This window comes from Psychrobacter sp. Ps7 (assembly GCF_022129225.1).
Classification (GTDB): domain Bacteria; phylum Pseudomonadota; class Gammaproteobacteria; order Pseudomonadales; family Moraxellaceae; genus Psychrobacter; species Psychrobacter immobilis_A.
Map to the genome: position 1 here is coordinate 1 of NZ_JADQAH010000012.1, position 57,671 is coordinate 57,671.

The window sequence follows — 57,671 nt, forward strand, 5'->3', positions numbered from 1 at the left end:
TATGAAACATGCACCACTGCGCCATGATAGATCCGCCACGCGAGACGATGCCCGTCAAGCGTCCAGCAGTTAGCGGCACATAACGCAGCAGTACACCGGCGTGAATGGTGAAGTAATCAACGCCTTGTTCCGCTTGCTCAATCAGCGTATCGCGGAAAATCTCCCACGTTAAATCTTCAGCCACGCCATCGACTTTTTCGAGTGCTTGATAAATAGGGACGGTACCAATCGGCACGGGCGAGTTACGAATCAGCCATTCGCGGGTTTCGTGAATATGATTACCAGTCGACAAATCCATGATGTTATCCGCACCCCAACGCGTGGCCCACGTCATTTTAGACACCTCTTCATCGATAGAAGAACCTAACGCTGAGTTACCGATATTTGCGTTGATTTTCACCAAGAAATTGCGTCCGATAATCATCGGTTCAGATTCTGGATGGTTAATGTTATTAGGAATAATCGCTCGCCCAGCCGCCACTTCGCTACGCACAAATTCAGGGGTGATAATCGCAGGCGTATGCGCCCCAAAAGTCTCGCCTTCGTGCTGGCGCATATCAGTCAAGGCGTGTTGTTTTTGCGTTTCGCGAATGGCGATATATTCCATCTCAGGCGTAATAATACCGCGGCGTGCATAGTACATCTGCGTGACGTTACCTGCTTTGCCATCGACATCTTTGGCGCGGCGAGGTTTGTCGATATGAGCAAATCGTAGATTGGCAGTACTGATATCGCGGGCGCGTGCCATTCCATAAGAGCTAGACAGTCCGCTTAACTGTTCGGTATCACCGCGCTCAGCAATCCAACCTTCACGAAGCTTTGGTAAGCCTTTGGTCAAATCAATCTCGACGTTGGGATCGGTATAAACGCCTGATGTGTCATAAACATAAAATGGTGGGTTCTGTTCCCATTCGTTCTCAGAAACGCCTTGCACAGGGGTAGGATCAAGCGTGATTTCACGCATGGGTACTTGAATATCGGATCTAGAGCCTTCGATATAGACTTTACGGGAGGCGGGGAGTATGCGGTGTAAATCGCGAGCGTCTTCTTCGAAACGAGCATCACTGGCACTGCGGTGAGCAGGGGTCTTTAACGCGTCTGTCTTAGAAGGTTTTTGAGAAGGAGAAGTAGCTAATAAATTTGTCATATGCTGTCCTAGCGTGTTGGTTTTTGAATAAAAACAACACCGCCAGTAGCTGCGGGGGTAGCATCTGTGATCCAGACAAATTTAGCTCATGAGCATCAGCCTACGACCAAAAAATATAGTCGCGGATGATGCTCATCAAACGTTGGACGCAGCTTTATATCAGTCTTCACTACTTAATAGTACATCACGCACATTAAGGGAGTAATGAGGATAAAAAAGGCATTTCTGCACGTCCTTTGCCATAAATAACAAAGTGCTTAAGACTTCCCTGCGTCGGTACTAACCGCATCAGGTTCGGCGGGTGATCTCTCAGCGAATGTATAAAGGCGACTACTTTAATAAAGCAAGTTTAGTAAAGCGAGCCGATAATACACCGCACCCCGAGTCTGTCAGTGTTGTAAATCACATCAATACTAACAAAGTTCTGCAATGAGGGCTAATGATATTTAGATGAAAATATTAGGCGTTGAGTTTGAGGTTCGATGTTTTTATGAGAACGACTCTAGAGTACCAGTGATTGAAATCACTTGATATTACTGAGCTGTAGATAGCTTATCTAAATATTATGTAAAGCGAATGAAAGATTGCAGAGGTTGTCATTAAACTGTCATAAAGATTTGGCAAGATAGCACGCATGTCACAAACAATGCTTTTTTGTATCGTTGTTAAACTTTAGGAGTCCTACATGCGTTATTCGTTATTAGCAGTGGCCGTTAGTTGTACATTAGTGCTTACGGCATGTAATAAATCGACTGAAACGACAGAGCCAGCTGCGGATAGCAGTAGCGCTGTCACCACCACTGAAGCAACTACTCAGACAACGTCTGCTTCTGCAGCAGGTTTTAAATCTGCTGAGAATATCGCTATGAATATCACGGGTGCAGGGGCATCGTTCCCGCAGCCTATCTATGCTAAATGGTCTTACGACTACAACGCTGCTACCGGTGGTCAAGTCAATTACCAGTCGATTGGCTCTTCTGGTGGTATCAAACAAATCGAATCAAAAACAGTCGATTTTGGGGCGTCTGACGCGCCAATGACGCCTGAAGAGCTAGACGCAGCAGGCTTGATTCAGTTTCCGACGGTTATCGGTGGCGTCGTGCCAATCGTCAACATCGATGGTATTGAGCCGGGCGCGTTGAAATTAGACGGTGCAACGTTAGCAGACATCTATTTGGGTAAAATCAGTAATTGGAATGACCCTGCTATCACAGCCATGAACCCAGATTTGACCTTGCCTGATGCTGCTATTACTACCGTATTCCGCTCAGACGGTTCAGGTACAACGTTTAACTTCACTGATTACTTAGCCAAAGTTTCACCAGACTGGAAAGACACAGTTGGTGTTGATAAAACAGTCAAATGGCCAACGTCTGCGACTGGTGCAGGTGGTAAAGGTAACGAAGGGGTGTCTAGCTACGTCAACCGTATGAAAAACTCTATCGGCTACGTTGAGTATGCCTACGCTAAGCAAAACAACATGTCACATACTGCATTGAAAAACGCTGCTGGCAACGTCGTTCAACCATCTGCTGAGACATTTGCTGCGGCAGGTGATATCGACTGGTCAAAACAAGCAGGCTTTTATAAAGTCATCACCAACTCTGAGACTGAGCAAGCATGGCCGATAGCTGCTGCGACCTTTATCTTGGTACATAAGCAGCCAGAGAATCCTCAGCAAGTGGCTGGCGTGTTGAACTTCTTTGATTGGGCTTATAGCCAAGGCGACGATGATGCCATGGTACTCGATTACGTACCATTTTCTGATGCAGCCGTTGCCTTATTCAAGGAAAAATGGAATGAGGTAAAAGGCAGTGATGGACAGCCTGTTTATAAGCCTGCTCAGTAACCTGTTTCTGCTAAATATTCTTTAATACCTTGTCAGTGCCTTACTAGTCCCTTTCGAGTTATCCTCTCGAATAACTATTCTCCGGTAGTTATTTGAGAGGTTTTATCACAGCAAATTTGATGACAAGTTTGTTGTGATAAAACCGAATGAATGCTTCTACTATTTTGACTTGATTCTATTTAATGCTGAGACACTTATGAATGATTTAAGGTCCCAACTGGCTAAACAAAAGCGCTATGACTTATTGTTTGTGAATGCTACTAAGGCTTTTGCCATATTAGTACTCTTATCGTTGGGCGGCATTTTAGTCTCCTTGATCATCGGAGCATGGCCGAGCATTCAAACATTTGGTCTTGGGTTTTATACGAGTAATAATTGGGATACGGTCGCCAATGAGTACGGGGCGCTAGCACCTATCTATGGTACGTTGGTGACATCTTTTATCGCGATTTTAATTGCAGTACCAATCAGTTTTGGCATTGCCATATTTTTGACCGAGATGTGCCCAACCTTCCTCAAAAAACCACTTGGTATCGCCATTGAGCTATTGGCTGGTATCCCTTCTATCATTTACGGTATGTGGGGATTGTTTGTCTTTGCGCCTTTCTTCGGTGATCACATTCAGCCTTGGTTTATTGAGCACATTGGCCCACTACCTATCATCGGTAAGCTATTTACGGGCGCACCAATGGGACTGGGCATGTTTACGGCATCCCTTGTACTTGCCATCATGATTATTCCATTTATCGCCGCCACCATGCGCGATGTTTTTTCGGTCGTGCCAGACCTGCTTAAAGAATCAGCATATGGTATGGGCGCAACGACGTGGGAAGTTATGTTCAAGATTATTTTGCCGTATACCAAAGCTGGCGTGGTTGGTGGCGTGATCTTAGGACTGGGTCGGGCATTGGGTGAGACGATGGCAGTGACTTTCTTGATTGGTAATGCCTTTAATATCAGTCCGAGTTTATTTACCTCTGGTGTCACCATTACCTCAGCTTTAGCCAACGAGTTTGCCGAAGCGTCGAGTGAGCTACATTTGGCTTCCTTATTACATTTAGGCTTAATCTTATTTGTCATCACCTTCATTGTGCTATCTCTAGCAAAACTCATGCTCATGCGCATGGATCACAAGGCAGGCAATCGGTAGTCGTTTGACAATCTCGATAGGTCTTTTACGGATTTATTGGACATCAATAAACATTGATAGATATTGATAAAAGATATGGGAAATAAATAGTATGCCTGCTAACAATGCGATCAATGCACCACTACCGACTCAGCCAAACAGCGCTAACCGCTACAACCAAAGTCTTTATAACAAGCGCCGTTTGACCAACAAGTTAGGTCTAGGCTTTGCCATGTCGGCGATGGTTTTTGGACTATTTTGGTTGTTTTGGATTTTGTTGACGTTATTTGTGGAAGGCTTTCAAGGTATTGTGCAGCTGCCTATTTTTACTGCTGATACACCGCCACCGATGAGTGCGGGCGGGCTGCGTAACGCCATTGTCGGTTCAGTAATGCTCGCGTTTTCAGGATTGTTTATCGGTGCGCCTATTGGTCTTATGACCGGTATTTATTTATCTGAGTTCGCTCAAGGCAGTATGCTTGGCAAGGTAACGCGTTTCTTAAATGATATTTTGCTATCCGCACCCTCGATTGTGATTGGTCTCTTTATTTATGCATTGATGGTAAAAGGTCAAAGTTTCTCTGGTTGGGCAGGCGCATTAGCATTGGCATTAATCGTTATTCCTGTGGTCGTGCGTACGACGGAGAATATGCTCAATCTGGTTCCTAATAGCATTCGTGAAGCGGCTTACGCACTTGGTACACCCAAGTGGAAAATGGTGACTCAAGTAACGATTAAGGCGGCTAGAGCAGGACTGACCACTGGGGTGTTATTGGCATTTGCTCGAATCACTGGTGAGACAGCACCGTTGCTATTTACGGCGCTTAACAACCAATATTTCAGTACCGATATGAGCCAGCCTATCGCCAACTTACCCAATACCATCTATCAGTTTGCGATGAGTCCTTATGATAACTGGCATACCTTAGCGTGGGCGGCAGCGTTGCTGATCACGACCTCTGTCTTGGTATTAAATATTTTGGCCAGATTCATCGGTAGTAGAGGTCAGGCTAAATAAAGACTGATGGTAAATTAAGGCTTGTCCTAGATTACCTCGAGCATTTACTTCCATTTATATTCATTGAGCTGGGTTGGAACACATTATGAATGACGTCATGAGCAAAATCCGTACAAAAAAGCCTGTCGATAAATTCAATGCGGCAGATAAATTTAATCCAACAACAGACAGTTTATTAAACAGACCGATGTCGACGGCAGCACAAATGGAGCAGCCAGATATTGCCAGCCTAACCAAACAAACGCTTCATGATATTCCCAAAAACATGCCTGCAGCAAAAATGCAAATTCGGGATCTGAATTTTTATTATGGTGACTTTCAGGCGCTAAAAAATATCAATATCGATATTCCTGATAAAAAAGTCACTGCTTTCATTGGTCCTTCAGGTTGCGGAAAATCGACGCTGTTGCGTACCTTCAACCGGATGTATGACTTATATCCGGGTATGCGAGCAGAAGGCAATATTAATCTTGATGGCAACAATATCTTGGGCAAAGACGTCGATGTCAATTTGCTACGTGCCCAAGTCGGTATGGTCTTTCAAAAGCCAACGCCATTCCCAATGTCGATATACGATAACGTCGCGTTTGGTGTGCGTCTTTATGAAAAATTAAGCAAAGCTGAGCTGGACAATCGGGTGGAATGGGCGCTAAAAAAATCAGCGTTATGGCCAGAAGTGAAAGACAAATTAAAGGCTTCAGGATTGTCTTTATCAGGCGGACAGCAGCAACGCTTATGTATCGCACGTAGCGTCGCGACCAAGCCTGAAGTGTTATTGCTCGATGAGCCAACGTCAGCGTTAGATCCTATCTCGACAGGTGCGATCGAAGATTTGATTGAAGACTTAAAACAGGATTACACCATTGCCATTGTCACGCATAACATGCAACAGGCCGCGCGCGTGTCTGACTATACCGTTTATATGTACTTAGGCGATATGATTGAGATGGGCGAGACCGACCAGATATTTACCAAGCCTGCCCAAACCGCCACAGAAGATTATATTACGGGTCGTTATGGCTAACATCGCGGTCTGAGCAAGTACGACGTGCTCGATACGTTCAATAAGATATCGTGAGCCAATCTGTTCGACTCAACAGCCACACCGCGCTACCAAAATATGGATTTTAGGGAATACCTCTTATGCAAAGCGATAAGCATATCTCCAAAAGTTTTGACCAAGACCTTGATGAAGCTATCCGTCTATTTCTATACATGGGTGATAGCGCGGCCAACCAAGTGGCGAAAGCGATCCATGCGCTTATCGATAAAAATGAGACACTGGCGCAAGAGGTGATTGATATGGACTTTGATATCAATCGAATGGAAGTCGAGTTGGATGAGCATATCTTGCTATTGGTCGCCAAACGCCAGCCCGCCGCCAGCGATTTACGCTTGGTCATGTCCATCAGTAAAGGCGTGGTTGATCTAGAACGCATCGGTGATGAAGCCGTCAAAATTGCTCAGATGGCCAAAAAAATTGCGGCACAAGGTAAACTGTCGTATGGCTATGCGGAGGTGCAACATCTCAGCAATCAGGTTCGTTTGATGCTGCACAATGCGCTAGAGGCATTTAGCCAATCGAATGCTGAGCAAGCGTTTGAGGTCATGCGTAACGATAGCATGGTCAATGATGAGTATCAGTCAGCCATCCGTGCTTTGATGACCTATATTATGGAAGATTCACGGCACGTTTCAAAAGTCATTAATATTATGTGGGTATTGCGCGCGCTTGAGCGGGTAGGCGATCATGCACAAAATATTGCAGAACTGGTGATTAACTATATTAGTGGGCAAGATGTGCGTCATTCCGACTATGCGCTGGTAGAAAAAGCGGTGCAAGAAGCCAATGACCGTATGGCGGCGCGCCAAGTCAGCACCCTGTCTGCCACTAAACCTGCCGTCAAGTCAGCCACGGATTTTGTAGACTCAAACGGTGATGAGGGCTGAAAAAAACAGTTCATCGTAAATTTTACATCCAAAAAAACGCGCGATATTAAATAGCGCGTTTTTTATATTGTGGCAATAATAAAAAATAACTAGCTCTCTGGCGTCCAACCTTGTGCACGCTCATAATCTTCATTATCTAAAAATTTATCTCGTTGTTCGGTGAGGAATTTTTTGGCAGCAGGATCTAACATACTTAGATGATTTTCGTTAATCAGCATCGTTTGCTGTTCAAGCCATTCTTTCCACGCTTTGTCAGATACGGTTTCTTGTAGCTCCTGACCTTTTTTATTAGGGAAAGGCGGGTGCGGCATTTTTGGCAATTCTTGCTGATATTTACGGCAAAATACCGTATTGGCTTGTGGATTAAAAGTCTCAGTCATAAGGCGTTCCTTATTATGGTTTGGTTATTATAAAAATATGTTATTGAATCACTCATGAGAATAGTTATACCAAACCCAAAAAGTAAGATTAGCTGTGTCAAACTCGCTTAGCCTACAAGACGTAGTACTTTCACTCGTTTTCCTTGCTACTCTAATTTCTGTGAATGGTATTAGTTAGCACTTATTCAGCATAAGTGACTTAAATATTATTAGCTGAATTTACTTTACCTCATCATGGTATCAAAAACACCCGCAGCAGGGGCGGGTGTTTTTTATGGTAAAAGCTGTCTGGTCAACAATGCGATTTTACGCAAATACCTCTAAACGGCTACGACCGCGAGCAACGGCTTGCTTAACTTGATTTGGCGCTGTACCACCTAAGTGGTCACGGGCTGCTAATGAGCCTTCTAACGTTAAATATTCAAAGACATCATCACCGATTGCATCGCTAAATTGTTTGAGCTGTGCCAATGATAAATCACTCAAATCAACGCCCTCGGCAATACCCAAAGCAACGGCATTACCGACCACTTCATGCGCATCACGGAAAGCCACACCATTACGTACCAAATAATCTGCAAGGTCAGTGGCAGTAGCATAGCCTTTCATTGTGGCAGCGCGCATGTTTTCTTTATTTGGGGTGATATTCGGTAGCATATCAGCAAAAGCCAATAAACAGCCGGTGAGGGTATCGACGCAATCAAACAGTGGCTCTTTGTCTTCTTGGTTGTCTTTATTATAAGCCAGTGGCTGACTCTTCATTAGACTTAATAGTGTCATTAATTGCCCAAAGACACGTGCCGCTTTACCGCGCACCAACTCTGGTACATCAGGATTTTTCTTTTGCGGCATGATAGAGGAGCCAGTACAAAAGCGATCAGGGATTTGCACAAAGTTAAACTGCGCTGACATCCATAGGATAATCTCTTCGCTCATCCGTGACATATGCATCATCAAGATAGAAGCGGCTGAGGTAAATTCAATCGCAAAGTCACGATCTGAGACGGCATCAAGCGAGTTTTGGCAAATACCTTCGAAACCTAACAGCTCAGCAGTAATGGTACGATCGATGGGGAATGTCGTGCCAGCAAGGGCAGCACTACCAAGTGGCATCTGATTAATACGGCGGCGCGCATCGACCAGACGTTCGGTATCGCGGTATAACATCTCAAACCACGCCATGACGTGATGACCAAAGCTCACTGGCTGCGCCGTTTGTAAATGCGTAAAGCCGGGCATAATAGTGTCCGTATGCTGCTCAGCCAAATCAAGCAAACCACTTTGCAAGCGTACTAATAAGGCAATGATATTATCAGTCTCTTCGCGTAGCCAAAGACGAATATCGGTGGCAACTTGATCGTTACGGCTACGACCTGTATGCAGTTTTTTACCAACTGCACCGATGATGTCAGTCAAGCGCGACTCAACATTCATGTGCACGTCTTCTAGCGCGATTGACCAGTTAAACGCGCCAGCCTCAATCTCGCGCAGTACCTGATGCAGACCATCAATAATGGTAGCTACTTCGTCAGCGGTCAAAATGTCACATTCTTTAAGCATGGTCGCGTGGGCGATTGAGCCTTGAATATCGTGACGCGCAAAGCGTTGATCAAAGCCAACAGAGGCGGTGAAGGCAGCGACAAAGCTGTCCGTCGCTTCACTGAAGCGTCCGCCCCACATCTGCTGGCCTTGGCTGTTTGAAGGACTGCTTACAGGGTTGTTTTGTGCAGCGTTATTTGTTATCGGAGCATCTGTGCTAGAATCAGAGACAGATGGGTTTACATTTGATTCGGGACTACTAGGTTTTGAAGAATTGGCGTTCATATCGGTACAAGACAAGTCAGCAGAATAAGAGCTCAAGTATAGCAAAGGATGAGGTTGCCTTACTAGCGGAGCGCTTAGAGTTTTTTATTCCCAAGCTCATGGAAGTCATGAAGCCTTGGCAGTGGTTCATTTATATCTTTTTTTGGTCACTATTCGTTACGGTAATAAATCGCTATGATATTGCCACGTGGTCAGATTTTTTGATTCAGCTGTTTAGCAGAGTCATGCAAAACACCTTGAGTATTATTCCTTCCTTATACATCATTGATTATTTGCGCCCCATTTTTAAGAGCATGAGCATACCTAAAGCCAGCATGTATGTGCTTGCCTTACTCATGGTGGCATCTACCATATCCATGATTTTAGTCATGCTGGTGATGATTAATATTGGTTGGTTTGAATATGATCGTCAAACTTTTATTCTAAATATATTGTTTGATGCGGTGATTGGTGGTGGCTTTACCTTGGTATTCTTACTGTATTTTTTACGCCGTTATCGTGAGACGAATGCGCTCAAACAATCGTTTGAGCAGAAATTGAGTGCACAAAACGATGTGATCAAAGCGCGAATCGCTCCGCATTTTTTCTTTAATACCATTAATACCCTTGTGTCACTGATAGAGTCCAATCCAGCAAGAGCTTCCGCTTTATTACAGCACGTTTCTGCCTTATTCCGTGCCAGTTTCAATGGGGCACGAGAGATTAGCTTTGAAGAAGAAATTGCTCTTTGTGAGCACTATCTAGCGATTGAGTCTAGCCGCTTAGCGGATAAGCTTGAAGTGAGTTGGCAATTGCCTGACGAAGATGTCATGTATGACATGGTGATTACCGCCTTGACCTTACAGAGCGTGCTAGAAAAAATGCTGCTGAATGTGGTGGAGATGACCACTGAAACCATTTATATCAATATTAAAGTCACTTGGCAGCAGCATCGGGTTGTGATTACGATTGGTGTCGCGCTGCCGAAAAAAACCATGATTATTAACCATGATTTACGTCAGCACATGAACTTTTATATTCAAGCGGAACGTTTACGGGCTTATTTCGGCCAAAGTGCGGATATTAAAAGTAGCGTTACCAGTAGTCAAATTATTACTGTGATCGACTATCCGCTGCAAGATGTTAGTTTATGACCGTTTTTTTGGGGCTTACTTTTTTATTTTATTTCTCAAGGAATAGGTATGGCATACTTATTGCACCATCTTTATAGCTAAGGGGTTGTTTTACTTTATATTTAGCCATGATTCCCCATAAAAATTATTATCGATAAATGCATCGCAATAAAACTCAATGCACAAGGCTATCAACGTCAATATAGCCAGTTATTGTTTTATGAAATAATTAAAGGTTTTTATGCTAAGTGATTGGTAATGAGTGCTAATATGTTGGTAAGGCCATTGAAAAAAATACTAAGTTTATCCTGGGATTGGAGTTTGCATGCGTATCGTAGTTTGTGATGATGAGCCACTAGCACGTGAGCGTTTGGTTAGAATTGTACAGGAGTCAGGTCATCAAGTCGTTGCTCAAGCAACCACGGGTGCAGAAGCCATTATCGCTGTCAAAACTCAGCAGCCAGACATCATATTATTAGATATTCGTATGCCTGAGATGGATGGGGTGCGCTGTGCGCAAGAGCTTGCCAAACTTGAGCATCCGCCAGCCATTATATTTGTCACCGCTTATGATCATTATGCCATTGCCGCGCTAAAAGCCAATGCGATTGGTTATTTATTAAAGCCTGCCAATAAAGACGAGTTACTAGAAGCACTAGATAAAGCGAAAAATTTGAACGCGGCGCAGTTAAATGAGATTCGTAAACTCGAAGACCCAACAGCGCGTCCAGTACGTGAGCATATCGCTGCTCGTACTCACCGAGGCGTTGAGCTCATCAAGCTCAAAGATATCTATTATTTTACCGCCGATCAAAAGTACGTCAAAGTCCGTCACAAAGATGGCATTGTCCTGATTGATGAGACGCTAAAAGAGCTTGAACAAGAATTTGAGGATCGGCTGTTTCGGGTGCACCGTAATGCCATCATCAACCTTAGCTTTTTGGACTTTTTAGAAACGTTGGATGCAGGACAATATCAAATACGCTTTAAAGGCATTGATGAGACACTCGCGGTTAGCCGCCGTCACTTACCTGCATTACGTGACAAGATTCAAAGCATGTAAGCTGCGGTTTGCATAGTGAAATAACAGCAAAATAACCGTGAAATAATCATCCCATATCATCAAACCCTTATTTATGCTTAAATAGGGGTATTTTTTTGCGTCAGCATTGACTATATATGGTTTATATCGCCCATTTTTTGTGGAAAATTTGCAGTATTGTCTAATACTGACCTGCATAGTACTGACGTAAACAGTATCGAATTTATTGAGGCCCTTTATGAGCAATCCGCAGCAAACTGCTTTGACTACCTTGAATATCGCCACGCGTCAGAGCCCTTTAGCATTATGGCAAGCTGAGCATATCCGTGCTCGTCTACTAGATTTGTATCCTGAATTGACGATTAACTTGCTAAAAATTGTCACTAAGGGTGACAAGATTTTGGACACACCTTTGGCTAAAATTGGTGGTAAAGGTTTGTTCGTTAAAGAGCTTGAGCAAGCACTATATGACAAACAAGCGGACATCGCGGTACATTCATTAAAGGACGTACCGATGCAGCTTCCTGAAGGCTTGATGCTGGGCGTCTATTGCAAACGCGCCTCACCGACTGATGCTTTTGTGTCCAATACTTATAATAGTATTGATGAGTTGCCGCAAGGGGCAGTCGTTGGCACGTCAAGTTTGCGTCGTCAGTGTCAGCTGAAAGCCTATCGCCCAGACCTACAAATCAAAACCTTACGCGGTAACGTTGGTACACGTTTGGGCAAGCTAGATGCTGGCGAGTATGATGCGATTATTTTAGCAACCAGTGGTTTGCAGCGTATCGAGCTGGATGAGCGCATACGTGGCGAGCTTGATATCAATGCCTGCCTGCCTGCGGTTGGTCAAGGCGCCTTAGCGATTGAATGCCGTGAAGGTGATGATGAAGTGTTAAAATTACTGGCACCACTGAATGATGATAAAGCTCGTATCCGTCTCATTGCTGAGCGCGCGCTAAACCGTCACTTAGAGGGTGGCTGCCAAGTGCCGATCGCCGCTTATGCCGTGTTACAAATGGCGGATGAAACGAGCAGCAACAATGATGATAACGGTGACAATGGCAATAACGACAACGGCAATGTGTTATGGCTACGTGGCCGCGTCGGTCAAGCGGATGGCAGCGAGCTGCTAAAAGCAGAAAAACGCGTCACCTTGATCGGCACACAAGCCGAGCAAGAAGTACAGGCTAATCAGCTTGGTATTGATGTTGCCAATATACTGCTTGCCGATGGCGCGGGTGATATCTTATCTGCGATTTATCATCCTGAATAACATGCCAGTATTTTGATTATCTTAGTCATAGCCCCAGTATTATTGATGCTAGGGCTATCGTTAAGCCAATTCTATCAGTCTTTTGTCATGGTACGTCTATGTCATCAACATTAAATCACGCCCAGCTTATTGCTAACAGTCAATCAAATAATGAGTCATCACTCACGCAAGTAGTCATCAATACTCGCCCAGTGGAGCGTGCCGCTGCATTGACGGATCATCTACAAGCAGCAGGGCTGACGGTGGTAGAGATACCGATGTTGACGTTACAATCGCGCCCAACGACTGAGCAAGACATGACGCTGATGCGCCAGTGGCTATCAGGCGATTATAAGGCGCTTGTGATTGTTAGCCCAACGGCGGCCGCTTCAGGACTGGCTGTTTGGCAAGCGCTTGAAGATGAGCGTCAAGCTCAAAACCATGACAATGATAATGACGATGATAATAATAATGAGCGAAAAGATATAGCAATTAATGCTCTGCAAGCGCCGAGCTACTTGATTGCCGTGGGTGAAGCGACCGCGTCGGTATTAAATAATGCCAAAATAGAGGCATCGAATTATCAAGTACTTCAGCCTCACATTGCCAATAACGAAGGTATGCTAGCGATGCCTGAGATTGAGCGTTTGCAAGCAGGTGACAAGTTGCTCGTGTGGCGCGGATTGGGTGGTAGGCGACTATTGGTCGATACGTTGCTGGCACGCGGTGTGCATATCGATAGCATTGCTTGGTATGAGCGCATAATGCCAGTCGATGCGATGGCTCAATATGAGCAGTGGCTAAAAGAGTTTTTAACCGATAATTTAACGCATAATATGATGCAAGATGCGTCGGCAGTGCAGCAACCAAAGCCAATCGTTGTGGTCAGTAGCGGTACAGCCTTTGAGCATTGGGAAAGCATCGTTCGGGCTGTAGCAGAAAAGGTATTAGAGCAAGAAACAGCCAGAGAAACTCCCGCTATTTTGCCTTATAAATTGTCAGACTTTTCTTATGTGGTGTTGGGTGAGCGTTTAGCCAATATGGTCGCTGAGCAGCAGTTAAGTTATTGGCGTGTGGAAGATTTGGCGCCAGAAACCATTCTCGCTGCTATCCATGCTAAAGCCTGTTAAATATATAAATGTACCAACCGATGACCTGTCCTTATCTATTATGTTTCACTTTTTATTTATTCGCTTTAAACCTGTTTTAGCCAAAATAACGGTGCTGCCTTATGTCAATCAATTCTGAATCGTTATCTCAGGAACCTTCTGCTACTCAGCAGCGCCGACAAGCAAATGTGTTTTTGTTGCGCCTGCAGTGGCTGGTTATCTTGTTGCTTATCGCCGCCCTATTGTGGCTCTACATCAGCCAGCAGCGTTTCCAGCATAGTGTTAATGAGCGTTTGCAAAGCAACGAGCAAGTCGTCAGCCGTCTGAATGAGATGGATGACCGTCTATTTGCGATGAGTCAGCAGACGCTGCCAGAGCCTCGATCTGCCGCCAGTAGCCAAGCGCAAAACCAGTTAGATTTATTGCGTATTCAGATACAAGCCGCTGATAGATTATTGGCAGACAATAACGACAGTGCAGCGATTGATTTGTTGCGTGGTCTACATTGGCAGCTTTCGCAAGGTAGCAATGAGATTGCTCCAGCGCTAACGGTTGTGATCAAACAAAGCTTGATGAAAGACATCGAACGTTTGCAGGCAAGCAGCACTCAGCCCAGTCCTTGGCAGCTACAAAACCTCGCCATCCAAAATATTCAAGAGTTTTTGCACAGCTATGAGCGTGTGAGTAGCGAGGCGACACCGCACAATAGCACCGATAGTAATATGAGCCTCTCGCGCAAACAACTGACCATTCACGAAGTGATTATGACATTGAATCTAGCCAGTCAAGCCAGTAATATGCGCGAACAAGAGCAACTGGTTGGTTATCTGCGTCAAGCACGAAATCAACTACAAACCTTGGTGCATAAGTCTGCTATTCCTCAAGAGTCAGCGCCAAAGGCAGCCATAGCTGATACTGAAAATGCCTCTAATACTGCGTCCGCAGGCAAAAAACAAACCTCTACCGATAAGAATCTACCAACCAGATCCGCTCCGACAAATATCGGAGAAGTTATAGATTGGTTAGATAAATTGATTGCCAATGCACCGAAACCAACGCCATTGTTGACCACTCAGATTTTGGATAAATCTCAGCGTTAGTGGTTCAATGGATGTTGATTGATAGATTTATGAATACAAAAATAAGAGAAATGACGTTATGGACAGTTTGAATCAAGCAGCACATGTAGCCTCTAATATCGCAGATAATCATCCTGACGAATTGTCTCATTATCCCATTATTCATCACCAGCCCATTCACTGGGGCGAGATGGATGCATTTAACCATTTAAATAATGTGATTTATTATCGTTATGCTGAATCAGCACGAATTGGCTATTTGCAGGCGCTAGGTATGTTTGATGGCAGTATGGTGACGGTATTGGCACAATCTAGCTGCCAGTATTTACGCCCAGTGACTTATCCTGATACTTTGCTATTAGGAGTGCGCTGTCAGCGCTTGGGCAATACGAGTATCGTGATGGAATATAGCTACTATAGCACCGCGCAAGCGGCCATCGTCGCGACAGCTGAGGCAGTCGTGGTACGTCTCGATAGTGAGGGAAAGCGTAAATTAGCTTGGACAGAGGAAGAGCGCGCTCGGCTATTGGCATTAGAAGCGAAAGTTGGTCATACACCAAAGCTTTAGCACTGAATATTAAATATGTGAAAAAAGGGCACGCTAACGTTATGTTAGCGTGCCTTTTGCTATGTAGCTGATATCAAACAGTCAAACATTGTAGCTGATATCAAACAGTCAAACATTAATCTTGCTTTGGCGCATGTACGAAATCGATGACGTTCAAGTCAAAGCCTGATAATGCGTAAAACTTCATGGGCGATGATAATAAACGCATATCACGAACGCCTAAATGACGCAAAATCTGTGCACCAACACCAATGCTGCGATACGGCTGCTGAGTAATGGTCGATTGCGATTCATTGTCTGCCGCTTTGTCTAACGCCTCTCCTAAATCTATTGGCTGGTTGCTACCAATCCAAACTAATACGCCGCGATCTGAGTTGCTTATTTCCTCCAGCGCTGAGCGTACGCTCCAGCCACTACGACCCGTCATATCATTTTTGGCAGCAAACAAGTCGCGTAGTGGGTGAAAACCATGGACACGGACGGTGCTGACGCCTTCGCTCACATCGCCTTTTACCAAAGCCAAATGCGTTTCATCAGCGCCAAATTCGCGGAAGCGATGTAGCGTAAAGGTGCCGTATTCCGTTTCAAAAGGACGCGACTCAATTTCTTCTACCGTTTGCTCGTTCGCGATGCGGTAGTTGATGAGGTCAGCAATTGTACCCATTTTGATGCCATGCTCTTCGGCAAATATCTCAAGGTCATCACGGCGCGCCATCGTACCATCAGCATTGATGATTTCGACAATCACTGCTGCGGGCTCAAGCCCTGCTAGGCGTGCTAAATCACAACCAGCTTCGGTATGTCCAGCGCGGTGCAAGACGCCACCATTTTGAGCCATGATTGGGAAGATATGTCCAGGCTGGACGATGTCTTCAGGTTTTGCCGAAGAAGAAACCGCGGCTTGAATCGTACGTGCACGGTCAGCAGCAGAGATACCTGTCGTAACGCCTTCAGCGGCTTCGATAGAGACCGTAAAGTTGGTGCTAAATTTTGCCTCATTACGATCAGACATCAGCGGCAATGCCAACTGTTGGCAGCGTGCTTGTGACAAGGTCAAGCAAACCAAGCCACGTGCGTGAGTAATCATAAAATTGATATCTTCAGGGCGCACATGGGTCGCTGCCATAATGATATCGCCTTCATTTTCACGGTCTTCATCATCCATCAAGATGACCATCTTGCCAGCACGAATGTCTTCGATAATCTCAGGAATCGTATTTAAACTCATAGTAAGTCTCAATATTTTATTATTTATAGATAGGTTTAATTTGGAATATAAAGCGTTATCTGTCTATTGTAGCAGTAGATGCTACAGAGCGCTGTTGCGGTTAAGCAAAGGGCACTCAAGCAAATTAATCCACTGTAGACGTTATCTAATCATTGCTCATATATCAATATGAGGACATTTTAACGCTTTTCAGCCCACTGTGCTGATTCATCTCGAAACTATATGGACCAGACTGTCAAATATAGTGATAAGTATTATTAATGGTAAAGCCGATTCACGTATTCAATGGTGTATTAAGCAAAGGGCTAATTGACCATGTGAGCCATCAGTCATTACTGGCTGCTTGGCTTTTTAGCCAATCCATAAACTGTTTGCTATGTTGCTCGCGTTGGTTGTCGGCAAATTCATAAAAGCTGCTACCAACTAAATTGTCTGGCAAATAGCTTTGCGGATAATAGTGATTGGGATAATCGTGTGGATAGGCGTAACCTTGACCATAGCCTTGATTGCGCATCAGTTTGGTTACGCCATTACGTAGGTGTAGCGGCACAGGAGAGGCATCTTTTTCTGCCAACGTCATGGCAGCATTGATGGCTTTATAAGTGCTGTTACTTTTGGCACTGGTCGCCAGATAAACCACTACTTGTCCCAAGATAATACGCGCTTCTGGCATACCAATTGATTGCACACTACGTAATGCTGCATCGGCAAGCAGTAAAGCATTAGGGTTGGCATTACCAATATCTTCACTGGCCAAGATGACCAAACGCCGCGCGATAAAATCAGCAGGCTCACCGCCAACTAACATCCGCGCCATCCAATAAAGCGCAGCATCAGGGTCTGAGCCACGTACGGACTTTATCATCGCCGAGATAATATCGTAATGCTGCTCGCCATCTTTGTCATAGCGAACTAGAGCTGTTTGGGCGACACGAGCGACCAATTCATCGTTAATGACGAGGGGTGATTGCTTAGTGTCCGCCGTTTGAATAGCCAGCTCTAATAAATTCAGCGCCTTTCTAGCATCGCCATGCGCCAGTTGGCTGATAGTGTCCTGTGCTTGTAAATCAACCGTCAAATTTTTCAGCACTGAATCTTCTGAAATTGCCCTTTGCAATACCGCACTGATTTGTTCAGGCGTCAGTGGCTCTAAACGATACACTTGGCAACGTGATAGCAGCGCATTATTGATGCTAAAGGACGGGTTTTCAGTTGTCGCACCAATCAAGGTAATATCACCAGATTCGACCGCGCCCAGTAAGGCATCCTGCTGAGCCTTGTTAAAGCGGTGTATCTCATCGATAAACACCACTGGCGATTCAAATGCCAATGAGTTCTTATTGTCTAACACTTCTCGCAGCTGTTTGACCCCAGTATTCAAGGCAGACAAGGCATGAAAAGGTCTGCCAACAGCATCAGCCAGCAGCATGGCAATAGTCGTTTTGCCGATGCCAGCTTCACCATGCAAAATAATCGATGGCAGATGCCCTTGTTCGACCAAACGCCGCAAGGGCGCACCTGCCGCTAGTAGATGTTCCTGACCAATGATTGCATCAAGTGTCGTTGGGCGCATACGCTGAGCAAGGGGTGTATCGGCATGAAAATTAGGCGGCATAGAAATCTCTATTATCAATTTAAACAGCTATCAATTAGTTCATAACGACAGTGATTAATGGGTTTTTATTGTTGCATCTAAATGACTACATCCTAGATTACATTCATCATTGCTATGGAAAAAGACCATATCTGTCTGTTTGGCATGATTTTCGCACTAATGAATATTAGACATGAGTAGTAAAAGTAGGCTAATTTATAAAGATGCTATTTGGTATGTGTCTTGGTATGTGTCTTGGTATGTGTCTTGGTATGTGTCATACAAGATAGGCTAACGCAGATTTACGTTAATAAAAGTCAATCAAGTGTACAGCTTATGTCCCAAATACTTTGATTTTTATGCTTTTATCCCTATTAACGGTTCAACAGCATTGATAGATCGCAGATATCACGCCCGATTTACGACCTATCATTTGTGATCATCCATTCATTAGGCATAAGGTATTACCGTCATGATGTCTCCGCCGATATTGCAGCGCTTGTTTGCTCGCTATTTATATCGCAGTGCCAAGCAGCAATCACGTTTGCTTACTACAGGTGAGATAGCGCTGGCGCGTTCAGTATTTGGCGACAGTATCAATCTCGATGAGGTTCAGCTCAAGACTGCTTGGTGGGTGTTGAAACATTATGCCGTTAGTCCTAATGGCAATATTTATTTTAACCGAGCAGATTGGATAATAGATTTTAGCGATGCTTCATTGAGTAAAAAAAGTTGGTTGATACATGAATTGACCCATGTATGGCAATTACAGCAAGGCTTAAAAGTGGTACGCGGTGCACTTATTGATCGCCGTTATGATTATGTGCTCAAGACAGGCAAATCCTTCTTTAACTACGGTATCGAACAGCAGGCGCGTATGGTTCAGGATTATTTTATTCGTCGTCAGCGTGGACAAGACTGTCAAGCATTAGAAGCTTGTATTCCATTTTTGATCGTAAAGTCTGACGACAATATGAAGTGATATCCATTGGCAATGGATTGCCATGACGACTTTGATTTTTATTATTTTGCCTTAACAAGGACACGTACCCTTATGTTTAAATTTTTGCCAAAAAAGCCTAATTATAAAATGAATAAAGGTGTGGTTGATGATTCTATCAATCAAAACAACAACCCTTCACAGCACTCGTCAACCTTGCTTGCGGCAACACTCAGCGGCGTATTGCTGTTAAGTGGTTGTCAGCAGCAAGCAGAGACTCAACCTGCGCCAGAAGACAGTCAGAGCGTTGAAAAAACGAGCACTGAAGACAGTCAGCCTATGCGCCCAAGTGATTCTGCTGCTACCCGTATAAAGCAGTTTCAGCCTATCTATGTCGCGCAAGCACAAAGGCTACAGCGTCGTTTACAAGCAGAGTATGAATCCCTACAAGCCGCTGATAGCTCAGACAGTGAGGATTCATTGCTGCTGAATGATGATACTGCTAGCGATACTAATACTAATAACGTGGTGGAGAATAACAGCGATTCAGCAGATAGCAGCTCACTATCTGCTGACACCACAGATGATGAAGTGGATATCCCCGCTGAGGCTGATATCAATACCAGTACAGAAGTTGGCGAGCGTGATTTAACGGTGTTAAAGCGCATTAGCCTTGAGCCGCGTAAGCCTGTCATGCTAACAGAAGATCAAATCATCGAAAGCTACCAGCAAGCGATGGAAGCGCTTTATCAGCCTGTGACGACGCCTCTTAGCGCAGAAGATGTTGATACGTTAATCAATATCGCGACATTGGCTCCGCAGTTATTTGAGCATGCAGAAATTGCCGGTAGGCTCAGTGCCAAAAGCCCAGCATTAGCGCGTTTGATTATTCAGCATCAGGTTTGGGAGCAGATAGAAGCTCAGCAAGTGATTGATATGCAGCAGATGAAACTGAATCAACAAAAAGAATTTGAGACGCTTATGACTAAGTTTAATGACACCATTAAAGGTTATGATGAGCAAATTGCCAAATATGAGCAGACACTAAAAGAATTCCAGTAGCCGCAATTCTGTCACTCAACCAGTTATTCATTCAGTAACGGATAGGGTTTCTATAAAATTTAATGTGGCTAACCGTATCAAATGAGACAGTAAGAACCATAAAAAAAGAACCATAAAAAATCCCGCACGATGGCGGGATTTTTTATGGTTCTAAAAACTAAAATATAAGTGACTATTTACGGTCTTCAACTTTAACGAAATCGCGATGCGTTTCACCCGTGTATAACTGACGTGGACGACCGATTTTGAACGGTGTGCTGTGCATCTCTAACCAATGGCTGATCCAACCAGAGGTACGAGCCAATGAGAAAATAACGGTAAACATTGACGTTGGAATACCGATGGCTTTAAGGATAATGCCCGAGTAAAAATCAACGTTTGGATACAAGTTACGCTCAACGAAGAACGGGTCTTCTAAAGCGATTTTCTCAAGTGCCATGGCAAGCTCAAGCTTAGGATCATTGATGCCCAATGCGCCCAATACTTCGTCACAAGTTTCTTTCATCACTTGTGCGCGTGGATCAAAGTTTTTATAAACGCGATGACCAAAGCCCATGAGCTTCACTTCACGGCTCTTCACTTTTTCCATGAATTCAGGCACATTTTCAACTGAACCGATCTCATCTAACATCTCAAGCACGGCTTCGTTCGCGCCGCCATGTGATGGTCCCCAAAGGGCGGCGATACCAGCAGCGATACACGCATAAGGGTTGGCGCCAGTAGAACCAGCTAGACGTACCGTAGACGTTGACGCGTTTTGCTCGTGGTCAGCATGCAAAGTAAAGATTTTGTCCATGGCACGAGTGATGACGTCATTGGTTTGGTAATCAACATCAGCAGGCGTGGCAAACATCATGTATAAGAAGTTTTCAGCATAGCTAAAGTCATTGCGTGGGTACATGAACGGTTCGCCTTGCGAGTATTTATAACTCATCGCAGCAAGCGTTGGCATTTTAGCGATTAGACGGATAGCCGTAATTTCACGATGCTCTTCGTTACTGACGTCTAATGCTTCATGATAAAACGCGGATAAAGCACCAACGACACCAACCATAATGGCCATTGGATGTGCGTCACGGCGGAAGCCTTCAAAGAACTTGCGCAATTGATCATGAACACCCGTATGCTTACGGATTTTTTCAAAGAAATCTGCTTTTTGCTCAGCGTTCGGTAAGTCGCCATGAATCAAGGCATAAGCCACTTCTAAATATTCAGCATTGTTTGCCAATTGATCGATAGGGTAGCCGCGGTGTAGTAGCTCACCCTTACCACCATCAATATAAGTAATCTTTGATTCAACAGGGGCGGTTACTTTAAAACCAGGGTCATAAGACCAAAATCCTGATTCTTGTAGAGCAGCAATATCTAGAACTGGACGCCCTAAAGTACCTTCGATAATAGGAAACTCGTATTCTTTACCATTGACGGTTAGTTTGGCATTAGTGTCAGCCATAAATTGCTCTCCATTGGTTTTAGCTTGTTAGAATAAAATTACGACAGACGCACACCCTCGGTCTATCGTTAGTCAAATCATAAAAATGCATTTAACTCATTTAATACGCAGGGTATATTAGCAGTAATTACTTATGATTTGAAAAGACTTTTACCATCAATAGCACTAATTGGCACGGTTTAGTCGTGTTTATTCACTGTAATTTTTGTATCAAAATATGTCTGATTGGTTATTTTGCTTAGAAAGCTTGTTTTTATGACAGTAAGCACAGCTACATTATCCGCATAATTTTTAAAGAATTTTACGATAATAATGTAGCAGGTTTTATTAATATTCGGGTTAAAAACAGACAGAGTATGCGTAGTAGACGAATTGAGTTTGGCGTAAATTCCCTCAAAATTGAGCAATTTTGGCAAATACGTATGACCGCTGTCTATTTATTTGTTAACCCAGCGTTTGCCTTTTACTACTTAGGGGATAAATTTGTAATTATCGCCCAGTCATTTTATAATTGTAGGAACTTAACTGGCACTCGCTTTGTGCGAATTGATAAGTGGTCATGATGTAGTGTCGTTTTTCTATTCATACTCGGTTATGGCTGAGTAGCACAAGAGCAACGACGCACTAGCGTTTTGATAGACAATATCTGTAATCCAGGGTTTGAATGCTTTTGTTAACTGTTCTATTTTTAAGTCATTAGTAAAAGGGCTGTATTGATATCGATGACAGAGTAGCGTTGTCTTTATTGATATGACCAGTAAAAATAGACTAGTTAATCGATCTTACTCATGTTTATTTTCTTTGTTGTATAATAGATGGGTTGTTTTATAGACCTGTCGATTTGACGAGCGATATTAAACAGTTTATCAATACCTTGTACCCCACGATCCTTTCTTCATATTTAGCGCAAACTAAACGAAGTCAGCTAGCTCTTCCTTACTTTATTCGTCTCGTGTGTTGCTCAATGCTTAATCGACATCAGTGATATCAAGCGTTGATAGCAGATACAGGAGTATAACCGCAAAAAGGATGCCCGCTGTGAAAAGCAACCGACCTATTGATCTGCCTTTAAGCCAAGTGATTAGCGTTAATCGCTCACCGATTGCGATCGCCTCTATCTTGCATCGTATCTCTGGCATTATTTTATTTTTATTGATTCCTGTCATGCTGTGGTTACTACAGAACTCATTGGCTTCGGCTGAGAGCTTTGAAACCGTATTTGACAACGTACTTGTGCGCTTTTTAGCATGGATATTTGTTGCTGCGATTGCTTATCACTTTGTGATGGGCATCAAACACTTATTCGCTGATATGGGCATGAACGAAGAGCTAAAATCTGGCCGCACTGCGTCTATGGTTAGTTTTGTGATTGCAGCGATTCTAATTGTCGCGTCATTTGTATGGGTGATGTTCTAATGATAAAAAATGATTCAGGAATCAAAAGTGCGACTGGTCTGACAGGTTCAGGCTCACGCGATTGGATTATCCAGCGTATTAGCGCTGTCGTTTTAGCCGTTTATAGTGTGGTATTGCTGGGCTTCTTTTTGACGCACGGCGATGTTACTTATCTTGAATGGTCATCGTTCATGACCAGTTTACCTATGCGTCTATTTAGCTTGGTGGCGGTACTTGCCCTAGCTGGTCATGCTTGGGTTGGTATGTGGACGGTTTTCACTGACTATATTACCACGGGCAAATTGGGCTCAAGCGCAGCAGGTCTACGCTTAGTGCTACAGTCATTGATGATTATCGCTATTTTAGTGTTTCTATTTTGGGGCATTATGATTTTTTGGGGTACTGGTTTCGGTGTGGTTGCTGTTTAACGATAGCCAATCCCCTATAATCTGGATACGGTGGCAGGCTCGCCTAGTCTACTATTTGTAGTTCTGGTGACTCGCCTTCCTTGTATCCATATTATATTGAACAGACTATGTATTGATAATATTTATTTATCTGTAACTTGATTTATCTATAAACAATAACGGACGCGACTAGCAAATGTCAAAGTCATCCGTTAGTAGCCAAAAATAGTCATAGCCAATCATAGCGTTGGACATCATTGACTTAGTCAGTCACTTATATAATAGGTGCGCTATGGTTTAGTCAGTGAGCGAACCCAATATAACGATAGATATGCAAATTAGGTGGTTAAAAGTTGTGAGCGTCATCCACTTTGATCATTGCAAATAGTGGCAAGACAATAAAGTGTTTTGTCCAGCAATAGGATGATTTTGAGACAGCCTTTTTATTTACTTCTAAGCATTAATAGGCATTAGGAAAACCGTAATGGCAACTAGACAAGATAATACCATTAGTAATATTAAGACGCTAAACTACGATGCAGTCATCGTGGGCGGCGGCGGCTCAGGTATGCGTGCTTCACTACATTTGGCAGAAGCGGGCATGAAAGTTGCCGTTTTGACCAAAGTATTCCCAACCCGTTCGCACACAGTTGCGGCTCAGGGCGGTATCGGCGCAAGTTTGGGCAACATGAGCAACGATAACTGGCATTTCCACTTTTATGACACCGTTAAAGGGTCAGATTGGTTAGGTGACCAAGACGCGATTGAATACATGTGCCGTGAAGCGCCTAAAGTAGTCTATGAGCTTGAGCACATGGGCATGCCGTTTGACCGTAACGAAGATGGCACGATTTATCAGCGCCCATTCGGTGGTCATACCTCAAACTATGGCGAAAAAGCCGTACAACGTGCGTGTGCTGCGGCTGACCGTACGGGTCACGCGCTATTACATACGTTATATCAGAAGAATTTGCAGCAAGGCACAGAGTTCTTTATCGAGTGGATTGCGCTTGATTTGATCAAAGACGAAGCGGGTAATATCAACGGTGTTATCGCGCTTGAGCAAGAAACAGGTACGGTTGCTGTATTCCAATCACCAATTACTGTCCTAGCGACAGGTGGTGCAGGTCGTATCTTTGCTGCTTCTACTAACGCTTATATCAATACTGGTGACGGTATTGGTATGGCTGTTCGTGCTGGTATTCCATTACAAGACATGGAGTTTTGGCAGTTCCACCCAACGGGCGTTCATGGTGCAGGCGTATTGTTAACTGAAGGTTGCCGCGGTGAAGGCGCTATCTTACGTAATAAAGATGGCGAAGCGTTCATGGAGCGCTATGCGCCAACCGTGAAAGACTTGGCACCACGTGATTTGGTTTCTCGTTCTATGGATCAAGAGATCAAAGAAGGTCGCGGCTGTGGTCCAAACGCTGACCATATCGTAATGGATATGACCCATTTGGGTGTAGAAACCATCATGAAGCGTTTGCCATCGGTATTTGAGATTGGTAAAAACTTCGCTAACGTTGATATCACCAAAGAGCCAATTCCCGTTATTCCAACCATTCACTATATGATGGGCGGTATTCCAACCACTATTCATGGTCAAGTCATTAAGCCTGATCTAGAAGCAGGTACGGATGAAGACGGTCTATATGCAAAAGGCAACGTGGTTAAAGGTCTTTATGCTATCGGTGAATGTGCTTGTGTCAGTGTTCATGGTGCCAACCGTTTAGGTACTAACTCTTTGCTTGATCTATTGGTATTTGGTCGTGCTGCTGGTAAGCATATCGTTGATGAATTTCATCATGCCGATCATAACTATAAGCCTCTAGATCCACGCGTGCTAGATTATACGGTCGGTCGTTTAGACAAGCTGCAACAGTCGACTGAAGGCTACAATGCCCAAGACGTGGCTGACGAGATTCGTGCAACCATGCAAGCGCATGCGAGTGTGTTCCGCACGCAAGCGATGATGGACGAAGGCGTTGAGAAGATTTTAGCGCTTGGTGACAAGATTGAAAAAATCCATTTGGCCGATAAATCACAAGTATTTAACACAGCGCGCATTGAAGCATTTGAAGTGGCAAACTTGTATGAAGTGGCCAAAGCGACGATGGTATCAGCGGCAATGCGTCACGAAAGCCGCGGTGCTCATAGTGTGTCTGACTATGACCGTCCAGAAGATGATGATTACGCACCAAATGGCCGTAATGACCACGAGTGGATGAAGCATACCTTATGGTATTCTGAAGGCAATCGCATCATTTATAAGCCAGTTCGTAAAGTACCACTAACGGTTGATTATATCGAACCGAAAGTTCGCGTCTACTAATTTTAGACTGCGCAATTTAGCGATACGAACAGCGTAAACGTTTTATTTTTTATTCATTTATTTATTAAAAGGTGACCGCCAGCTACATGCTCATACCAGCGTGACAATATGATTAGTTGATATTTGATAATTACTGTCAATATGGGCTAATCAATAGCGCTGATATGCTGCAACCTTTGTATGCCCGCCATCACCTACGTGTGGAGTTTAGCATTATGAGCCGAGGTACTCGCACCATCGAAATCTATCGCTACGATCCTGATCTGGACGCAGCGCCGCGCATGCAAACGTATACGATTGAGTTGCTAGACTCAGATCGTATGTTGCTTGACGTGTTATTACGCCTAAAAAAGGAAGACGAAACACTGACCTTCCGTCGCTCTTGCCGTGAAGGTATTTGTGGCTCTGATGGCATGAACATCAATGGCAAAAATGGTCTAGCGTGTCTCATTAACATGAACACTCTGCCAGAAAAAGTCACGGTTCGTCCATTACCAGGTCTACCTGTTGTTCGCGATTTGGTTGTTGATATGAACCAATTCTATGAGCAATATGAGAAAGTACATCCGTACTTGATCAATGACCAGCCAGCACCGCCGACAGAGCGTTTGCAGTCACCTGAACAACGCGAAAAGCTAAACGGTTTGTACGAATGTATTCTATGCGCATGCTGTTCAACCAGCTGCCCATCGTTCTGGTGGAACCCTGATAAATTCTTAGGTCCATCAGCACTACTGCATGCTTATCGCTTCGTGGCTGATAGCCGTGATGGTGATACGCAAGCACGTTTGGCGCGTTTAGATGATCCATTTAGCCTATTCCGTTGCCGCGGTATCATGAACTGTGTATCAGTTTGTCCGAAAGGCTTAAACCCAACCAAAGCAATTGGTCATTTACGTAATATGCTCATTGACCAAGCAGGTTAATCGTTTATAATTGTCTGGTTTTTTTGCAGATGGCGTACGAAAAACACCACCTAATCATTAGGTGGTGTTTTTTATGAACAATATATCTAAAATTATTTAATTTTTTCAGTGTCAGATAGGGCTTATAGAGACGATTATTCGACATAGTTAAAGGTAAGGCTGGGCTATCAATACGTTGGTTGTATGTAAGAAGGCATGATATATGCGTCAGCAATCTATATAATTGGTGTTAGAAAAAAGTATTCAGCCAGAGATATTCACCACGTTAAATGTTAGAATAGCGCATTATTTTAATAATTAGTCGTTTTGACGAACCACTATCAGTCGTTAATGTTTAACTTACTGATAAATAAGTATTCAAAACAAGTAATAGACTGAATAATGCATCCAAAATGATAGTAGATATTCATTACCTAAATAGTTAGTATTGAACAAACAAACTATGGCGCGAAACGCTGTCATGCTACTCTATACAGCAACGTATGTTTGCCATAAAAGTAATGATAGCTTGGGAATAACCAGACGTTCCAGCGAGGATAGCCAAATAATAGGCCAGCTGAAGGCGTCAATAATTCATCGATCGTTTATCTTTGATGAATTGGTTATGACTAACTTCAGTATATATAAATTAATGTTGTGAGACGAGTCAGATAACAAAACTGGACGTTCACAAATAATTATATTTTTAATATAGGTATTGTAATGGCACTTATTATCACTATTTAGCATCACTGTCTGTCATAAGCAAAAGCACAGATAAGCGTACTTTTCTTTTATAGTAATAAGTGTGGTTCATAAATCAGTACTGAACAGAATACGATTGAGTTTTTATAATATTAAGTATTTAGATGTCTCACATACAACAGATTACACAATAATAAGCACGATTCCATTCATTTATCTATCAAATAGACGATTATTATGAATAGTATAACTAAAGAAGCCGCAAGCCTAGGACATACAGAACTGGCTGCTGACAACGCCAGCTATATAGAAGCTCTTTATGAGCAGTACCTAAACGACCCTGATAGCGTTGATACCGATTGGCAAACGTATTTTGAACAATACAAATCGCCAAACGATGCACAGCATAACGCTATTAAAGAACAGTTTTTGTTGCTTGCCCGCAACCAAACTGCCAACAAAGCCAGCACTCAAGCGCCTGATGAAAGTGCAGGCTTAGCCGACTGTGCAAACCCTAAACAAATGGGTGTACAGCAGCTAATTTCAGCTTACCGTCGCCGTGGTCATCGCCGCGCCAAGCTTGATCCGTTAAATCTACATCCACGTGCAGAAGTGGAAGATTTGACCCTTGCTTATCATAATCTTTCAGAAGCAGATCTGGATACCGTATTTCCTACCAATGATTTAAATATCGGTAAAGACGAAGCGCCATTGCGTGAAATCATCGAAATTATGGAACGTGTTTACTGCCGTTACATTGGTACTGAATACATGCACGTTACCACCAGTACTGAAAAACGCTGGATGGAAAAGTATCTAGAAACCAACTTAGGTTACATCAAGTTTGATAAAGAAAAGCGCTTATCTATTCTTGAGCGTCTAACAGCAGCTGAAGGTCTAGAAAAATACTTAGCACGTAAATATACGGGCGTTAAGCGTTTCGGACTAGAGGGCGGCGAAAGCTTTATCCCTGCTATCAATGAAATCATCCAACGTGCAGGCGGTTACGGCACTAAAGAGATGGTCATTGGTATGGCTCACCGTGGTCGCCTAAACCTACTGGTCAATATCTTAGGTAAAAACCCTGCGGACTTGTTCGACGAGTTTGATGGTAAAGTACAGCCAGAAAAAGGCTCAGGTGACGTTAAATACCATAATGGTTTTTCATCAAACGTGATGACGCCAGGCGGTGAAGCGCATTTGGCTTTGGCCTTTAACCCATCACATCTTGAGATTGTCGCACCGGTATTGCAAGGCTCTGTACGTGCCCGTCAGGTGCGCCGCAACGATCAGCCGCTATTGGACAATAAAGGTGGTAATTCAGTATTGCCAATCGTTATTCATGGTGATGCTGCGTTTGCTGGTCAAGGCGTGGTTCAAGAAACGTTCCAAATGTCACAAACCCGTGCTTATACCACTGGTGGTACTGTACATATTGTGATCAATAACCAAGTCGGTTTCACGACCAGCCGTCAAGAAGACGTGCGTTCGACTGAGTACTGTACTGATGTTGCAAAAATGGTACATGCACCTATTCTACATGTGAACGGTGATGATCCTGAGTCGGTCGTATTTGCCGCGCAGTTAGCATTAGATTACCGTCACGAGTTTGATAAAGACATCATTATCGATCTGTTCTGCTATCGCCGTAATGGTCATAACGAAGCGGATGAGCCGTCAGCGACTCAGCCACTCATGTATGCAGTTATCAAGAAACTACCAACGACTCGTACGATTTATGCACAAAAACTCATCGAAGACGGTATTTTGAATGCTGAAGAAGAAAAGCAGTATGAAGATGACTATCGTGAGTCTTTAGACCGTGGTGACTATGTTGCAAACTCATTGGTTAATGAGCCTAACGAAGAATTGTTCGTCGATTGGAAACCTTATTTAGGTCACGATTTGGTGGATGATTGGGATACCAGTGTCGACATCGAGATTCTAAAAGGTTATGGACGTCGTATGGCGGAAATGCCAGAAGGCTATAAGTTACAACGCCAAGTACAAAAAGTGGTTGAGCAGCGCTTGGCCATGCAGACAGGCGAAGAGCCATTAAACTGGGGTGCAGCTGAAACGTTGGCATACGCATCACTAGTCGATAACGATAAAGTATTGGTACGCATCACTGGTGAAGATGTGGGTCGCGGTACTTTCTCACATCGTCATAGCGAAATCTATAATATCAATGATGGCAGTATGTATGTGCCATTGGCTCATATGAGTGACACTCAAGCCCGCTTTGCCACTTATAACTCATTGTTGTCAGAAGAAGCGGTATTAGCCTTTGAGTATGGTTATGCAACGACAGTACCAAATGCCTTGATCGTTTGGGAAGCGCAGTTTGGTGACTTCGTCAACGGCGCGCAGGTAGTGATTGACCAGTTTATCTCAAGTGGTGAGACGAAATGGCAGCGCGTTTGTGGTCTAACTATGTTATTACCACATGGTTTTGAAGGTCAAGGTCCTGAGCATTCATCTGCTCGTCTTGAGCGTTTCTTACAGCTATGTGCTGAAGACAATATGCAAGTAATAACGCCAACGACACCTGCACAGATCTATCATGCGCTACGTCGTCAAGCGGTTCGCCCAATTCGTAAGCCATTGATTGTCATGTCACCGAAGAGCTTACTACGTCATAAGCTAGCAACTTCAAATCTTGAAGAGCTGGCGAATGGTAAGTTTGAAACGGTACTGCCAGAGATGGATAACCAAAATGCAGACCAAGTCACTCGTATGGTGATTTGTGGTGGTAAAGTTTATTACGACTTGCTTGAGCAGCGCCGCGCATTAGGTCTAGATCATGTCGCTATTGTTCGTATTGAGCAGCTCTACCCATTACCAGAGCAGCGTTTGATTGCTGAGATTGAAAAATACAGCAACTTGGCTGAGATTGTTTGGACGCAAGAAGAGCCGCTTAACCAAGGCGCTTGGTATTATTTAGCACCGCATATGTACCGTATCGTCGTACCACACCCAACCAAGGCGAAAGTCATGGAACCAGTGGCGCGTCCTGCGAGTGCAGCACCTGCCACAGGGTCACCGAAACTGCATGCTCAGCAGCAGCAAGCGTTGATCGCTGGTGGTCTTGGTATCAGTGTCGATGAGTTGGCTAAGTAACAGATTATTGAAGATAAATGAATCAGGCGATAACAGTCAGTATGTTGTAATAAAATCTAGATAGTATTATCTAAGATCGCTATGCAAGATGGCACTGACTGCCTATCACGACTTAATAACAAATATGAATATCCCAATCTAAGGAGTATATCGATGGCTGATATCAAAGCCCCCGTTTTTCCAGAATCAGTTGCCGACGGTACTATCGTTGAGTGGCATGTCACTGAAGGTCAGCAAGTCAATCGTGATGACCTATTGGCTGAAATCGAAACTGATAAAGTCGTATTAGAAGTTGTGGCGCCTGATAACGGCGTTGTGACCAAAATCGTTAAGCAGGTTGATGATACCGTGTTGTCTGACGAGATCATTGGTCAATTCGAAGCTGGTGCAAGCGTCAGTGCAGATAATGCTCCTGCGGTAGATCCAGATCAACCAGCAGCGCCAGTACAAGCCAAGCAAGCAGCAGATGGTGGCGAGCCTGTCCAAGCAACAGATAAAAAAGACGAAGCGGACCATAAAGATCAAAGCCCAGCAGTGCGTAAAGCAGCGAAAGAGTCTGGCGTAGATCCTAAAGAAGTGGAAGGTAGTGGTCGCGGCGGCCGTGTGACCAAAACAGATATGGCTAACCCAACATTGAAAGCAGACAGCAGCATCAAATCTGATAGCGGCCGTCCAGTGGCTGAATCAATGGGTGAGCGTACTGAGAAACGTGTGCCAATGACACGTCTACGTAAGACAGTCGCCAATCGTCTGCTAGCAGCTTCACAAGAAACGGCGATGCTAACGACGTTTAACGAAGTGAACATGAAGCCATTAATGGACATGCGCGCTAAATATAAAGACCAGTTCGAAAAACGTCATGGCGTACGTTTAGGCTTTATGTCATTGTTCGTGAAAGCGGCAACCGAAGCACTTAAACGCTTCCCAGCAGTAAACGCTTCACTAGACGGTGATGACATTGTTTATCATGGTTTCTACGATATCGGTGTTGCTGTATCATCTGATCGTGGTTTGGTTGTTCCAGTACTACGTGATACCGATCGCATGAGCATGGCTGATGTTGAAAGCCGTATCCGTGAGCTTGGTGGCTTGGCTCAAAAAGGTAAGCTTGGTCTTGATGACATGACTGGTGGTACTTTCACTATTTCAAACGGCGGTGTATTTGGCTCATTGATGTCAACACCTATTTTGAACCCACCACAAACAGCTATCCTAGGTATGCATGCGATCAATGACCGTCCTATGGCTGTTGATGGTAAAGTTGAAATTCTACCGATGATGTATCTTGCATTGTCTTATGACCATCGTATGATTGATGGTAAAGAAGCGGTACAGTTCTTAGTAACCATCAAAGAATTGGTTGAAGATCCAGCCATGTTGCTACTAGACCTGTAAGCTTTTAAGCTTGTATTGGCAACCGCTGATACAAGCTTTTTAACTTTAGCCTAAACAGTGGTGCTCGTTGTTTATTGATAAATAAGAATGTTTCGCTGATGTGGTGTATTTACCGTAAAGTGAAAAAATTTGAACCAAAATATGGCTTATTTATTAACGAGACAATCCTCAGTTTAAACGATATTTACAATTAGAACGATAATTAGAAATAGGAACGTACTATGAAAGACAATTATGATTTAGTCGTCATCGGCGGCGGTCCTGGTGGTTATGAAGCCGCTATCCGTGCAGGTCAGTTAGGTATGAGCGTTGCTTGTATCGAAAAACGTGTTTATAAAGGTGAGCCAGCACTTGGCGGCACTTGTTTGAACGTTGGTTGCATTCCATCAAAAGCATTACTTGATAGCTCGCATCGTTACGAAGCGACGAAGCATGACCTTGCTGAACATGGTATCAGCACCGGTGATGTTGCTATCGATATTGAGCAAATGATTGCACGTAAAGAAGGCATCGTTAAGCAATTGACGGGCGGCGTTGCGGCATTATTAAAAGGCAATGGCGTTGATTGGCTACAAGGCTGGGGTACGTTGGTTGACGGCAAGGGCGCTGATAAAAAAGTTAAATTTACCGCGCTTGCAGATGAAGCAGAAACGACCATCACTGCTAAAAACGTGATTCTTGCGGCAGGTTCTGTGCCGATCGATATCCCAGTTGCTAAAACTGATGGCAATCGCATCGTTGACTCTACTGGAGCCCTTGATTTCACTGCTGTACCTAAGCGTTTAGGCGTTATTGGTGCTGGTGTCATCGGTCTTGAGCTTGGTTCAGTATGGCGTCGCCTAGGTGCTGAAGTGGTTGTTTATGAAGCGTTGCCAAGTTTCTTAGCAGCCGCTGACAAAGACATCGCAAAAGAAGCGGGCAAAATGCTGAAGAAGCAAGGTCTTGATATCCGCGTTGATACCAAAGTAACCAATGCTGAAGTCAAAGGCGATCAAGTTGTTGTCACCAGCGAAAGCAAAGGCGAGTCATCTGAAGAAAGCTTCGACAAACTGATCGTTTGTGTTGGTCGCCGCGCTTATTCTGAAAAATTACTTGGCGATGACAGTGGCATTCAATTGACTGAACGTGGTCTTATTGACGTGAATGATCAATGTAAAACCAATCTTGATGGTGTTTATGCCATCGGTGATTTGGTTCGTGGTCCAATGCTTGCGCATAAAGCGATGGAAGAAGGCATGATGGCCGTTGAGCGCATTCATGGCGAAAAAGCCCAAGTTAATTACGACACGATCATTAACGTCATCTATACCCATCCAGAAATCGCATGGGTTGGTTTGACTGAGCAAGAAGCTGAAGCCGCTGGTTTTGAGGTCAAAACAGGTTCATTCAACCTAGCAGCGAACGGTCGTGCATTGGCTCAAAGCGAAGCGGAAGGCTCTATCAAAGTCGTGGCTGATGCTAAAACAGATCGTTTATTAGGTATGCATGCTATCTCTGCTGGTGCTGGTGATATCGTCCATCAAGGTATGATCGCGATGGAATTTGTCTCTAGTATCGAAGATTTGCAGTTGATGACCTTTGCTCATCCAACCATTTCAGAAGCCGTGCATGAAGCTGCTCTGTCTGCTGATGGCCGTGCTATTCACGCCATTCAGCGTAAAAAGCGTAAGAAATAAGTCGTTATTTTGATCAGTACCAACTTATAACCTGATCGCGGTGGGGTTGTTAAGGCTTCCACCACGGTCATGAGTGCGCCATATGCTTGTCTAATATGTATATACGCGCACTTGTTTTCACTTTTTATTAATTGTAAAAAATAAAGGATACAATCAATGAATTTACATGAGTATCAAGCAAAAGAGCTATTAAAAAGCTATGGTTTGCCGATTCAAGAAGGCATTATTGCCTATAACGGCGACGAAGCTGCTGCTGCTTTTGATAAAACGCCAACAGACATTGCGGTTATTAAAGCGCAAGTACATGCTGGTGGTCGCGGTAAAGCGGGTGGCGTAAAGCTGGTTAAAACTCGTGAAGAAGCCAAGCAAGTTGCTGAAGAGCTAATCGGTACCAATTTGGTTACTTTCCAAACTGACGCTGATGGTCAACCAGTTAACTTCGTATTGGTTGCAGAAGATATGTACCCAGTACAAACTGAGCTATATCTTGGTGCAGTTGTTGATCGTTCTACGCGTCGCGTAACGTTCATGGCATCAACCGAAGGCGGCGTTGATATCGAAGAAGTCGCAAATGAGACACCAGAAAAAATCTTTAAAGTAAACGTTGATCCTTTAGTTGGTTTGATGCCTTTCCAAGCACGTGATGTGGCATTCAAACTAGGTTTAGAAGGCAAGCAAATCAATCAATTCGTTAAATTAATGACGGGCGCTTATCAAGCATTCATCGATAACGATTTTGCCTTGTTAGAAATCAACCCATTAGCCGTTCGTGAAAATGGCGAAATCGTTTGTGTTGATGGCAAAATTGGTATTGATTCAAACGCATTGTATCGTCTGCCTAAAATTGCAGCACTACAAGACAAGTCACAAGAAAATGAGCGTGAGCTTAAAGCGGCTGAGTTTGACCTAAACTATGTTGCTCTAGAAGGCAATATCGGTTGTATGGTTAACGGTGCTGGTCTTGCTATGGCGACCATGGATATCATCAAATTGTACGGCGGCAAGCCTGCTAACTTCTTGGACGTTGGCGGCGGCGCAACTAAAGATCGCGTTGTTGAAGCATTCAAGATCATTCTTGAAGACAGCAGCGTTGAAGGTGTTCTAATCAACATCTTCGGTGGTATCGTACGTTGTGACATGATCGCAGAAGCGATTATCGCTGCTATCAAAGAAGTTGACGTAAAAGTACCTGTTGTTGTCCGTCTAGAGGGTAACAACGCTGAAAAAGGCGCGCAAATCCTAGAAGAGTCTGGTCTGAAATTGATTTCTGCCCAAGGCCTATCAGATGCGGCTCAAAAAATTGTCGATGCTGTTAAAGCTTAATATATTCGAGGCATAGTCCTCTAAATATACGTGCTTAAGCATAGTAGTCAACGCGTAATAGCAGCTTGTTGATATGAATTTATCATTAACATTTAATGGATAACACATCATCAAGTGGCTGTTGCAAGACAACCGAATACAAGGAATAAATAATGAGTGTATTAATCGATAAAGATACCAAAGTATTGGTACAAGGTTTCACTGGTAAAAATGGTACGTTTCACTCTGAACAAGCGATCGAATACGGTACTAAAGTCGTCGGCGGCGTAACCCCAGGTAAAGGCGGTCAAACGCATTTAGGCCTACCAGTATTCAACACGATGGCAGAAGCTATGGAAGCGACCCAAGCTGACGCTTCGGTTATCTATGTACCAGCACCGTTCGTACTAGATTCTATCGTTGAAGCGGTAGATGCTGGTGTTAAATTGATTATCGTTATTACTGAAGGCGTGCCTACTTTAGACATGCTAAAAGCAAAACGTTATATCGAAGAAGCTGAAGGCGTACGCATGGTTGGTCCTAACTGCCCAGGTGTTATCACGCCAGGTCAGTGCAAAATTGGTATCATGCCAGGTCATATCCATTTACCAGGTAAAGTGGGTATCATCTCACGCTCTGGTACATTGACTTATGAAGCCGTTGCTCAGACCACTAAGCTTGGTTTTGGTCAGTCAACTTGTATCGGTATCGGTGGTGATCCTATCCCTGGTATGAACCAAATTGATGCGTTGAAACTGTTTCAAGAAGATCCACAAACTGAAGCGATCATCCTAATCGGTGAGATCGGTGGTACTGCTGAAGAAGAAGCTGCTGCTTATATCAAAGACCATGTGACTAAGCCAGTCGTTGGTTATATCGCTGGTGTTACCGCTCCAGAAGGCAAGCGTATGGGTCATGCTGGCGCAATCATCTCTGGTGGTCAAGGTACTGCTGAAGAGAAATTCAAAGCGTTTGAAGATGCTGGTATTGCGTATACACGTGACCCATCTAAGCTTGGTGAAAAACTAAAAGAAGTTACTGGTTGGTAATATAGACATAAGTCTATCGTATAGCTACCAAAACTATCTTGAAAAAACAAAGAGACACCCCTACAATGGGGTGTCTTTTTCATTTAATATACCTGAGTAATATTTATGAGCATTATAATACAGACAGGACATCATTCTTCATATTCTAGCAGACTGATGGAAGAACTGTATATTCGAGGTTTAGAAAGACCTTCGAGATCACTTTCTTATAGGCTTTCTGCCAATGAAATAACTCATATGTTAGTGGAAAATCTTTCTAAAGAAGATAGGAGTAAATTGAATTATAAGATTGCTGACAATTTAATAATTGATTTGCAATTAGGCAATGTAACAGAAAAAGCTATTTTAGGGTGGGAAGATGAAAAAAATATAGTTATTTTAGACTATTTGAAAGACATAGAATTAAATGGCAAATTTTTATTAGTATACGATCACCCAAAGTATATGTTTCAAAATATTAATTTTAATAGTCTGAATACTGTTAGCATAGATAATATGATAAATGAATGGCTCTTGTATCACAAGAGTCTGATTAATTTCTATGAAGAAAATAAGTCTATATGTCTGTTATTAGAGGGAAAAGCTGTTTTTACAAACTTCAATAATTTTAAAAGCAAGCTTTCAATTTTAGAACCTAATATTAGCTTAAAAAGCAATTGGCAAATAGCTGAAAAAAGAAATAATGAGAATACAGCAACTGACTTGGATATAACAATTGATTTATTATCCAATTTATTATTTAAGAGTTATCCTGAACTTATTCAAGTATATAATAAAATGTTGGATTTAGCAGTTTTGAAGAATAGTCAACCCATATACAAGTCTAAAACACCTTCCAAACAAGAGCTGATTCTTTCTCTAAAAATATTTGGTAGTAGAAATGCTGATAATTATGATAAATTGATAGAAGAAAATAAACAGCTCCGGCAGAAATTGAATGAAGCACATATTTCAATAGAAGATAAAAAGAAAATAATAGATAGAGATATAGTTTCTAAAAAAATTATTAATACTGAATATAGTTCTAATTTAAAATCGATAAACAAGAAGCTTGTCTTTCAGTTGACTGAGGCATATGAAAAAATTGAAAGTTACTCTGAAGGACGTATTCAAAAAAAATACTTAGAAGTTGATAGAAACACACTTCTCAAAAAAGATTTTATTCAAGAATTGTCTGATAATAAACCGAGAGTTATTTCAAAACCTGCCGAAAAAAACTCTAAAAAAAACATAGATCTGTATGGTGCTGAAAGTCGTATTAAAGAAGATCTACCTTATAGATTAGGATCTATTATTGTAAATTGCACTAGATCTCGGAAAGAAAAGCTATTGCTTCCATTGAAATTACTAAATGAATATGATCAATATAAAAAAAATGAAATAAAAAATTTACCACCTTTGGAAGAATATGCAGACAGAGTCAAAGGTGAGAAAGTAAAAAATCAATTATCTTATAAAATAGGTAAAAGAATTGTTGATATATCAGATTCACCTACAACTTTAGTCAAAACGCCATTTGGTATAATAAAAGATATCTATAGCTTTAGAAAGAAAAATAAATAAAATGCTAAATTTCATATGGGTTTTTCTGGGAAATAGAAGATAGAGACATAAAAATCATATTTATTTAAAGGAAGTGTTAAAGTGAGTAATAGCTCTATAAGTGAAGTAAGTAATTATTTGATATCAAACGATAATGAAAGAGCAGTTGCTAAACTGCATGAATTGATTGTCAAAAATCCTAAAGTTCCTCATTACTACTCTCTTCTTTCTATAGCATATGACTGCTTAGATAGAGCATATGAAGCATACCTTTCAACCGTTCAATGGAATTTGCTAACTCAATATAAATTAAATGAGTCTACAGAAAGTAATTTTTTCTATGATATGGAATTAAGTAAAAATAATTTTGATAATGATACAGTTCTGATTGTTGTACCTGTTTTTAATGCAGAAGATACGATAGAAGAATGTATAGAGTCCCTTATTAATCAGTCATATAAAAATATTTCAATAATCGCAATTGACGACTGTAGTACTGATAGTTCAGCTGAGAAATTAAAGATACTTGAGCTTGCTCTTCCGAATTTAACAGTATTTCTGTCACCTACAAATGTAGGAACTTATAATGCTATTAATTTGGGATTATACATATTAAGGTCTTTCGATTTTGGTTATTTCTGCATTCATGGAGCAGATGACCTTATGTATAGAAATAAAATTGAGCTACAGCTCAAAAATATGAATAGTAAGGGCGCCCTAGGTTGCATTGCAGGATATAATAGAGTTGATCTGAAAACGAAGGCTATCTTGAAGACTAGTAATAGCGGGCATTCAATGGCTATATATAAAAAAGAAGTCTTTGATACCATAGGTTATTATTATAACTCAAGATTTGGGGCAGACAGTGAATATTGGCAGAGATTTTCTAAATGTTTCGGTAAGGAGAAAATAAGTGCTGTAACTAAGCCCTTAACAAATGCGTATTTTGGAATGGAAAATTTAACCAAGACAAACCATGATAAATCAGAAGCTCGTTTAGATTTTGTTAGGACTTATAACTCTTTACATGAAAATATGGCAAAAAACCATAACTGGTTTATCGAATTTAATTTTTTAGAAAAATTTGATTCAGAATCTCAACAAGTAATCTGTGGACTAGCTACGATTGTAGGTAGAAAAGACTCTCTTAAAGAGACCATTGCATCGATTATATCCCAAGTGGATAAAATAATAGTTTATCAAAACGGTTTCAAGGAAATATATAGTTTTCTCCAAGACCCAAAGATTGAAGTAATCAGTTCATTCGATACTGGTATTGATATGGGTGATGCAGGGAAATTCTATAAGGTTAAAAACTATCCCAACCATTATTATTTTTCAATCGATGATGATTTGATCTATCCTGATGATTATGTAAACTCCATGCTGAAAAAGTTGCAAAATTATCATAACTCTTTAATAGTAACCTTACATGGTAGAATCTTAAGAAAAGATGCGAAATCTTATTATAAAGATATTTCAGAAAATTTTAGATGCTTAGATGAAGTAGTAGAGGATAGGTTTGTTCATTTCGGTGGTACAGGAGTAATGGCTTTTCATACAAGTAGCTTTAATATGTCATTTGATATTTGTAAAGCTCCTAACATGGCCGATATTTGGGTTGGTTTATTGTCTAGAAAAGAAAATATTCCGATTTTGGTAGTTAAACATCAGGCTAACTGGTTAAAATATAGTGATAAATTTGATCACAACCAAACTATATATAGGGAATATAAATCAAAACATGGAATCCAAGATAGATTAATTCAGGAATTTGATTCTAGTCATGTTTTAAAGAAAAATAACAGTTTTTTAAAAGAAAAGAATCATAAGAAAAAAATAGTCTTTTTGAGTTGTAGTTATAAACGACAAAATATATCAAAAATGTTTAAAAATAGTTTATTAAACCTTCAGGATGATTTCTCTGATCTTTATGAGTTCACTAATATTGTTGTGGATAGTGAAAGTACGAACAAAGAGGTATTCTTTAACGATCCAAGATTTGAATATTTAGAGCACCCTAATCTTCCGATTTCAGATAAGTGGTCTTATGGTCTTCAGAAACTACATAACATTGATTTTGATTATATTTTTATAATTGGTTCTGATAATACTATCGAAGACACTGTGTTTGATAGATATAGTAATTGTATACAGAATGGAATAGATATAATTGGAATGACTGATATGTATGTATATTCTCTTGAGCGCAATCAGCTATTTTATTGGAGTGGATATGCAAAAAATAATATTAGACATGGTGAAACTATTGGATTAGGGCGTTGTTTTTCGAAAAATATAATTCAAAGTATGAATTATGATCTTTGGGATAAAGGGTTAAATAAAGGTCTTGATGGTAATATGAGTATGAAAATTAATAGGATGATTAAAGAGTCTTCTTTGAATTTTACTCAAGAAAAATTTTCTATTAAGGATTTAGGTTTAGCTTGTGATATTAAAGGTGGATTCAATATATCTCAATTAGAAGACTTTTTGCCTAATTCAAGGTTAATAGAAGACTCTACAGTTTTGGAAAAATTTAAAAAATCTTTATTAAGTGAACATGATAAGGAAGTTAAATGAAATCTGAGATAGCAGGATTTGGGAGTGTAGTTCTTTTAGATTATTTTAATATAATTAATCCTTCAGAAATACGACTTAATCAAAGGTACATAAATACTAATTTTCCTAGTCAGTTCTCAAATAAAGCAGTTGGTACTGAAAAATTAAGAACGAATAAATTAACTGTTACTCAAAAAGACATACTATTAAAAGATTTCGAAAAAAAGTTTGTTAATAATTGTATAAGCAATAAAGTAGATTTTATTGTTTTTGACTTTGTTAATGAGAGATTGCCTTTAATTAAGCTGGAAAATGGGGCTTTACTTACATATTCCAATGAATTAAAGTTGTCTGGTTTTCTTTCAAATTCGGAATTTAGGATAATAAATCCTTACAGCAAAGAGTATTTTGAGATTTGGGCAGCATGTTGGGATAGTTTTGTAAAGAAAGCTAAAATGTTAGGATTTTTAGATAAAATTATTATCAATAAAGTATTTTGGGCCAAAATTACGGTTTCAGCCAAACCTTTCCCACCTCCATATAATAAAAATTATATATATCAGAGTAATGTGTACTTATATCAACTATATGCTTACTGTAGTAAAGACATTTCTAAAGAAAACTTTCTTGAGTATCTGCCTGATGATTTTTTAGCGGATGATACACATAGATGGGGGGTAGCCCCTTACCACTATACAGACAGTTTTTATAGAAAAATGTCTGTACTTTTGAAGTACAAACTAAGTTATATGTAAAATAAATTTTTAGTCATTTTATATTAAACTAGATTTTCTTGGTTTCATAGTTGCTAAAGCATCATATTGATATATGTTTATTTATCCGAGTTCTTATAAATGAAAAAAAATATTGTTATATTAGGAAGTTGTGGTACTAGAGATACTTTCAGAGTAATTGAAAATAGTATGTTTGAATTGCTTGAATATACAGCAAGAACATCATTTGCTAGTCAGTTTTCAGAACGTGGCACATTAATAAAAAAATCTCAATTAGATAATCTTTCCTCTGGGTTTCAGAAAAGAATGGTATTACGAGACTTTGAAAAGCGATACTTCAATACAATCGATAAAACTCACTTCGATTATCTAGTAATTGATTTTATTGATGAGAGATGTCGTCTTTTACAGCTTAATAGTAAAGAAGTTTTTACTTTTTCGAACGAGTTAAATCTAACTAAATTTATTTCTTCATTATCTAACAAAGGTAGGTTTATCTCTCCGAATACTGATATTTACTTTGAATTATGGAAAAAAGGATGGGATAATTTTATTAGACTATCCAAAGAATTAGGTGTTTTCGATAAGGTCATAGTAAATAAGTTGTATTGGGCTAAAAAAGATGAAAATGGTAATGAAATTTCTAATTACACACCTTATTCAAGTTTACTAATAGATACTACAAATAAATATCTATCTAAACTTTATGCACATTGTGCAAAGGATTTAAGCTCAAATAAATTTTTATCATATAATGATAAGGATTTTATAGCTAGTAGTTCTCATGTATGGGGACCTTCACCCTTCCACTATGTAGATAACTTTTATCACTTAACAGAGAATAAGTTATCAAACTTATAATATTTTCCTATTTGGAGTAAGACATGAGCAAGAAGTTTGCTTTAATTGGAGCCGCAGGTTATATAGCACCACGTCATATGAAGGCTATTAAAGAATTAGGCGGTACCTTAGTTGCAGCTTATGATAAATCCGATTCTGTAGGCGTTATTGATAGTATTTCACCTGATTCTGAATTTTTTACTGAGTTTGAACGTTTTTCTCATTATATATATCAGTTGCAAAGAAATGAGGATACAAAAGTAGACTATATATCTATATGCTCTCCCAATTATCTACACTTATCGCATATAACTCTTGCATTAAGAATGGGATGTGACGTCATATGTGAGAAGCCCTTAGTTTTACATAAAGCGGATCTTGAAGAAATACAGTTGGTAGAGCAAGAAACAGGAAAACGTCTTTATAATATTCTTCAGTTACGTTTACATGATGCTGTTATTTCTTTGAAATCTCAAATTGACCAAGAGTTGCTGGAAAATCCTGATAAGCAGTATGATTGCGAGATACAGTACATTACGTCTCGTGGTAAATGGTATCAAGAGAGCTGGAAAGGTGACATAAATAAATCGGGCGGTATAGCGACAAATATAGGTGTGCATTTCTTTGATCTTCTGTATCACCTATTTGGTGAGCCAATTATTAATGAGAATGATTTTCAAGGTTCGCACTCTTCAAAAGGTAAGTTGAAATTTAAAAATGCGAATGTAAACTGGTTTCTATCGGTCGATTCAGATGATTTACCTGAAGAAGTCAAAGGTAAGCAACCAACTTTCCGTGCGATACAGATTGGCGATGAGTTGGTAGAGTTCTCCAAAGGTTTCACTGATTTGCATACAATAAGTTATAAAGAAATACTTGAAGGAAGAGGTTTTGGTGGAAAAGAAGCTGTTTGTTGTATTGAAATGACAGAATCAATTAGAAATCAGTCAATGGTTTCTTAAATAAGCTATAGGCATACTTATGAGCAATACAATTCATCCCTCTGCTGTTATTAATGAAAACGTTATCTTAGGTGATAATGTATATATAGGCCCAAACTGTACTATCGGTTTCCCCGCTGAGTACAAAGAAGGGTTCGGTAAAAGTGTAGGTTATACTGTTAAGGTTGAAGATAATGTTGTTCTTACTGGTAATGTTACTATAGATGCAGGCTCTCGTAGAGATACTGTAATTGGGGAGGGCAGCTTTTTAATGAAAGCTGCTTATATAGCTCATGACGTAGTAATTGGCAAACGGTCTATAATCTCTGCGCATACTTGCTTAGGTGGGCACGTAGAAGTCGGAGACTTCGTTAATATAGGGATGGGTGCCATTGTACACCCTCGGCAGCGGATTGGTTCTCATGCCATGATTGGTATGGGAACGGTAGTAACGAAGAAGGCCAGAATCTTACCAGGCCGTATTTATGCAGGGAACCCATCTAAAGAAATAGGTATAAATAAGATAGGTTTAGAGCGAAATGAAATTAATGATTTAAAGCTTAGACAGCTAATTGATGACTTCGAGAGTAATAATGGAAATTAACTTTATAGATTTAGAGCGCCAACAGCAAAAAATTGAAAAAGGGGTCAATGAAGCTATATCTCGGGTATTGAGAGCTGGTCAATATATTATGGGTCAAGAATGCTTGGATTTAGAGCAGCAATTATCTGAATATACAGGTAGGAAATACTGTCTCTTATGTGCCAATGGCACGGATGCCATTCGTTTAGCTTTGATAGCGCTTAAAATTAAGAAAGGTGATTTAGTACTTACCACGGACTTCACATTTTTTGCAACTTCTGAGGTTATTGCAGAATTGGGTGCTATTCCTATATTTGTAGATATTGATGATACATACAATATTTGCCCTCTAGATTTAGAGAAAAAAATATTAACATTAAAGAATAGTAATAAAAATTTAGCTGGTATTCTGAGTGTTGATCTTTTTGGACTTCCTGCCAATCATAATGAAATTGATCGTTTGGCGAAAGAGCATGGATTATGGCATGTTGAAGATGCCGCTCAAGGTTTCGGAGGTAAGATAGATAATAATAGGGCGTGCAGTTTTGGAGACATAAGTACTACTAGCTTCTTCCCGGCGAAACCTTTAGGTTGTTACGGTGATGGAGGCGCTATATTTACCGATAATATAGATGTGGCAGAGCATATCAAGTCATTGCGAGTACATGGCAAAGGATCACACAAATACGAAAATGTTAATATTGGGTATAATAGTAGACTTGATACTATCCAAGCTGCCATTTTGCTCGAAAAGCTCAAGATATTTGATAAAGAAGTAGTTAAGAAGAATGAAATAGCAGCCATGTATACTTCTGCTTTAGAAGATGTTAAAGGCGTTATAGTGCCCAAGATTCCACCAGGCTATACTAGTAGTTGGGCGCAATACACTTTGAGAGTAGATAAAAGAGAAGAATTAATGACTTACCTTAAGAGTCAGGGTATTCCAACTACAGTATATTATCCTAAAACAATGAGTCAGACTAAAGCTCTAGCCTCATTCTTGAAGTATCAAATTGGTGAATTGAAAAATTCTACAAATTTTGCTAGTTCAGTACTCAGTCTTCCGATGCACGCTTATTTAACAGACGAAGAAGTTGGCTATATCTATAGTAAGATATCAAATTTTTATAATTGATAATGACCAAACGGTAGACAGTTTCCCTGAAAAGAAATTCGTAATGGATATTTTTTCTCGAGCTTTCTGTGCTAATTTTTACTATTCCATAGATTTCTAGAAGTGCTGTAGGTTGTATATTAATGCTGATTGAAAAAATAAATCTTCATGAGATTGCTCATCTCACTACAGAAAGGCCTGAAGCTCCTATAGTTGAAGATTTTTTTAACTATTTTTCCAATTTTAATTTAGAGCGTGTATTAATTGTCACAGATGAAGATGTAAGAACTGATATACGGGTTTTGAATCAACTAACAGCCCTACAACGAACAACTAAAAACATAACTATTTTAAAAGTAAAGCCAGATAATAATTATACAGATAGTCAAAAAAAGGATATGTTGAAAGCGTTACATTTGAAAACCTTGAAAAATATTATATATTTACCATGGTTTTTTATATTAGTTGTTATACATCATCCATTCTTAGCGTTTAGAAATAAAGCAAAGCAGGGAATATATAACGATCATAGTTATTCTCTAACGCAGAAAATTGATACTTCTAGTTATACTTGTGTGATTTGCAATAATTTAATATCGACAAGTAGTGTTGACTCCCATAGTGAAGTTGATTATATATACGATATCCATGAACTTGAGGTCTTTAGAAATCGAAACAAAGCTTCGATTCAGAGGTCTTTCTATATCTATCTTAAAGAGATGGAAGAGCTGCGTAAGCGGGAAAATATCATTACGATAAGTAAGTATATTGCTGACACTCTTTCTACTATGTATAATTTAAGAAGATCAAAAATAAAAGTTATTTATAATAAGAATTTTTTTAATACAAATATTTCCTTTGATTCCGAAAGTAAGAAAGATAAATATTTATTGATATACATAGGTAATGTATCAATAGACCGTGGATTAGACGATATTGCCAGACTGTCTTATAAATACGACATATTAATAATTGCATGTAATTACAATGAAGAAGCCATATCATATTTAGAGAACAATAGTAATCTCTACCGTCTTACGATTTTTAAAGGGATGGATTATCAATCTATATTGCTAAAAAAAATTAGGAAATATCAATATCCCTTCTTTTTAATTTTGATAAATCCCAACCATCCTAGCTATAGATATGCATTACCTAATAAATTTTTCCAAGCTCAAGCTGTCGAATGCCCTATTATAGTATATGATAAAACTTATTTAGGGAGCATTGTAAAAAAATATGGATGTGGTTTAATTTTTTCTGATATAACTCACATAGATTTTTTAAATAGTATAAGTAATATAGAATATGTGGCTATGCAACAAGCTATGAAAGTGAAAATAGCTGAAGCTATAGAAGATAAGAATCTATAGTCTAGATTTGACCTTTTACTATAGTAAGTTTGCATTTTGTGAGAAACGAGAAAGATACTGAACTTTAAAAACCATAACATTAATAAGAAAGTAAGGATAGTTTTAACTATCTTACTTTCCTACAGAGATATAACGTACTTATAAACGCCAGTCTGGATTTACTAATGCACCTTTAACATCGATAACTACTTTAGGCTTAGTGCAAAATCCATCTATTCTGTCATCTTCACCAACAAAATCTGAATGGTTAACAGCTACAATAACAGCGTCAAAACTATTCTCTTGAATATCTTCATAGTCGATATAATCAACATCTAGGCTATTCCAGTCTTCTTCAGTAACCCAAGGATCGGAATAAGTCATTCTTACCCCATATTTCTCAAGTTCAATACCAATATCTGTTACTTTGGTATTTCTGACATCTGGACAGTTTTCTTTAAAGGTAACACCTAAAAGTAAAATACGGGCATCTTTGATATTTTTCCCATATGAGATAAGCTTTTTGATGGTTTGTTCGGCAACGAATTTACTCATAGAGTTGTTGATTGCGCGAGAAGTCAAAATTAAATTGGGATTTAATCCTAAAGATGATGCTTTGTGTGCCAAGTAATAAGGATCTACGCCAATACAATGCCCACCTACTAAACCAGGCATAAGCTTGATAAAGTTCCATTTAGTAGCAGCAGCTTCTATGACTTCATGAGTGTCGATACCAACTTCGTTGAAAATAAGGGCCAATTCGTTTATCAAAGCAATATTGACATCACGCTGAGTGTTTTCAATAACTTTAGATGCTTCTGCGACTTTTATAGAGGAAGCCTTGAATGTGCCAGCAGTAATCACTGAGCTATATAATTCATCCACTATGTCTGTGTAGTAAGGGTTTGAACCTGAAGTGACTTTTAAGATGTTCTCTACTGTGCGCAGTTTATCGCCTGGATTAATACGTTCTGGAGAATAGCCTACGCCGAAATCGTCATTCAATATCAAACCAGATTTCTCTAGTTCAGGAATACAAACTTCTTCTGTAGCACCTGGATATACTGTTGATTCATAGATAACGATATCATCTCGCTTAATAATTTTACTTAACATCTGAGAAGCTTTAACCAATGGGGACAAATCTGGTAAGTTATTATCATCAATTGGTGTTGGTACGGTAATGATAAATACGTTTGCTGCGGTTAGGTCATTAGTGTCAGAAGTAAAAGTAAGACGAGAAGTGTTTTTGAGATATTCGCTAGTCACTTCTCTAGTTTTATCAATATTATTAGATAACTCGTTAATGCGTGTTTCATTTATATCAAAGCCTATAACGTCATATTTTTTTGCAAACGCACAAGCTAGTGGTAGACCTACGTAACCTAACCCTATAATGGCGATTTTTTTGGAATTCATCGAATGACCTTTTTGTATGAATTAATTAGATAAGAGTGTTTGGCTACTTTAGTGATAATTAAGATTGTAGGCATAATAGCAGATATAAAATAGCTGAGAAAGTAACGGTGTGTTTGATTTTATATCATCAGAGCATAAGCCGTAATAAAAAGGTCGCCCTAATACGGTGACCTTTTTGCCTCTTAACAACGCCTCAAATCCACCCAAAGACGTAATCGTATATACGTGATCGACTGTCTCTAACGCGTCGACCAAATGAATAGACTGGTTAAGGATTAGGCAATCTAGCTCAGTGAGTTCATCAACGATAGAGTGATCATCAAGCGTCATTGGATGTGGTTTGACTATAATTTGTGCATCAGGATTTTCTGCAATTGCCTGATTGACCACATCAAGCAATGTAATACCAATGCCGCCGCCGTACTTTAATGAATCATCATGCGGCACTTGACCTAATACCAAAATCCGCTTTTTATCTTTAACGCCATATATTGGTGCTATATCGACATAAGGCTGATGATTGTATTTGCTCACGCGATGTGACACATAATAATCAAGTATCTCTTGAGCCAATGTCTTATCATAGCCATCCTGTTCAAAATCAAAGTTTGCTATGAGGTCAGTTAAGTCATTTGGGCGAGTGGTATCGAAGTAGGGCGCTTGGCTATCCATTACAATAGACAATGGTGGAGCGCCTGATTCATCATCAGAGCCAGAACGAATGAATCCGTCTTCTAAAAAGAAAATATCTAGTTCTTGCTCGCGTATGTACTCAATAAAATAATCAGGTGCTTTATAACCCCAAATATAGATGACGGGATTCACGCGATTGATGAATGGTTTTAACCACAGCTCAAAATAGCGTTGATTGAAGTGCCGTTGTATTTGGATATGTGACGACTCTAATACCCAGTCACCGACCAAATCCTGCCATGGCAGCATACCAAGGACTAACGCCAAACGCTGTTTTGGCTGACGATTATGTTTATAATAACCTAATAGTAGCGGTCGGATGTAAGCGTTAAATTTCATAATATGTTGGCTGGCTTAGATTGATAGCGTAAGGGCAGATAGTCATGATTGGGGTATTTACGTTGGCAATGTTTCGTCGTTCCCAGTATAGTTGCATTTACGAGTAAAAACGAATACCTACTTCGAAAAATAATAGCTTTAAAAATAATGGGTCGATATTATGAAAAATAAAATATTAGTCACTGGCGGTGCTGGATATATAGGCTCTCATACATGTATCGCCTTGCATGAAGCTGGCTATGAGATTGTGGTTTATGATAATTTATCTAATAGTAGCCGTGAAGCAATCAATCGTGTCTCTATTCTCATTGGTCAGCCGATTGAGTTTATCGAAGGCGATATTCGTGATGCTGAGTCACTTAAACAAGTATTCTCAGCGCATCAGTTTTTTGGCGTGATTCACTTTGCAGGTCTAAAAGCGGTTGGTGAATCCGTTGCCAAGCCGCTGATGTATTATAACAATAATGTCAGTGGCACCATTACTTTACTAGAGATTATGGCTAAATTTAATGTCAAAAGCCTAGTGTTTTCTTCATCTGCCACTGTCTATGGTGATCCCGAATCGCTGCCTATTGACGAGAATTCACCGCGTTCTTGTACAAACCCTTATGGACAAAGTAAACTGACGGTCGAGCATATCTTAGAAGATCTTGCTGTATCCGACGACAGTTGGAACTTGATACCTCTTAGATACTTTAATCCAGTAGGGGCACATCTGTCAGGGCAGATTGGCGAAGACCCTAATGATATCCCAAATAATTTGATGCCTTATATCTCGCAAGTCGCTGTTGGTAAGCTTGAAAAACTCAGTATCTTTGGTAAAGACTATCCTACTTTAGATGGTACAGGGGTACGTGACTTTATCCATGTCACTGATCTGGCGCAAGGTCATGTCGCTGCGTTAAATTATTTAGAGCGTCAAGTGGCACCAGTAGGATTTTTACCGATTAACCTTGGCTCTGGCAAGGGTAGCTCAGTTTTAGAGTTGGTCACTGCTTTTGAGAATGTCACTGGGCAAAAAATTCCTTATCAATTTGCAGAACGCCGCGCAGGTGACATAGCCAGCTGCTACGCGAGTGCTGATAAAGCGAAAAACCTGTTAGAGTGGCAAGCAAAATTATCAATTACTAAGATGTGCCAAGATAGCTGGCGTTGGCAAAGTATGAATCCGAATGGCTATAATCTAGCTTAGTTTTTATAAAATATAATTTTTATCTTATTCTCTTTTAATACAGTTTAAACATTATGAAAAAAATCACCCACGCCGTTATCCCTGTCGCTGGCTTTGGCACCCGTATGCTACCGCTATCTAAATCCGTGCCAAAAGAGCTATTGCCACTTGGTAACCGTCCCGCTATTCACTATGTGGTTGAAGAGGCGATTGCTGCTGGTATTAAGCATATTGTCTTGGTTGGTCATGCACAAAAGAGCGCGATTGAAAACTACTTCGATATCAATGCTGAGTTGGACAATCAACTGCGCCAAAAAGGTAAAGATGAGCTAGCCGATAGCTTAAACTGGCTGCCAGACGATGTGACTGTATCGATGATACGCCAAGGCAAGGCATTAGGTTTGGGTCATGCGGTACTCGCGGCTCGTCCCATTATTGGTGAGCATGATTTTGCCGTATTATTGCCCGACGTTGTACTTGATCCTTTTACGGGCGATATGGCTGCTGATAACTTAGCCTTTATGATTGATGCTTTTGCTGAAGATAACCATTCACAGATATTGGTCGATAAAGTCGCTGATGAAGATGTGCATAAATATGGTATTGCCAAACTGCATGAAGCGTTTAGTGAGGAGAGCAGGGAAGATGGTGAAGCAGATAGTAATGCCAGCTTCAAAGTCGCAGGATTTGTAGAAAAGCCTAACTTAGCCGATGCTCCTTCTAAGTTAGCAGTCGTTGGTCGTTATGTCTTTAGCAATCACATTTTTGACTATCTGGCCAATACCAAAGCCTCGGTCGGTGGTGAAATTCAGCTGACCGATGCGATTGATGCGTTGATTAGTGAATACGGCGTGAATGTCACGACCATGCGCGGCGACAGCTATGATGCAGGCGATATGCGCTCATACATGCAAGCATTTATATATTTTGCCGAGCAGCAATTAGTAGAAGATGAATAGCTGATGGCTGAGATAAAGGGCAATAGCGCTTATAAAAGTGCTCGAAACTCTACATACTGGCAGCAGCTACAAATGCTAGCAAAGCAGCCATGGTCACTGGCAGCTTTGTTTGCACAAGATGACAGTCGTGCAACGCGCTTTAGCATGCAGGCTGGCGCGCTATATATGGACTATAGCAAGCAATGTATTGACGAGCAGGTACTGGCAAGTCTTTTGCAGTTAGCAGAAAGCTGTGAATTGTCCACAAGGATTGATGCACTTATGCAAGGTGCGATGGTCAATACTAGCGAGGAGCGTGCTGCCTTGCATACAGCACTACGATTGCCAGAGTCTGCCAAACTAGACGTTGATGGGCAAAATGTCGTCGCTGATGTGCATGATAGTCTATCGCAAGTAGCACGTTTATCTGAACGTGTCCGTAGTGGTACATGGCGCGGATTTTCTGGTCAAGCTATTACGGATGTGGTCAATATTGGCGTTGGTGGCTCTGATCTTGGCCCGCTTATGGCGACGACCGCGCTAGATGAGTGGGCAGATACCGACATTGAAGTACATTTCGTCTCTAATATGGACGGTACTCAGCTTGATAACTTGCTCAAGCACCTCAATCCTGAGACCACCTTGTTTATTATTTCATCTAAATCCTTTGGTACGGTTGATACGTTATCTAATGCTAAAACAGCATTATCATGGCTGCTTGCCACTGCCAAGCGGCGTGCAGGTACTGAAGACAGTGTGCTACGCCGCCATTTTATTGGTATCTCCGCTAACAGCGAAAAAATGAGTGCTTGGGGTATTCATCCTGAGCATCAGCTACAGCTTTGGGAATGGGTTGGTGGGCGTTTTTCTTTATGGTCGGCGATTGGATTGGCGATTGCCATTCGTATCGGCATGGCAGGGTTTAAAGCGTTATTAGCTGGTGCGCATAGTATGGATGAGCACTTTGCTCAGGCTGATTTTGCAGAAAACTTACCAGTATTGTTGGGTTTGCTTGCTGTTTGGAACAGTACCTTTTTACAAGTGAATGCTCATACCGTATTGCCCTATGATGGTCGTCTTAGCTATTTACCAAGCTACTTAACCCAGCTTGAGATGGAGAGTAATGGTAAATCGGTCACCCAACACGGTGATCATATTGATTATGATACCTGTCCAATTCTGTGGGGCGAGATTGGCTCCAATGCGCAGCATGCCTTTTATCAGTTGCTACATCAAGGCACACAGCAGGTGTCTTGTGACTTTATCGCTTGTGTGCGCCGCTATAGTGGTCAATCGCAAAACGCGCCATTACAGCAGCAGCATGAGCTGTCTTTGGCCAATTGTCTAGCACAGAGCCGAGTGCTGGCTTTTGGTAATGCCGCGCTCCAAGAGTCTGAGGTTCAAGTAGCTTCTGCCGCTGATAAATACAAATATTACCGTGGCAATCAGCCATCAACGACATTGCTAATCGATGAGCTGACGCCGCATAGTTTGGGAGCGCTGATTGCGCTTTATGAACATAAAGTCTATGTCATGGCCAGCATTTGGGATATTAACCCGTTTGATCAATGGGGCGTTGAGATGGGTAAGCAGATGGCAGAGTCCGTTCATGTTGCCATGCAGCAAGCAGGTGAGAGTCAGTTTGACAGCTCTACTAACCAGCTGTTAAAACATATTCAGCAGTTGTCTTGATCGTTTTGCTACTAAGTCAATAATCATTAAAGGTGAACGCATGAGCGCTGTTTCTATAAATGACAATACACCTAAATATACGCATGAATCTAAATCACAAAGCACTGCAAGCAAGCAAGTTTGTGTGCTTATTGGTCATAGCATTGAGGCCATTACTAGCGCCGTGGTGCTGGCAAGTCTCGGTCAGCGCGTGCATTTTTATGCAGATATTGAGCTATTGACGCAGCAAATACAACAATACGGCTTTGAGCATCATTTACAAGCACTGTGGCAGATGTACGAGCAGCAGCAGGTTATTATCAGTACAGCATTACCAGCTAGCGCTGACACGTTAATACAATATTATGAAACGACAAATTTTAGTGACAGTCGTCACATCAATGAGAGCAATGAGATTAGTAAGATTGACGACCAAAGCACCGTTGCGCTGTATTGGTTATTTTTAGACAGTATCAAGCCAGTATGGGCAGAAGCCAGCTGGATTACTGCCTTCAACCATAGTCATCAGCAATCGCTACCCGTGATTATAAGTGGCATTGAGAAACTAGGGGTGGTCTCAGCACTGGCGCAAAATTTGCAGCGCGCGTGGGTCTACTATGTGCCGTTTGTATTCTTGCAAGACGGTGATGCTTATAGCTCAATGTTAAATCCCTCACTGTGGTTGCTTGGTGAAAAAACAGCCAATAGTAGCCAGCATCTAGAAGTATTGAAGCCGTTAATGCAGCATGCGCGTGCCGCTCATCACGCTGATATCGCAACGATAGAGTTTGCCCGTAGCAGTATCATGGCGATGCTGGCGACGCGAGTGAGTTTTATGAATGAGATGTCACGCTTGGCGGACAGTCAACAGGTAGATATCAAGCAAGTCAGTCGTATCATGGGGCTAGACGCGCGGGTCGGCAGCAGTTATCTGCAAGCAGGCTGGGGCTTTGGTGGTAACACACTACCGACCGAGCTGGCTAAATTACAACAGTCCAGCCAAACGCACAGTTTAGAGATGCCGCTGTTGCAGTCAGTCATGCACATCAACGAAGATCAAAAAGAGCTGATATTCCGTAAATTCTGGCAATATTTTGATGGATTTATTGACAATAAAACGGTGATGATTTGGGGCGGTAGTTATAAATCAGGCTCAGGACGTACCGCAGGCTCAGCCATACATCCATTGCTAGCGTTATTATGGTCTTATAATATTCGTACTTTGGTTTATAGCGATAAAGCACAAGATGAACTTGCCATGCTTTATCAGCAGCAATCATTACTGCAATTGATTAATAATCCTTATCAGCAGCTAAGTGCCGCACAGGCGATTTTTATTATTAGTTGGTCGCCACAAGATCAACTAGATATTGCCAAGCTTAATCAACACGCGATGCCAGTATTTGATGCGCAAAATGCACTGACACGATTGCAGATCGATAGTCTGGTAGGCGACTATATGGGCATTGGTCGGTCTAAATAGCTTTATTTCAGTTTTTCTGTCATCAAAAAAGCTCGTTGATAATTATCAGCGAGCTTTTTTGATTTTTAGTCGAAATCACCCATATTAAATCGTATTCGTTTACGCTGGTACAGCACCTTGTGTCGCTAGCCACTGTTGAATCTCTTTAACTTTAATAGCTAACAATTCTTCATTGCCACGACTTTCAATGTTTAATCTAATAAGTGGCTCGGTATTTGAGGTACGCAGATTAAAGCGCCACTCGCCGAAGTTAAGACTTAAGCCATCAAGGGTTGATTTGGTCGGATTTTCGCTGCTAAATTTTTCCTCAATAGCGCTAATAATCGTTGGAGCATCATGAGTGGTGAGACGAAAATTAAGCTCGCCTGAACTTGGATATGCTTGAATATAGCCAGTAACCAATTCTGATAAAGTCTTACCAGTGACAGACAACAGCTCAATGGTTAATAACCAAGGGATCATGCCGCTATCGCAATAGAAAAAGTCACGGAAATAGTGGTGCGCAGACATCTCGCCGCCATAAACAGCGCCCGAGTCACGCATGACTTGCTTAATAAATGAATGTCCAGATTTACTGATGACAGCCTTACCGTTATGTTCCTTAATCACTGCTTCAGTATTGTAAATGACACGTGGATCGTAGACGATTGACTCATTCTGCCCTTGTTGTTGATGCTTATTCAAAAATGCTTGAGCGAGCATGCCGACGATGTAACTGCCATCAATAAATTCACCATGTTCATCGAATAAAAAGCAGCGGTCAAAGTCGCCATCAAAGGCAATGCCAAGGTCGGCCTTATTTTCCAAAACAGCTTGTTGAGTCGCCACTCTATTGGCTTCAATCATAGGATTGGGGATGCCATTGGGGAAGCTACCATCTGGTGTATGGTGCAGTTTAATCACTTCAATTGGCGCACCAGCTTGTGCAAGCTTTGCAATCAACAAGTCAACCACAGGCCCTGCACTGCCATTGCCTGAGTTAATCACTAATTTGAGGGGTTTGAGCTTATCGGTATCAATAAAAGTCATGACATGATTGATATAAGCGCTTTTATCAGTTAATAACTGCAAGGCTCCTGATCGGTTTTTAGTAATAAATTGCCCAGACTCTGCCAATGCTTGAATCTCTGCCAAACCATCATCGCCACTGATCGGCTTTGAATGTTCCTTAACCAATTTTAAGCCATTATAGTTAATAGGATTATGGCTGGCTGTGACCTCAATACCACCCAATGCCTGATAATAACTGGTGGCAAAATAGACCTCTTCTGTACCGCTCATGCCCAAGTCAATCACATCGACACCAGCATCTACAATACCAGCGATGGTCGCTTGTTTTAACTGCTCGCTTGAATGACGAATGTCACTACCAATAACGATGGCAGGTTTTAGATTTACCATATCATTGTCATGAGCCTCAACCGCCGTACCATAATGCTGAAATAAAATCTGTGCAAAAGCACGACCAATACGGTAAGCAATGGCTTCGTTTAGATTTACCCCAAGCTCGCCGCGAATATCATAAGCTTTAAATGAATCAATAATAATGGGATTAAATGCAGTTTCTGGCTGATAATGAATGGTCGCAGACGTAGACATAATGATAAAATTCCTTGCGCGTGTGCAGTGGTAAAATAATAAAATAGATAGCACGATTATAAGCCAATCAAGGTTCAATGATACACTAACTGCTAAATTGAACGATAAGCAAAAATATAAGAGCCTCCCTTATGAATACTCTCGACAATAAAATAGTAGCGCCTACGCCAGCACAAGGAACGCCAACTGCTAGTGGTGAATTAGACGGTTTATTGGCTTTGATGGCGCGGCTACGTGTTGACTGTCCGTGGGATAAAAAGCAAACCAATCACAGCCTAATTCCCTATGCGATCGAAGAGGCTTATGAGCTAGGCGAGGCGGTACAAAGTAATGACGATGAGGATATCAAAGGCGAGCTTGGTGATGTGCTACTGCAAGTGGTGTTTCATTGTCAGATGTATGCGGAGCAAGGTCGTTTTGGCATGAGCGATGTTATCACCACTTTACAAGAAAAGCTCATTCGTCGTCATCCACATGTGTTTGAGGCTGAAACCCTTGAAGATGACACGGCGGTAAAAGCTCGTTGGGATGAGATTAAAGCAGAGGAGCAGCAAGCGCGCGCGGCACGAGGCAAACCAAAACGTCGTTTAGACAATACCAAAGCGGGCAGTGCGCTCATGCAAGCGCAAGATGTGCAAAAACAGGCGTCAAAGTTAGGGTTTGACTGGGAGGGCGTTAGCGGTGCTTTTGATAAGCTAGATGAAGAGGTTGCCGAGTTAAAGGCTGAATTGATAGATAAATCAAAAGATGCTGCTGAATATGACATAAGCAAAGCCAATATTAGCGATATTGAAAAAGAGCTGGGTGATTGTATGTTTGCGCTCGTCAATGTCGCCCGTAAACTCAATCTTGATGCAGAAGCAGCCACTTTAACGTGTGTGCATAAATTTAAATCACGTTTTGGTTATATTGAAGCGCAGTTAGCCGCGGCTGGTAAGTGTTTAGAAGACAGCGATATAACAGAGATGGATGCACTGTGGGAAGCGGCGAAACAACATGAACGATCGTCATGAACGCTTATCATAAGACCTCGTTTGTTAGCTTGATCAATATGGCTGTTTTCAGTCTAATATTGGCGGTTTTTATGTTGAACAGTGTTCAAGCTGCGCCTTGTTTTGATAATCCTCAAAGGGCTTATGAATATCTATTGGCGCAAGAAAGTGCCAAAATACAGGTACGTGACCAAGCCACTGTAAATATCAATCGTGCTAGTGAAGGCGAGCTCGTTTCATTAAACGGTATCGGCAGCAGCAAAGCCCAAGCGATTATTTTATATCGTGAGATGTTTGGTGATTTTAAGACAGTGGATGAGTTAGCAAAGGTCAAAGGTATTGGTGCAAAAACGGTTGAGAAAAATCGAGGACGTTTACGCGTACAAGATTAAGGGCAGTATTTTGCTTTAATTAACCCCAATATTGACAAAATAGCACGTAAGTATCAGTCATAACACACCTACTAGGCGCAAAATTTGTTAAACTAGCAGGTACATCCGCCTGATAAACGCTGTGTTCATCAGGGGTGGTTAAAGAATACCGGCGAGGAGTAGATGCATGGCCGAGCGTGCCGCCAAGCAGTTAGAACTGAATAAATCTGAATTACCCAATTCCATTACTGAAGTGATTGCCACCTTAAACCGAGCTGGGTTTGATGCCTATATCGTCGGTGGCGGCGTGCGTGATACCTTATTGGGTTTACGTCCAAAAGACTTTGACGCTGTCACCGATGCCAAGCCGCATGAGATCAAAGATGTCTTTGGAAAGCGCTGCCGCATTATCGGTCGCCGCTTTCAGTTGGCGCACGTGTATTCAGGCCGTGAGTTGATTGAGGTTGCTACCTTCCGTGGTCCACCAACCAATGATGCTAATACCAATCAAGACGGTATGATCCTGCGTGATAATGTTTGGGGTGATATCAAACAAGACTTCTCTCGTCGCGATTTCTCTATTAATGCGCTTTATTATCAACCGCTTAAAGGTGTGGTTCATGATTTTTGCGGTGCGCTTGACGACATTGATAATAAAATCATTCGTCTGCTCGGCCATGCGCCAGTGCGTATCGAAGAAGATCCAGTACGTTTGTTGCGTGCTTTACGTTTCAAAGCCAAGCTCGGTTTTGAGTTTGATGACGAGTTAGCCGATCAGTTTCATGATGGCAATTGGGCATTGCTTGAGCAAATATCACCGCATCGTCTCTATGATGAAACCCAAAAAATGTTTACTGGTGGTTATCTGGTGCCATTATTGCCGCTATTGTTTGAGTCGGGCGCGATTGATAGCTTAATCATCTACCCACCATCTGAGCCAAGTGCACTGGTCAATCAAGTCGCTATTAATACCGACAAACGTATTGCTGCGGGCAAAAGTATCAATCCGGCGTTCTTTTATGCTGCGCTATTATGGGAAAACTATCTGCATCAGTTGGCAAAAGCCAAGAAGCGCAATATGCCGTTTGCTGAAGCGCAAATGCACGCCGCTGGTAAAGTGATTGATCGTCAACGTATCAAGACCGCGATTCCTAAATTTGCAGAGCAGTTTATCCGTGATATCTGGATATTGCAGCCAAGACTTGCAGCCCCGCGTAGCAAACAAATCGTCCAACTCTCTGAGCATCCACGTTTTCGCGCAGGTTTTGACTTTTTATTATTGCGTGAGCAATGCGGTGATGC

The 57,671-nt window shown here is 41.5% G+C and carries 46 protein-coding genes and 1 riboswitch (1 of these 47 running past the window's edge); of the genes, 37 read left to right on the forward strand and 9 right to left on the reverse strand.

The window, feature by feature from the left end; genetic code table 11:
- Positions 1 to 1,147: phosphomethylpyrimidine synthase ThiC (locus I3257_RS06040; RefSeq protein ID WP_238049124.1), on the reverse strand; the 1,147-nt coding region annotated here is incomplete at its 3' end.
- 248 nt (positions 1,148 to 1,395) lie between these two features.
- A riboswitch (TPP riboswitch) is annotated at positions 1,396 to 1,540 on the reverse strand.
- 292 nt (positions 1,541 to 1,832) lie between these two features.
- Between I3257_RS06040 and pstS the strand changes: the two genes are divergently transcribed.
- The 5 genes from pstS to phoU all read left to right on the forward strand — a co-directional run bounded on the left by pstS (position 1,833) and on the right by phoU (position 7,093).
- Positions 1,833 to 2,996: a phosphate ABC transporter substrate-binding protein PstS gene (gene pstS, locus I3257_RS06045; RefSeq protein WP_238049125.1), complete on the forward strand. Its 1,164-nt coding sequence runs from the start codon at positions 1,833 to 1,835 to the stop codon at positions 2,994 to 2,996.
- Positions 2,997 to 3,192: 196 nt separating this feature from the next.
- Entirely contained in the window at positions 3,193 to 4,146 is a 954-nt protein-coding gene (gene pstC / locus I3257_RS06050) for a phosphate ABC transporter permease subunit PstC (protein ID WP_055123678.1), read from the forward strand.
- Between the two features lie 91 nt (positions 4,147 to 4,237).
- Positions 4,238 to 5,143: a phosphate ABC transporter permease PstA gene (pstA, locus tag I3257_RS06055; RefSeq protein WP_238049126.1), complete on the forward strand. Its 906-nt coding sequence runs from the start codon at positions 4,238 to 4,240 to the stop codon at positions 5,141 to 5,143.
- 265 nt (positions 5,144 to 5,408) lie between these two features.
- Positions 5,409 to 6,167: a phosphate ABC transporter ATP-binding protein PstB gene (gene pstB, locus I3257_RS06060; RefSeq protein ID WP_226950285.1), complete on the forward strand. Its 759-nt coding sequence runs from the start codon at positions 5,409 to 5,411 to the stop codon at positions 6,165 to 6,167.
- Positions 6,168 to 6,286: 119 nt separating this feature from the next.
- Positions 6,287 to 7,093, forward strand: coding sequence for a phosphate signaling complex protein PhoU (phoU, locus tag I3257_RS06065; RefSeq protein ID WP_055123676.1), 807 nt, complete (start codon positions 6,287 to 6,289; stop codon positions 7,091 to 7,093).
- An 89-nt stretch (positions 7,094 to 7,182) separates the two neighbouring features.
- Here phoU and I3257_RS06070 read toward each other — a convergent pair whose 3' ends face one another.
- Together I3257_RS06070 and argH are read right to left on the reverse strand one after the other, a co-directional pair.
- A complete protein-coding gene (locus tag I3257_RS06070) occupies positions 7,183 to 7,473 on the reverse strand; it encodes an oxidative damage protection protein (RefSeq protein WP_045443086.1) in 291 nt (96 codons plus the stop codon).
- Between the two features lie 306 nt (positions 7,474 to 7,779).
- Positions 7,780 to 9,153, reverse strand: a complete 1,374-nt coding sequence (argH, locus tag I3257_RS06075) for an argininosuccinate lyase (RefSeq protein ID WP_238049153.1) — start codon at positions 9,151 to 9,153, stop codon at positions 7,780 to 7,782.
- A 125-nt stretch (positions 9,154 to 9,278) separates the two neighbouring features.
- On the opposite strand from argH, the gene I3257_RS06080 reads away from it, so the two are divergent.
- The 6 genes from I3257_RS06080 to I3257_RS06105 all read left to right on the forward strand — a co-directional run bounded on the left by I3257_RS06080 (position 9,279) and on the right by I3257_RS06105 (position 15,459).
- Complete coding sequence (locus tag I3257_RS06080) at positions 9,279 to 10,430, forward strand: sensor histidine kinase (RefSeq protein ID WP_238049127.1); 1,152 nt, start codon at positions 9,279 to 9,281, stop codon at positions 10,428 to 10,430.
- A 304-nt stretch (positions 10,431 to 10,734) separates the two neighbouring features.
- Complete coding sequence (locus I3257_RS06085) at positions 10,735 to 11,472, forward strand: LytTR family DNA-binding domain-containing protein (RefSeq protein WP_045443089.1); 738 nt, start codon at positions 10,735 to 10,737, stop codon at positions 11,470 to 11,472.
- 217 nt (positions 11,473 to 11,689) lie between these two features.
- Positions 11,690 to 12,724 carry a hydroxymethylbilane synthase gene (hemC, locus tag I3257_RS06090; protein ID WP_055123673.1) on the forward strand — a complete coding sequence of 345 codons (1,035 nt, stop codon included), beginning with the start codon at positions 11,690 to 11,692 and terminating at the stop codon, positions 12,722 to 12,724.
- A gap of 98 nt (positions 12,725 to 12,822) precedes the next feature.
- Positions 12,823 to 13,833 (forward strand): uroporphyrinogen-III synthase, encoded by a 1,011-nt coding sequence (locus I3257_RS06095; RefSeq protein WP_238049128.1) that lies wholly within the window; start codon positions 12,823 to 12,825, stop codon positions 13,831 to 13,833.
- A 101-nt stretch (positions 13,834 to 13,934) separates the two neighbouring features.
- Positions 13,935 to 14,912, forward strand: a complete 978-nt coding sequence (locus I3257_RS06100; RefSeq protein WP_238049129.1) for a hypothetical protein — start codon at positions 13,935 to 13,937, stop codon at positions 14,910 to 14,912.
- 58 nt (positions 14,913 to 14,970) lie between these two features.
- Entirely contained in the window at positions 14,971 to 15,459 is a 489-nt protein-coding gene (locus I3257_RS06105) for a thioesterase family protein (protein WP_238049130.1), read from the forward strand.
- 115 nt (positions 15,460 to 15,574) lie between these two features.
- Here the strand turns inward: I3257_RS06105 and ribBA are convergent, their stop codons facing one another.
- Together ribBA and I3257_RS06115 are read right to left on the reverse strand one after the other, a co-directional pair.
- Positions 15,575 to 16,687: a bifunctional 3,4-dihydroxy-2-butanone-4-phosphate synthase/GTP cyclohydrolase II gene (gene ribBA / locus I3257_RS06110; RefSeq protein WP_055123670.1), complete on the reverse strand. Its 1,113-nt coding sequence runs from the start codon at positions 16,685 to 16,687 to the stop codon at positions 15,575 to 15,577.
- A gap of 325 nt (positions 16,688 to 17,012) precedes the next feature.
- On the reverse strand, positions 17,013 to 18,302 hold the full coding sequence (locus I3257_RS06115) for a replication-associated recombination protein A (protein WP_201580697.1): 1,290 nt from the start codon (positions 18,300 to 18,302) through the stop codon (positions 17,013 to 17,015).
- Between the two features lie 454 nt (positions 18,303 to 18,756).
- Here I3257_RS06115 and I3257_RS06120 point away from each other — a divergent pair, with 454 nt between their 5' ends.
- Together I3257_RS06120 and I3257_RS06125 are read left to right on the forward strand one after the other, a co-directional pair.
- Positions 18,757 to 19,263 (forward strand): type IV secretion protein Rhs, encoded by a 507-nt coding sequence (locus I3257_RS06120; protein WP_238049154.1) that lies wholly within the window; start codon positions 18,757 to 18,759, stop codon positions 19,261 to 19,263.
- Between the two features lie 72 nt (positions 19,264 to 19,335).
- The gene (locus I3257_RS06125; RefSeq protein ID WP_238049131.1) at positions 19,336 to 20,283 is read left to right on the forward strand and encodes a hypothetical protein; all 948 of its coding nucleotides are present in this window, start codon (positions 19,336 to 19,338) and stop codon (positions 20,281 to 20,283) included.
- Positions 20,284 to 20,455: 172 nt separating this feature from the next.
- Here I3257_RS06125 and gltA read toward each other — a convergent pair whose 3' ends face one another.
- On the reverse strand, positions 20,456 to 21,736 hold the full coding sequence (gene gltA, locus I3257_RS06130; RefSeq protein ID WP_055123667.1) for a citrate synthase: 1,281 nt from the start codon (positions 21,734 to 21,736) through the stop codon (positions 20,456 to 20,458).
- 1,029 nt (positions 21,737 to 22,765) lie between these two features.
- Between gltA and sdhC the strand changes: the two genes are divergently transcribed.
- The 17 genes from sdhC (at position 22,766) to I3257_RS06215 (ending at position 45,714) form a co-directional block, all read left to right on the forward strand.
- Complete coding sequence (gene sdhC / locus I3257_RS06135) at positions 22,766 to 23,152, forward strand: succinate dehydrogenase, cytochrome b556 subunit (RefSeq protein ID WP_083475612.1); 387 nt, start codon at positions 22,766 to 22,768, stop codon at positions 23,150 to 23,152.
- A 20-nt stretch (positions 23,153 to 23,172) separates the two neighbouring features.
- Complete coding sequence (gene sdhD, locus I3257_RS06140) at positions 23,173 to 23,559, forward strand: succinate dehydrogenase, hydrophobic membrane anchor protein (protein ID WP_227500963.1); 387 nt, start codon at positions 23,173 to 23,175, stop codon at positions 23,557 to 23,559.
- A gap of 463 nt (positions 23,560 to 24,022) precedes the next feature.
- Positions 24,023 to 25,873 carry a succinate dehydrogenase flavoprotein subunit gene (sdhA, locus tag I3257_RS06145; RefSeq protein ID WP_055123666.1) on the forward strand — a complete coding sequence of 617 codons (1,851 nt, stop codon included), beginning with the start codon at positions 24,023 to 24,025 and terminating at the stop codon, positions 25,871 to 25,873.
- A gap of 215 nt (positions 25,874 to 26,088) precedes the next feature.
- Positions 26,089 to 26,799 (forward strand): succinate dehydrogenase iron-sulfur subunit, encoded by a 711-nt coding sequence (locus I3257_RS06150; protein WP_055123743.1) that lies wholly within the window; start codon positions 26,089 to 26,091, stop codon positions 26,797 to 26,799.
- A gap of 921 nt (positions 26,800 to 27,720) precedes the next feature.
- Positions 27,721 to 30,603: a 2-oxoglutarate dehydrogenase E1 component gene (locus tag I3257_RS06155; protein WP_193836899.1), complete on the forward strand. Its 2,883-nt coding sequence runs from the start codon at positions 27,721 to 27,723 to the stop codon at positions 30,601 to 30,603.
- Between the two features lie 153 nt (positions 30,604 to 30,756).
- Positions 30,757 to 31,998, forward strand: a complete 1,242-nt coding sequence (gene odhB / locus I3257_RS06160; protein WP_193836900.1) for a 2-oxoglutarate dehydrogenase complex dihydrolipoyllysine-residue succinyltransferase — start codon at positions 30,757 to 30,759, stop codon at positions 31,996 to 31,998.
- A gap of 221 nt (positions 31,999 to 32,219) precedes the next feature.
- A complete protein-coding gene (lpdA, locus tag I3257_RS06165; RefSeq protein WP_238049132.1) occupies positions 32,220 to 33,674 on the forward strand; it encodes a dihydrolipoyl dehydrogenase in 1,455 nt (484 codons plus the stop codon).
- Positions 33,675 to 33,830: 156 nt separating this feature from the next.
- Positions 33,831 to 34,997, forward strand: coding sequence for an ADP-forming succinate--CoA ligase subunit beta (gene sucC, locus I3257_RS06170; protein WP_055123662.1), 1,167 nt, complete (start codon positions 33,831 to 33,833; stop codon positions 34,995 to 34,997).
- A 152-nt stretch (positions 34,998 to 35,149) separates the two neighbouring features.
- Positions 35,150 to 36,025 carry a succinate--CoA ligase subunit alpha gene (sucD, locus tag I3257_RS06175; RefSeq protein ID WP_045455414.1) on the forward strand — a complete coding sequence of 292 codons (876 nt, stop codon included), beginning with the start codon at positions 35,150 to 35,152 and terminating at the stop codon, positions 36,023 to 36,025.
- Positions 36,026 to 36,181: 156 nt separating this feature from the next.
- The gene (locus I3257_RS06180) at positions 36,182 to 37,588 is read left to right on the forward strand and encodes a hypothetical protein (RefSeq protein ID WP_238049133.1); all 1,407 of its coding nucleotides are present in this window, start codon (positions 36,182 to 36,184) and stop codon (positions 37,586 to 37,588) included.
- Positions 37,589 to 37,669: 81 nt separating this feature from the next.
- The gene (locus tag I3257_RS06185) at positions 37,670 to 40,150 is read left to right on the forward strand and encodes a glycosyltransferase family A protein (RefSeq protein WP_238049134.1); all 2,481 of its coding nucleotides are present in this window, start codon (positions 37,670 to 37,672) and stop codon (positions 40,148 to 40,150) included.
- Positions 40,147 to 40,884, forward strand: a complete 738-nt coding sequence (locus I3257_RS06190) for a DUF6270 domain-containing protein (RefSeq protein ID WP_238049135.1) — start codon at positions 40,147 to 40,149, stop codon at positions 40,882 to 40,884. Before I3257_RS06185 ends, I3257_RS06190 begins: the two co-directional genes overlap by 4 nt.
- 99 nt (positions 40,885 to 40,983) lie before the next feature.
- Positions 40,984 to 41,724 carry a DUF6270 domain-containing protein gene (locus tag I3257_RS06195; protein ID WP_238049136.1) on the forward strand — a complete coding sequence of 247 codons (741 nt, stop codon included), beginning with the start codon at positions 40,984 to 40,986 and terminating at the stop codon, positions 41,722 to 41,724.
- Between the two features lie 23 nt (positions 41,725 to 41,747).
- Positions 41,748 to 42,665 (forward strand): Gfo/Idh/MocA family oxidoreductase, encoded by a 918-nt coding sequence (locus tag I3257_RS06200; protein WP_238049137.1) that lies wholly within the window; start codon positions 41,748 to 41,750, stop codon positions 42,663 to 42,665.
- Between the two features lie 19 nt (positions 42,666 to 42,684).
- Positions 42,685 to 43,248, forward strand: a complete 564-nt coding sequence (locus I3257_RS06205) for a DapH/DapD/GlmU-related protein (protein WP_201501791.1) — start codon at positions 42,685 to 42,687, stop codon at positions 43,246 to 43,248.
- Positions 43,238 to 44,362: a DegT/DnrJ/EryC1/StrS family aminotransferase gene (locus I3257_RS06210; RefSeq protein ID WP_238049138.1), complete on the forward strand. Its 1,125-nt coding sequence runs from the start codon at positions 43,238 to 43,240 to the stop codon at positions 44,360 to 44,362. The genes I3257_RS06205 and I3257_RS06210 overlap by 11 nt, the downstream gene beginning before the upstream one ends.
- 122 nt (positions 44,363 to 44,484) lie before the next feature.
- Positions 44,485 to 45,714 (forward strand): hypothetical protein, encoded by a 1,230-nt coding sequence (locus I3257_RS06215; RefSeq protein ID WP_238049139.1) that lies wholly within the window; start codon positions 44,485 to 44,487, stop codon positions 45,712 to 45,714.
- 138 nt (positions 45,715 to 45,852) lie between these two features.
- Here the strand turns inward: I3257_RS06215 and I3257_RS06220 are convergent, their stop codons facing one another.
- Both I3257_RS06220 and I3257_RS06225 read right to left on the reverse strand, forming a co-directional pair.
- Positions 45,853 to 47,112, reverse strand: a complete 1,260-nt coding sequence (locus I3257_RS06220; protein WP_201580718.1) for a nucleotide sugar dehydrogenase — start codon at positions 47,110 to 47,112, stop codon at positions 45,853 to 45,855.
- 48 nt (positions 47,113 to 47,160) lie between these two features.
- Positions 47,161 to 48,144, reverse strand: a complete 984-nt coding sequence (locus tag I3257_RS06225; protein ID WP_238049140.1) for a hypothetical protein — start codon at positions 48,142 to 48,144, stop codon at positions 47,161 to 47,163.
- A 160-nt stretch (positions 48,145 to 48,304) separates the two neighbouring features.
- Here I3257_RS06225 and galE point away from each other — a divergent pair, with 160 nt between their 5' ends.
- Genes galE through I3257_RS06245 form a run of 4 tightly spaced genes read left to right on the forward strand, consistent with a single transcriptional unit; the run spans position 48,305 to position 53,407 of the window.
- Entirely contained in the window at positions 48,305 to 49,336 is a 1,032-nt protein-coding gene (galE, locus tag I3257_RS06230; protein WP_238049141.1) for a UDP-glucose 4-epimerase GalE, read from the forward strand.
- Positions 49,337 to 49,389: 53 nt separating this feature from the next.
- A complete protein-coding gene (locus tag I3257_RS06235; protein ID WP_238049142.1) occupies positions 49,390 to 50,274 on the forward strand; it encodes a UTP--glucose-1-phosphate uridylyltransferase in 885 nt (294 codons plus the stop codon).
- Positions 50,275 to 50,277: 3 nt separating this feature from the next.
- Positions 50,278 to 51,945: a glucose-6-phosphate isomerase gene (pgi, locus tag I3257_RS06240; protein WP_238049143.1), complete on the forward strand. Its 1,668-nt coding sequence runs from the start codon at positions 50,278 to 50,280 to the stop codon at positions 51,943 to 51,945.
- A 40-nt stretch (positions 51,946 to 51,985) separates the two neighbouring features.
- Positions 51,986 to 53,407 carry a UDP-glucose/GDP-mannose dehydrogenase family protein gene (locus I3257_RS06245; RefSeq protein WP_193008451.1) on the forward strand — a complete coding sequence of 474 codons (1,422 nt, stop codon included), beginning with the start codon at positions 51,986 to 51,988 and terminating at the stop codon, positions 53,405 to 53,407.
- A gap of 99 nt (positions 53,408 to 53,506) precedes the next feature.
- Here I3257_RS06245 and I3257_RS06250 read toward each other — a convergent pair whose 3' ends face one another.
- Complete coding sequence (locus I3257_RS06250) at positions 53,507 to 55,006, reverse strand: phosphomannomutase CpsG (RefSeq protein ID WP_238049144.1); 1,500 nt, start codon at positions 55,004 to 55,006, stop codon at positions 53,507 to 53,509.
- Between the two features lie 131 nt (positions 55,007 to 55,137).
- Between I3257_RS06250 and mazG the strand changes: the two genes are divergently transcribed.
- The 3 genes from mazG to pcnB all read left to right on the forward strand — a co-directional run.
- Entirely contained in the window at positions 55,138 to 56,019 is an 882-nt protein-coding gene (gene mazG, locus I3257_RS06255) for a nucleoside triphosphate pyrophosphohydrolase (RefSeq protein WP_238049145.1), read from the forward strand.
- A gap of 71 nt (positions 56,020 to 56,090) precedes the next feature.
- Positions 56,091 to 56,390 (forward strand): ComEA family DNA-binding protein, encoded by a 300-nt coding sequence (locus I3257_RS06260; RefSeq protein WP_227679013.1) that lies wholly within the window; start codon positions 56,091 to 56,093, stop codon positions 56,388 to 56,390.
- 166 nt (positions 56,391 to 56,556) lie between these two features.
- Positions 56,557 to 57,671, forward strand: partial view of a polynucleotide adenylyltransferase PcnB gene (gene pcnB / locus I3257_RS06265; protein WP_238049146.1) — the beginning only. It continues 1,165 nt past the right edge of the window; 1,115 of the gene's 2,280 nt are visible here — the first part of the coding sequence; the start codon lies at positions 56,557 to 56,559; its stop codon lies beyond the right edge, outside the window.

What these genes read in the sequence shown, in the direction of transcription:
- I3257_RS06115 (WP_201580697.1), bottom strand. Translation starts at nt 18,302, where the DNA reads ATGCCGCCTAATTTTCATGCCGATACACCCCTTGCTCAGCGTATGCGC.
- I3257_RS06235 (WP_238049142.1), top strand. Translation starts at nt 49,390, where the DNA reads ATGAAAAAAATCACCCACGCCGTTATCCCTGTCGCTGGCTTTGGCACC.
- I3257_RS06155 (WP_193836899.1), top strand. Translation starts at nt 27,721, where the DNA reads ATGAATAGTATAACTAAAGAAGCCGCAAGCCTAGGACATACAGAACTG.
- hemC (WP_055123673.1), top strand. Translation starts at nt 11,690, where the DNA reads ATGAGCAATCCGCAGCAAACTGCTTTGACTACCTTGAATATCGCCACG.
- odhB (WP_193836900.1), top strand. Translation starts at nt 30,757, where the DNA reads ATGGCTGATATCAAAGCCCCCGTTTTTCCAGAATCAGTTGCCGACGGT.
- I3257_RS06220 (WP_201580718.1), bottom strand. Translation starts at nt 47,112, where the DNA reads ATGAATTCCAAAAAAATCGCCATTATAGGGTTAGGTTACGTAGGTCTA.
- ribBA (WP_055123670.1), bottom strand. Translation starts at nt 16,687, where the DNA reads ATGAGTTTAAATACGATTCCTGAGATTATCGAAGACATTCGTGCTGGC.
- I3257_RS06195 (WP_238049136.1), top strand. Translation starts at nt 40,984, where the DNA reads ATGAAAAAAAATATTGTTATATTAGGAAGTTGTGGTACTAGAGATACT.
- sdhA (WP_055123666.1), top strand. Translation starts at nt 24,023, where the DNA reads ATGGCAACTAGACAAGATAATACCATTAGTAATATTAAGACGCTAAAC.
- mazG (WP_238049145.1), top strand. Translation starts at nt 55,138, where the DNA reads ATGAATACTCTCGACAATAAAATAGTAGCGCCTACGCCAGCACAAGGA.
- galE (WP_238049141.1), top strand. Translation starts at nt 48,305, where the DNA reads ATGAAAAATAAAATATTAGTCACTGGCGGTGCTGGATATATAGGCTCT.
- I3257_RS06260 (WP_227679013.1), top strand. Translation starts at nt 56,091, where the DNA reads ATGTTGAACAGTGTTCAAGCTGCGCCTTGTTTTGATAATCCTCAAAGG.
- argH (WP_238049153.1), bottom strand. Translation starts at nt 9,153, where the DNA reads ATGTGGGGCGGACGCTTCAGTGAAGCGACGGACAGCTTTGTCGCTGCC.
- I3257_RS06225 (WP_238049140.1), bottom strand. Translation starts at nt 48,144, where the DNA reads ATGAAATTTAACGCTTACATCCGACCGCTACTATTAGGTTATTATAAA.
- I3257_RS06215 (WP_238049139.1), top strand. Translation starts at nt 44,485, where the DNA reads ATGCTGATTGAAAAAATAAATCTTCATGAGATTGCTCATCTCACTACA.
- sdhC (WP_083475612.1), top strand. Translation starts at nt 22,766, where the DNA reads ATGCCCGCTGTGAAAAGCAACCGACCTATTGATCTGCCTTTAAGCCAA.
- pstA (WP_238049126.1), top strand. Translation starts at nt 4,238, where the DNA reads ATGCCTGCTAACAATGCGATCAATGCACCACTACCGACTCAGCCAAAC.
- pstS (WP_238049125.1), top strand. Translation starts at nt 1,833, where the DNA reads ATGCGTTATTCGTTATTAGCAGTGGCCGTTAGTTGTACATTAGTGCTT.
- I3257_RS06150 (WP_055123743.1), top strand. Translation starts at nt 26,089, where the DNA reads ATGAGCCGAGGTACTCGCACCATCGAAATCTATCGCTACGATCCTGAT.
- I3257_RS06210 (WP_238049138.1), top strand. Translation starts at nt 43,238, where the DNA reads ATGGAAATTAACTTTATAGATTTAGAGCGCCAACAGCAAAAAATTGAA.
- gltA (WP_055123667.1), bottom strand. Translation starts at nt 21,736, where the DNA reads ATGGCTGACACTAATGCCAAACTAACCGTCAATGGTAAAGAATACGAG.
- I3257_RS06200 (WP_238049137.1), top strand. Translation starts at nt 41,748, where the DNA reads ATGAGCAAGAAGTTTGCTTTAATTGGAGCCGCAGGTTATATAGCACCA.
- I3257_RS06100 (WP_238049129.1), top strand. Translation starts at nt 13,935, where the DNA reads ATGTCAATCAATTCTGAATCGTTATCTCAGGAACCTTCTGCTACTCAG.
- pstB (WP_226950285.1), top strand. Translation starts at nt 5,409, where the DNA reads ATGCCTGCAGCAAAAATGCAAATTCGGGATCTGAATTTTTATTATGGT.
- I3257_RS06180 (WP_238049133.1), top strand. Translation starts at nt 36,182, where the DNA reads ATGGAAGAACTGTATATTCGAGGTTTAGAAAGACCTTCGAGATCACTT.
- I3257_RS06250 (WP_238049144.1), bottom strand. Translation starts at nt 55,006, where the DNA reads ATGTCTACGTCTGCGACCATTCATTATCAGCCAGAAACTGCATTTAAT.
- I3257_RS06095 (WP_238049128.1), top strand. Translation starts at nt 12,823, where the DNA reads ATGTCATCAACATTAAATCACGCCCAGCTTATTGCTAACAGTCAATCA.
- I3257_RS06085 (WP_045443089.1), top strand. Translation starts at nt 10,735, where the DNA reads ATGCGTATCGTAGTTTGTGATGATGAGCCACTAGCACGTGAGCGTTTG.
- pstC (WP_055123678.1), top strand. Translation starts at nt 3,193, where the DNA reads ATGAATGATTTAAGGTCCCAACTGGCTAAACAAAAGCGCTATGACTTA.
- sucC (WP_055123662.1), top strand. Translation starts at nt 33,831, where the DNA reads ATGAATTTACATGAGTATCAAGCAAAAGAGCTATTAAAAAGCTATGGT.
- I3257_RS06125 (WP_238049131.1), top strand. Translation starts at nt 19,336, where the DNA reads ATGTTTAAATTTTTGCCAAAAAAGCCTAATTATAAAATGAATAAAGGT.
- I3257_RS06120 (WP_238049154.1), top strand. Translation starts at nt 18,757, where the DNA reads ATGTCTCCGCCGATATTGCAGCGCTTGTTTGCTCGCTATTTATATCGC.
- pgi (WP_238049143.1), top strand. Translation starts at nt 50,278, where the DNA reads ATGGCTGAGATAAAGGGCAATAGCGCTTATAAAAGTGCTCGAAACTCT.
- I3257_RS06205 (WP_201501791.1), top strand. Translation starts at nt 42,685, where the DNA reads ATGAGCAATACAATTCATCCCTCTGCTGTTATTAATGAAAACGTTATC.
- lpdA (WP_238049132.1), top strand. Translation starts at nt 32,220, where the DNA reads ATGAAAGACAATTATGATTTAGTCGTCATCGGCGGCGGTCCTGGTGGT.
- sucD (WP_045455414.1), top strand. Translation starts at nt 35,150, where the DNA reads ATGAGTGTATTAATCGATAAAGATACCAAAGTATTGGTACAAGGTTTC.
- I3257_RS06245 (WP_193008451.1), top strand. Translation starts at nt 51,986, where the DNA reads ATGAGCGCTGTTTCTATAAATGACAATACACCTAAATATACGCATGAA.
- I3257_RS06070 (WP_045443086.1), bottom strand. Translation starts at nt 7,473, where the DNA reads ATGACTGAGACTTTTAATCCACAAGCCAATACGGTATTTTGCCGTAAA.
- I3257_RS06105 (WP_238049130.1), top strand. Translation starts at nt 14,971, where the DNA reads ATGGACAGTTTGAATCAAGCAGCACATGTAGCCTCTAATATCGCAGAT.
- I3257_RS06190 (WP_238049135.1), top strand. Translation starts at nt 40,147, where the DNA reads ATGAAATCTGAGATAGCAGGATTTGGGAGTGTAGTTCTTTTAGATTAT.
- phoU (WP_055123676.1), top strand. Translation starts at nt 6,287, where the DNA reads ATGCAAAGCGATAAGCATATCTCCAAAAGTTTTGACCAAGACCTTGAT.